A 41,791-nucleotide genomic window follows, 5' to 3' on the forward strand; every position below is an offset into this window, starting at 1 on the left:
GCGCACAGGGGTTAGGAATTAACTCTGCTGTCTTCTTTGGTTGGGGAGGACGACAGTATTTATCTATTAACGACGGTACAGCAGGTTTCCAATCCAATAACGATTTAGTTCTGCAAGTAGATCGGTTTACCTTCGCTACTGATGATAACAACGCCGGTACTCTCAATGTGGATAGCTACTTTACCTCCTGATAGGTTTTAGCTCCTCACCACAAGTCTATCTTACTTCTAACACCGGGCATTGCCCGGTTCTTTCTTAGTTACTCCACCCGTTCAGTATTACCGACTTTTACCCAACCTTCTTGTTCATTTTGTGTGCGAATCTTTTGCCATTTTTTATCGTCACTTTCTGCCAAAACAATCACTTCTTCATTAACAGCAACTCCAGCAATACGTTCTGCATCAGGGCTGGGTTCAGCCCGCACGCCCAAGCCTTCAGGCCAAGTAACACGTCCTCGGTAAGCCCCCGGTGGTAATGTTGGTGTGGGTGTGGGTGTGGGTGTCGGTGTCGGTGTCGGTGTAGCTTTAACCTCAGTGGCTGGTGGAGTTTTTTCTGGCACTGAGGAAGTATCATTGGCAAACAAGGGTTTAGCTGGGGGTATGGCTGTTCGATTGATGAAATAAAGGGCAACTACACCACCAGTAGTAATTAAAATGACGATCGCTAAGAAAACCCCCAGAATAAATTTCAGTAAATTAGACAGCATAGTTAAAATTTCATCTTAAATACTCAATATTCAATAGTAATTCATGAGGGAATGTGGACTACTAAGATCCTAACTTACCCAAAGTATCACTTAAAGCACTGTGTCTCGACGCTAAACGCGCTCTCCCAGATGCAGCCCATTGTTGTAGTTGTTGAATTTGTTCTACTGCTGTGCGAGCTAGGGGAATAATTTGACTAGCAGCTTCTAGAATATCATCGGTGGTAAAATCGCGATTTTGACTAAAGCCGATGTGCATGGCTTCAATTAAAGTTTGCTCAATCTCAGCCCCGGAAAAATCCGGTGTTTCATAAGCCAACCTGTCAATATCATAACCTTTGAGGTTATGGGGGCGCAGTCGGGATAAGTGAACATTAAAAATTGCTTTTCTTTCCTCTTGGATCGGTAGACCCACAAAGAAAATTTCATCAAATCGCCCTTTACGCAACATTTCCGGGGGTAGGGCTTGAATGTCGTTAGCTGTGGAGACAACAAACACAGGCGAGGTTTTTTCGGCTAACCAAGTAATAAAAGTACCAAATACACGGCTAGTAGTACCTGCATCACCTTTACCACCAAGTCCGGAAAAAGCTTTATCTATTTCATCAATCCATAATACACATGGGGCGAGGGCTTCTGCTACCTGGATCATTTGGCGAGTCCGAGATTCTGACTCACCCACTAAACCACCAAATAAGCGTCCCACATCTAGACGTAATAATGGTAAATGCCAATGATGGGCGATGGCTTTTGCTGTTAAAGATTTACCCGTCCCTTGAATACCCAATAACATTAAACCACGGGGGTGCGGTAATCCGTACTGACGGGCTTGTTCACTAAAAGACCCGCCCCGTCGCAGTAGCCAATCTTTAAGATTATCTAGTCCGCCAATGTCAGAAATTTGCTCTGTGGCGGGGTAAAAGTCCAAAATTTGGGTTTGGCGGATAGTTTGGCGCTTTTCTTGCAAAACCAAGTCCACATCCTCCGGTTGTAATTCTCCGTGGGATGCGATCGCCCGGGCTAAAACTCGGCGAATCCTTTCCATAGACAGCCCTTGACAAGACCGCACCAAATCATCCAATATTTTCCCAGAAAAGGAATTATTACCAGTACTTTGCAGTAAGCGTTCTACTTCAGTTTTAATTTCTCCAGCCGTGGGTAAGGGAAATTCCACCACTGTCAGAACTTCCGTTAAGTCGTCAGGAATAGCAACCCGGGGTGATAGCAACACCAGATTTTTAGGTTGGGATTTCAGCAGTCTGGCCAAATTGCGAAGTTTGCGAGCAATAGCCACATCTTCTAAAAACCGATGATAATCCCTTAAAATTAGCACAGCCGGGGCTGAAGCTGGCAATTTCTCCACCAATTCCAAAGCTTGTAACGGGTTACGCTTGGCAAATCCCTGATCATTCAGGTTTCCTTGGTAGCCATCAACAAAATCCCAAGTATACACAGAGCGATTACCTTGGTTTGCTGCTTCTTCCCTAATAGCACTTTCTACCCGTTCTTCTTCATAGGTAGGAATATAAATCAATGGATAGCGAGCCCGTAGTAATAATTTAAATTCTTGACGAAAGCTCATATACTAACTCCAATATAATTAATAAATTTTAATTTAGAATCATATATTACAGCGTTTTTGGTAATTATCTTTTTTACTACCCACTCTTTATAACATTTCTTAAACAAGATACAAATATAAATGATCGTCTTTTAGCGCGCTCATCATGCTCGCTGCTTAATACATCTTCCCTAATGATGTACTTCACTTGGGCAAAATTCGCTATATTAATTAAATTTACCCACAGCTAGAACCTGCTCAACAGTTAGCACCAGTTCTGGAAAAGTGAGAGATTTTATTTGCTGTTGTCCTATAAATACTGATTCTTCATAAAGTCCTTCTTCTAAAAGCAGCACTGTCACTTTTTTTTCTAAAGGATCAATAATCCAATATTCGGGAATTTCTAAAGCTGCATATTCAGAACGCTTAAAGCGATAATCTCTTTTAATTGAATCTGGACTAATAATTTCCACTGCTAAAAGTGGAGGAGTTTGACAAACAGCAGATTGATCTAAAATATCTGTTACTTGATCAACCGTTACCACATATAAATCTGCTAACCTAGACTTACGCCATCCCGTCCTAATACCAGCTTCTCGAAAGCACAGCCACGGTAAGTTCAACCCTTGTATTTGTTCATCTAACTGGCCTTCAATAAATTTGGCAACTAAAATATGTCTGAAGGTAGGGGGATTCATCAGTTCTAGTTTACCGTCTACCAGTTCATAGCGGTGATCTGTATCATCTTGATATGCAAGATATTCTTCAAAGCTGAATAGTTGCTCTTTTGTAGTGAGCATCATGACCCAATTGGTGGAATTAATCACTTACCATTCTAAATTAGAAAATAAAGCTGGTGCGTTGCGCTAAGTGACAACACACCCGACAAAAAAAGAAAAAGAGAACTTGCGTAATTATCCCGGTAATTCCTTTTTCAACGCTTCTAAAGAAGCCCAACGACCATCAAGGGGTTCGTCTGCACTGTCATCATTACTACTCAAAATACCCGGGCAATCAAGGCTACAAAGCTGACGCTGGGGTAATCCTAAGCACATCTGCTCATATAACCATTCACCGGGGTAAAAATAACCGTCTGGTGATAAAGTTTCTACTAAATCTTCCATCAGCACTTCCCTTTCTAAAGGTAAGTCTTGTATTTGATTAGCCGATTCATCCAACCAAATAATTTCTTTGGTATTCACCATCAAACGGTAATTATATTGCTGCAAACAACGGTTACAATTACAGGTGATAATTGTTTCTGCCACACCACATACTTCTAAGTAATTACCATGATGCTGTACCCGCAAGCGTCCGCGAACAGGTGTTAAGCTTTCAAAACCAGGTAAAAACTCTTTAACTTGAATTTCTTCCGTGCGCTCTGGGGCTTTGGTGAGTTGGGGAATAAAAATTGCGTCCATAGAATTTCGACATAATCACGAAAATTTATGTTTTACTACCAGCAATTATGCCGATAATATATTTCTATTTTAACTCTGATTATTCAACAGCTCTAGCCGGACAGACAACTAAATGACGGTGTGGCTCTTTACCTCGACTGAAGGTTTCCAAGTCGGGAAATTCTTTTAAAAAAGAGTGGATTTGCCGCCGTTCCGCCGAACTAAGCGATCTGATTTCCACTTCTGTACCAGAAGCCCGTACCTGATCAGCTGCAGCCTCGGCTATGGCGCGAATTTCTCCCTGTCGTTTGACCCGGTAGCCATTCAAATCAACCGTGTAAAAATTTTGCCCACCTTGGGGTACATCGAGATTTAGCACAGAATTAGCTAAATACTGAATAGCGTCTAAAACAGAGCCATCAGCACCAGTTAAAATGCTGATTTGTTCAGGGGTGAGATTGGTTTCATCAATGGTCAACCAGTAGCTATCGATTTCTGGCGAATCGTCATCAAATTGAGGAGGGGAAATTTCTAAATTTCCCCTAATATTTGCCGTTACTCCTGTTAAACGCAGCAGGGTTTTTAACCACTGCTGCCCTCTTTGCATGGGACTGTCAAGCATCATCAACCTGTAGTCTTTTTCTTAGAACTCTTTGGCTCAAATGGTAAGGTTTTTTGTTCTGCCGAAATTTCTTTCTCTTGGGAAGCTACAATTTCTTGTAGCGCCTCTGATAGAGGTTCACGAGAGAGAACATAAGTTTGGGCAGTTTGGAAGATATTACCAATTACCATGTACATCAATACCCCCGCTGGTAGGGGGAAAAACAAAAACATCCCAGAAAATATAACTGGTGTGACTTTGTTAACCGTATCTTGTTGGGGATTACCACCACTGGAATTTTGTCCAGAAATCATCTGGCTAACATACAGGGTGATACCGAAAAGAACAATCATAGAGACGATATCCCAGTGGATCTGACCATCAGGATCTATAGCTCCAACCCTACCTAAAGCATCAATGAATAAAAATCCTTGATTTGCCGCTAGTCCGGGAATCGAACCTTGAATTGTCACATCTCCGGGTTGCAAGGCTTCTATATTGCCTTCGGCATCTATTTTGATCCTTTCCTCCCCTTTGGTGACCTTCCATTCAGGAATCAGGCTATTTTCTGGGTGTTCTACTAAAAGCTCCTGAAATGGTTTGCCCGTTAAGGTCTGATATTGGATCTTAGTTTGCTCTCCTACGACTAATTTGTTTCCACCAGGAAGAATAGCCGTAACACGAGCGCGTTCCCCATCGGCAATATAGATATTTTGGGGAGGGGTAGCAAAGGCTTGGGGTTGAATTCGTTCAATTTGTTCTGCGGGTAAGATTTGCAAGTTAACATTGTAGTTCACTCCGGCAAAGGGTGAACCCCGCAATGTGGCAAACAGGGCGAGTAATACTGGCATTTGCAGCAGTAAGGGCAGACATCCTGCCAAGGGGTTGCCAAATTCTTTTTGGACATTGACCATTTCTTCTTGCTGCTTTTGCGGATTATCTTTGTACCGCTCTTTAATTTCTGCCATCCGCTTCTGCATCACAGGTTGTACAATTCGCATTTTCCGCATATTACGAATTGAACCAGCACTCAGGGGATAGAGCGCGAAGCGGATTATCAATGTCAAGGCAACGATTGCCAATCCATAGCTAGGCACAATACCATAGAAAAAATCTATGATCGGCAGCATCACGTTGTTTGAAAGAAACCCGATACCAAAATCCATTATTCTGAATTCAACCTGAGGTACTGTAAACTGAACTGAATCTGGATCTAATTTATCTAAATCACGATTCCCATATAACTATCCTACGCTACGGATAGCCGAACGGGAAATGGGGTATGGGGAATGAATGATACTGATAGCGAATTTTACCCGCATTTGGTGCAGTAGCGGGCAAGATGCCCGCACTACCAGATTTTTATCCCACTGTATTTAAGAAGGGCTATGTATTTTATCTTGCTATTCCCTCCCCCCCACTTCTCCTAGTCTATACTTTCTGAGCCGCAGCGTTGTATAGGGGATTTCTAGTTATAACTCTTTCGTTGATGTAGTCATAAGTCTGGCGGAAATTAGGAACAGCCCGCATTTCTAAACGACTACCATTTCTCAGGGTTACAACCATATCTCCCCATAAACCAATGCCACGGGGAACTTTAACGATTTTGACAACTTCTGAATAAATTATGTCAGTGCGATCGCCTCCTTTCCAACCTCCCATGACTGAAATTCTGCGGTCGGTAATGCGGAAGCGTAGCCATAAGGCTCTAACAATCGCCCCAACTGTTAGGGGTAACCCAACAACAGTTAGTCCAACTAAAATACCCAGGATTAGGTCCCCAATGTGGGGGCCTCCCTCATAATAAACTTCTTCACGAATGCCCATTTAATACCTCAGCTTTTACCAACAACTGCTCTAATTCTTGCAGAAATTCTCGGCCTACGCACTCAGATTCTGCTGCTGTTGGTTTGACAACTATCACTAACCGCCATCCAGGGGACACTTTGGGCAATAACCGATCCAAGGCAGCCGTAATCTGGCGTTTAATTCGGTTACGAACTACTGCTTTTTTACTGACTTTAGTGCTAATGGAAACGCCAAATTGTGTACTGGGCAGTGGTTGCTCACTGTTGGCAGTATCCAAGGAAGGCCTATGGGAAACACTAGGTCTTAAAGCTCTCAATGTGAAATGAGAACTATGACGGCGTATTCCTTCCCGGAAAACTGCTTGAAAATCTTTTCGAGATTTTAACCGATTTGCTTTGGGCAAAGCCACATTTGCTCTTTATTGGCAGGTTGCTAAACGCTGAGACGATGACGGCCTTTTTTTCTCCTCGCCCGGATCACGTTTCTTCCGGTTGGTGTTTGCATCCTGGCACGAAAGCCAGAGGTTCTTTTTCTTTTACGGCAAGTGCCGCCCAGGGTTCTTTGCATATTGTTCTCCGGTTAGGGGATTTTTATAAAAAGTTACAATCTACTATTTTATCACGTTAACCAGAGAAAATGGCTTATGTGATTTCTATTATTTTTTGTTGTACTTAGGGTTCAGCCACCAAGCAGACCCCACAGTACTTATGTTAAGAGATACTTAAAAGCCAAGTTCCCACATAACGCAGCAGTGGCACATCCCCAGGAGAAAGAACCTGACAGTTAAAATGATACATTCCTCCAAAAAACGGCGTTTGCACGTTAGACAAGACTAACTCCACCTCTTCCCTTGCCGGTACTGGTTCCTGGGGAAAAATCTCCAATAGCCGACCTTCTTTATTCCACTTCACCTCAGCCAGGGGAACTTTTTTACCTTTCACTTTCACTTCCACTTTTTTGGGGTCGAAAGTGCCATCATAATAATCTGGGTAGCTAACGGCAAACTGCGCCACCGCTAAATTCATTTTTTTGGCTGGTATTCTCAATCTGATTCGATCCCAGCTGTTAGGTTCTCCACCAAAATCAAATCTGAAGGGTAACTGATTTTCTGCTTTGATACCGCTAAATAATGTCAGCCCTGGTAAGCTTCCGGCTTCACTCGCCGATGGCAAACCAGCAAGTAAACAGCTAGTTAGGGCAAAAGCAGAAAGCAGTCGCCAAGGCAGCTGGGGCTGTGACCGTAAAAATTGTAACTTTTGCATACTGGGTTAATCAATTTTAGATTTTAGATTTTGGATGAGGAGATGGAATTAGCAAGGGTTTTTTAGGGGTAGCGAGCAGGATGCTCGCACTACAAGATTATCATGACCAATGACCAATGACTACTGACCAAAGGGAAACCCAAGTTTCTACTAATAACGAGTTTTTTCTGTTCCTTGTTCCCTCTTGAAACACCAATGACTAATAACAATCCCTAAAATAAGCTAAAGACAAACATACAAACTGGGTAATCATTTTAGGATTTGCTATATGTAAACCTATTCGTAAATATCCGCGAGTGTAACATCTGTTGGCAAAATGAGGCTGCAACTAGAAACAGCCAAAAGTTAAATCACAAGAAAATCACGGATTGATATCCAGGAGATTTCATGAAAATAGCGGTTGCTAAAGAAATTGAAGTATGTGAACGACGTGTGGCATTAAACCCGGATACCGTTGCCAGGTTAATCAAACAAGGTTTGGAAGTATGGGTAGAAACAGGAGCCGGAGAGCGTTCGTTTTTTAGCGATTCTGCCTATGAAGCAGCAGGAGCCACAATTGTTAACGACACTACCAAATTATGGCATGAAGCGGACATTCTCTTAAAAGTTAGTCCGCCCCAAGAACGAGAAAATGGGGGAGCAGAAATACAATTACTGCGACAAGGGGCTGTCTTAATCAGCTTTCTTAATCCCTTGGGAAATCCGGTTATAGCCCAAGAACTGGCAAACCGACAAGTAACAGCTTTGAGTATGGAGATGATTCCCCGCACCACCAGGGCGCAAAGTATGGATGCTTTGTCTTCTCAAGCTTCACTAGCTGGTTATAAAGCAGTGTTAATTGCCGCGGCCGCATTACCAAAGTATTTCCCCATGCTGACAACAGCAGCTGGAACCATTGCCCCCGCTAAAGTATTTATCATGGGTGCTGGTGTGGCAGGATTGCAAGCCATCGCCACAGCCAGGCGCTTGGGTGCTGTGGTAGAAGCTTTTGATATTCGTCCCGCAGTTAAAGAAGAAGTCCAGAGTCTAGGGGCTAAATTTGTCGAGGTTAAACTAGAAGAAGAAACAACTGCAGATGGTGGTTATGCCAAAGAAGTTTCCGAGGCTAGTAAACAACGTACCCAAGAAGTTGTGGCTGAACACGTCAAAAATGCCGATGTAGTAATTACCACTGCCCAAGTACCGGGCAAAAAAGCACCACTCCTAGTCACAGAGGAAATGGTGGCACAGATGAAACCAGGTTCGGTAATTGTGGATTTAGCAGCAGAACAAGGTGGTAACTGCGCCCGCACAGAGGCGGGTAAAGATATTGTCTGGAATGGAGTAACAATTATCGGACCCATCAATCTGCCTTCCTCAATGCCTATTCACGCCAGCCAGTTATATTCTAAAAACCTGGCATCTTTGCTGCAATTACTAATTAAGGACAAAGCTTTACAGTTAAACTTTGCAGACGACATTGTTAATGCCGCTTGTATCACCCACGCTGGAGAAATTCGTAATCAAAGGGTGCGGGATGCTTTAGAAGCCCTGAGTACCCAAGTTGGCAAACATTAGGAGTTGTGATTTTATGACAGAAACTTTACTTGCTGCTTTGTTTGTATTTGTGTTGGCATCTTTTATTGGCTTTGAGGTGATCAACAAAATACCACCAACTTTACACACCCCCCTAATGTCCGGATCAAATGCTATTTCTGGTATTTCTGTATTGGGGGCAATTGTGGCTGCTGGTGATAAAAATACCAGTGTGTCAGTGATTCTCGGTTTGGTGGCTGTGGTACTGGCGACCATTAATGTTGTCGGCGGTTTTCTCGTCACAGACAGAATGTTACAAATGTTCAAAAAAAAGGAAGTTAAAGCGTGAGGGATTTTCTACCAACAGGAATTCAACTAACCTACTTAGTAGCTGCATCGTTATTTATTCTCGGGTTGAAAAGACTGGGTTCCCCAGCTACAGCCCGCAACGGTAATGTTATAGCTGCTGTGGGAATGCTGCTGGCCATTATCGCAACACTGTTAGATCAGCAGGTGTTGAACTATGAGATGATTTTGTTGGGCTTGGCTATTGGTACGGGAATTGGAGCGATCGCAGCCTACAAAGTCCAAATGACAGAAATGCCCCAAATGGTAGGTTTACTCAATGGTTTGGGGGGTGCTGCTTCTGCACTCGTCGCCGTGGCTGAATTTTGGCGCTTAATAACAGCTTCTCAGCCCATCTCTCTAGATGTGAACATTTCCATTTTGTCTGATGTGTTAATCGGTGGTGTCACCTTAACAGGTAGTTTTGTCGCCTTTGCTAAATTGCAAGGTTTAATTAGTGGTGCGCCCATTAAATTACCCTTGCAGCAACCATTTAACCTTTTGCTGTTAGCTACTTATATAGTAGGCAGTGGCTATTTAATCATGACACCCCATAGCTTACCCATATTTTTCGCAGTGGTGGGAGTTTCTTTAATACTGGGTGTCATGTTCGTCCTCCCCATTGGTGGCGGGGATATGCCCGTGGTAATTTCTCTGTTGAACTCACTTTCTGGGATAGCTGCGGCGGCGGCGGGTTTTGTGGTGATGAACAATATGTTGATTATCTCCGGCGCACTGGTGGGGGCTTCTGGCTTAATTCTCACCCAGATTATGTGTAAGGGAATGAACCGTTCCCTATTGAGCGTTTTGTTTGGTGCTTTTGGTGGTACTGTGTCTGTAGCTGGGGGGGGTGCTACGGGTGCTACAGGTAATCAAACCGTCCGCAGCATTGATGCTGAAGAAGGGGCAATGATGTTAGGTTATGCCCGTAATGTGGTAGTTGTACCTGGTTATGGTATGGCTGTTGCCCAAGCACAGCACAGTGTGCGAGAACTAGCAGACCAGTTAGAACGCATGGGTGTTGATGTTAAGTATGCCATTCACCCCGTAGCGGGAAGAATGCCAGGACATATGAATGTACTGTTGGCAGAGGCTAATGTACCTTACACTCAGTTGTATGATATGGATGACATCAATCCTCAATTTGAAACTGCCGATGTGGCTTTAGTAATTGGGGCTAATGATGTGGTCAATCCCGCAGCCCGTAGTGATGCCAATAGTCCCATTTATGGAATGCCCATTTTAGAAGTAGATCGGGCAAAGCAAACTATTGTGATTAAGCGGGGTATGAGTACAGGTTTTGCCGGTGTAGATAATGAATTATTCTACAAAGAAAAAACCACCATGCTTTTTGGTAGCGCTAAGGATATGGTTTCTAAGTTAGTTGCAGAAGTCAAGCAACTTTAACATCCCAGGGCGATAAACGCTGAGGTCCCCGCAAGACGGGGATCTTTTTGTGGGTAAATGATTGATATCAATTCTCTGTGAAAATACCTTCTCATTATGCGAGGAACCCGAAGGGAAACCCAGAAACAAGTTACACCGACTTTCAGCTAAATGAACCACATTTTTATATCTCACGATCCAGGCGCAAAGGCGCGGAGGGAGACATTAGCCTGTGGTTTCAATAAGTGAAAACTGCTGTAAGTGAGGTATTTTGTTAAAATTCATAAAGAAACAGTATGAGTTGTTAGTATGGGCTGTAAATTGGGCATTTTCTAAATATAGGCACATATCGTCTTGTAACACAAGCATCCTGCTTGTTAATAATGTACTTCACTAAGCGTGAAAACCCCTATATATAGTTGATAAATCCATGAGTATTTCTAACTCTGAACACAATTCAGAATCTTTAGCAGAGCGAATTTTAAATTTAGAAGTTAAACATGATCTAGTCCGAGATATAGTCCGAAAAAATACTGCTAGGCTAAAACTTTATTTTGATCAGTTGAAACAAGAGTTTCAGGACAGACCTGAAATACAGACAATTAAATTTTTAGAAGAAGCAGTTACGTTGTTAAATTTACAGGTTGCTCAGTTAAAAGAAAATCTAAAGAATTCACAAATTTTAGTTGAAATTCACGATAATAGTGATCCCTCAAATTTAGATCCAGAACAATTTTGGCAGTATTATGAAGCAGGAGAACGAGATTTTAGTAATTGTAATTTAGCTGGAATAAATTTGAGTGGTAAACAGTTAGAAAATATTAATTTTACTGAAGCTAATTTGAAAAATGCTAATCTGGCGGGTGCTAATTTAAGCCATCTTAATTTAATTCATGCCCAATTGACTCAAGCAAATTTAACCAAAGCCGATTTAAGCTATGCAGAACTTATTGCTGCTCAACTCACCCATGCAAAACTTACACTGTCAGACCTAAGACAAGCTAACCTAACTGCGGCAGTATTAGCTGGCGCTAATTTGACAAACGCGGACTTAACAGGAGCTAACCTAAGTGCGGCAGTATTAGCTGGCGCTAGGTTGATCAACGCAGAATTGTGTGACGTAAACTGTAGCGGTGCTGATTTAAGTGGAGTAAACTTGGTTGGTGCGAGTCTTAGCGGTGACTTCAGGGGTGCAAATTTGAGACAAGCTAACCTCTGTGGAGCATCATTAGAAGATTTAAACCTTGTAGGAGTTGATCTCACTGAGTCTGATTTACGAGGTGCCAATTTGAGTGGAGCAAACCTACAAAAAGCTAACTTAACAGAGTCCAATATCAGTGGAGCTAACTTTGAAGGGGCAACCTTGATTGATGCTATCATGCCAGACGGTACAATTCATGATTAGGTTTTCAAGGTTAACGTCTATGTGGGTGGGTTTGAGGAACCCAAGGCAACATTTGACCAAATTTGTTGGATTTACTTTTTTTATAACTAAGTCCGATTTTTTTTAAATGTAGGGACATTACACAATCTATGCCCCTACAAAAAATGTACGCTCTGAGTCAATTATCGTCCTTTAGGGGAATTGCTGCGGATTTGACGCTTTTCCTCTTCTCTGCGCCGGCGATTGCCTGCGGTACTGCGCTCCGCGCGATCGCGCCAATCCGCCAGGGTCAAATAACCAACGCCACCAGTAACAGCCACCAGCAACACTAAGGCTAGTAAAGCCAAAATATTCAGGAATGGATTTTCCACGATTCCCCTACATTCCGTTACGTCCCCAAACTACCATTGCGATTGACCAAGTAAACACAACCAAGAGCGATACCCAACCCATTGTTAATATTTCCATAATCTCACTTTCTCAATACTTACAAAAGTGTACCACAAATACCGCATTTTTTTTGATGTGTAATGTGGGGTAACAGCAATCTCTTCAGATAATGCCCTGCTTATTATACACTTTTTATATACCCTTAGCAAGGGTAATTTCTAAAATAGCTAAGTTTTTTCGACTATGAATACAGACCTGAAGCTAATACACTTTTCTTACTTAATTGTAGCCATATTTTTAATCATCTCAGTCAATAACCAAATTTTATGGATTCCCTAACCTCTCGTATGCAGGCGGTGCAGTCGCCAATTATTCCTGTGGTTGGGGAACTCATCCGCAACAATCCAGGAACTATTTCTTTAGGACAGGGTGTAGTTGCACACAAACCACCACCAGAAGCCATTGAGCTTTTACCGCAGTTCCTAGCTGAATCTAGTAATAATTTTTATAAAGCAGTCGAGGGAATACCCCCATTATTGGCAGCACTGGCGGCAAAGTTGCAAAGTTTTAACGGCATAGAAATTAATCAAGATAACTGCATTGTGGTGACCGCGGGGAGCAATATGGCGTTTATCAATGCTATTCTCGCTATTACTTCCCCCGGAGACGAAATTATTATTAATACGCCTTATTATTTTAATCACGAAATGGCGATTAATTTGGCGGGTTGTCGTCCAGTTTTGGTAGCAACAGATGAAAATTATCACCTGCGTCCCCAAGCCATGGACGCAGCAATTACCCCAAAAACCAGGGCTATAGTCACTATTTCCCCCAATAATCCCACTGGTGTGGTGTACTCACAACAGGCACTACAACAAGTCAATCAAATCTGTGGTACTCATGGCATTTACCATATTAGCGATGAAGCCTATGAATATTTTACCTACAACAAGGTTAAACACGTTTCTCCAGGGGGGTTTAGTGGTAGTACCAAATACACTATTTCTCTGTATAGCTTTTCCAAGGCTTATGGTTTCGCCAGTTGGCGTATTGGTTATATGGTGATTCCTCAACACTTGTTTATCCCTGTGAAAAAAATTCAAGATACAATCTTAATTTGTCCCCCCGTGATTTCTCAATACGCAGCGTTAGGCGCACTACAAGCCAAGTCAGAGTATTTACATAACAATATAAGTGCGATCGCTCAAGTACGAGAAATAGTGATGGATTCTCTCAAAAGCCTAGAAGATTTATGTACCATAGCCCCTGCCCATGGTGCGTTTTATTTTTTCCTCAAAGTTAATACTCAAATGGATGCTTTTACACTAGTTAAAAAGTTAATTGAAGAATATCAAGTGGCAGTAATTCCCGGTACAACTTTTGGCATGGAAGATGGCTGTTATTTGCGGGTTGCTTATGGTGTGCTGGAAGCAACCACCGCTAAAGCAGGTATAGATAGATTAGTGCAAGGTTTACAGATTTGCACAAGGTATAAAGATTAGATACTGTAGGCATACTATAGCTACAGTTATACAAATTTAGGAGTTACGCCTTATCGACTAAGCCCAGTGCAAGTCCTACCCGCTATAGATATGAAATTTTTAGACTTAAGATACAACCCCAGGTAGAGAATGAGAGATGGGGATAGCCAATAGCCTAGAGATCAAGGAACCAATTAATAGAGGTTAAGTTATGGCTGTATCTGCGATTGATATTTCAAAAAGCCTTAGTGGCATAGATTTTCCAGCAAACAAACAGAATTTGGTCAACCACGCTAGAGGTAAAAATGCCAGCCAGGAAGTCATCGACATTCTGCAACAAATGCCCGAACGGGAATATGGTAACATGGCGGATGTGGAACATGCGTTCGGGGAAGTTAAATAATTCCTGAAGTGGCGGAAATTTTGACCCTGAAAAATAGCGAGCGATTGGCAAAGCCAATCGCTATTTCATTACCAGCGAATTTTGCCCAAGTTAGGTACATTATTAGCAAGCAGGACTTGTACTGAGCGCTTAGTACTGAGCGTAGTCGAAGTATAGTCGAGGGATACTCGCCCTACAAGACCATCATTTACATTTGTATCTCACGTGTTTAAGAAATGCCATAAAGTTATAATATGATGTTATGTTCAGTAATACAAACTAATGTGTATTGCAGTACTGTAATGGAAAATAATCTCGGCTTTGTGGTCAAGTTGCTTGTGCTTTCCGGTTTGCTATCTGTAATCATTAAGTACCTAGGACCCAACTTGTCTATCCCAGCAACGGATATCAATGCCATGATTATAGTGTTATTACCAACTATAATCATGGCGATCGCGTTATTTTGGCGGTTTCAGTCAGCACAGAAACAAAATTAGTATAAATTGTTAAAATCAGCTAAGGGAATAGGAATTACACAGTTGAGGGTCAGCTTGTGAACCTTGGTCAATGGATCGGCTTAATCGCCATAGTTCTGTCCTTATATATTTTATGGCAAATTCGCCAGGTACTGTTACTGATATTTGCCGCAGTTGTGTTAGCTTCTACTTTAAATAGATTAGCAAAACGTATTCAAGGCTTAGGAGTCAAACATGGCTTGGCTATTTTTCTATCTGTGGCTAGTTTATTAGTAGGAATCCTGTGTTTTTTATGGCTGATTGTGCCGCCTTTTGTACAGCAGTTTCAAGAATTAACTTATCGGGTTCCCCAAGGTTTTGCTCTTTTTAATCGTTGGCTGGCACAACTAGAAAGCCTTATTCCCGCTCAATTACTCCCCTATCTGCCAAATCTTAATAGCCTCATTGAACAAGCACAACCTTTTCTCAATCAAATATTAGGAAACTCTTTCGCTTTTGTTTCCAGTTCCTTAGAAGTTCTAGTCAAAACCTTATTAGTCATAGTATTAACGGGGATGTTCTTAGCTGAACCTGAAGCTTATCGGCGATTATTTATTCGTTTGTTTCCCTCATTTTACCGGAGCAGAATTAACGGAATTTTGGATAAATGCGAACTCTCATTAGAGGGGTGGATCACAGGGGCATTTATTGCTATGAGTGTAGTGGGAATATTGAGTGTAATTGGCTTATCTTTGTTGGGTGTGAAAGCAGCTTTAGCTTTAGGGGTTTTAGCAGGATTTCTCAACTTAATTCCTAACTTGGGACCGACATTAAGTTTAATCCCAGCTATGGCGATCGCGTTGTTAGATAATCCCTGGAAACCTCTACTAGTATTTATTCTCTACTTGGTGATTCAACAAATTGATGCCAACTTAGTTACTCCCACCGTCATGGCACATCGAGTTTCTCTGCTACCGGCTGTAACGTTAATATCCCAACTATTTTTCGTTACCTTCTTTGGATTTTTAGGATTATTTTTAGCTCTCCCTTTAACTGTAGTTGCTAAGATTTGGCTGCAAGAGGTATTGATCAAGGATGTTTTAGATGAATGGGAAAACAGTCAAGGTCAAGAAACCGAGTTAGTAATAATTTCTCAATCCTCCCTGTCAGATGTTGATGGTGAACAAGATGCCAAAATTGATCATGCTTTCCCACAAGAAGAATAATTAACCCTTCCTCTCCACTCAATTCAAGTGCTGGAAAATAATTTTTAATAAATCCACACGTGTAAAAGGTTTAGTCAAATACCCACATCCTCCCACTAATCTCGCTTTTACTTTATCAATAATTCCCTGACAAGCCGTGACAAAAATTACGGGAGTTTTTTTAAAACTCGGATTATTTTTAATAATTCGGCACAACTCGTAACCGTCAATTCCTGCCATATTCAGATCCAATAAAATTAAATCTGGCTTGTGTCGAATAATGGACATTACAGACTTGAGCGGATCATTAATGGGAACGAAAATAAAAGTTTCATCTTGTAAAAAAAAGCTAATTTGTTTGAGAATTGTGGGGCTATCATCTACAGAAACAATTTTATAGATTTTTGTCGTATTTATCGCATCATTGGTTACTTTTTCTGAAGCATAATTAATGTTATTTGATTTAGTGAGGACAGGATGAGTATCTGAAAATTCCTTATATAGTGGAATTATATTTTTACTCGTCTGTCCCCATATATCTACATTTCTCGGTAACTGATCAAAAGGTGGATCTGGTTCGTGCAATATAACTCGGCCTTTGACAATATCAGAGTGTAATGTTTTAGATAGTTGGATTTCATCTTGATTGATCATCGCCGCCAGATGACGTAGGCTCAAACCCTTGCTCCAGTTAGTTAAATTTGGCTGTATATCTCTAAAGGATGAATTATGAAATATATTAGCATTAAACAAATATGGACGCTGATAAGGTGAAGAAATATGAGGTGCTAAAGACAGCCAATTATGTAATTTAATTTGACAGCATTCCACAATTTTTTTAACATCCAGCCTGCATAAATCCGACACTTCTACCCCAGAATCGCTTAAGGCAAAACTACCAGTTTTGATTAACAAAAATGATTCAATTACTTCTTGAACTAATTCTTGAATCAACAATGTTGCTTGTTGATGATTCAAATATCCTTGATTGATTAACCAGTGAATAGCTCGATAATCATTAGGGTGATGATTACTATCAGTATTATCTTTAGACAACTGATGGTGTAAGTCAGGAGTAAAAATCAAACGTAATTGCAGACGAACTTCACTAGTCAAGCCTGGAATTTCATAGCTGAGGCGATGCAGATGGCGTTCTAGTCGGTCAAAAGGCTCCACTGAATGGGTAGCATAGGTTATTCTTCCCTGTTTTAAGTAAATCGACCAAGTAACTAAGTTACTAAAAGCTTGTAAACAAGTAGTTTCCCCACAACTAGACAAGTGTCTTAACAAACTATGGGGACGCAGTGTAGTAAAAGTGGCAAAATTACGCATATTTTCGATTTTTTTTGATAAAAATGGACAATTTAGCTAAAATTTCCTTATTAGATCATAAAAATATTGCTTTATGACTTGTATTATATACAAATGTAAATGATCGTCTTGTAACACAAGCATCCTGCTTGTTAGTGATGTACCTCACTAAGCGTGAAAACCGCTATAATATTTTTTATTAATCTTAGTTAATTATTCTCAGGCATTATGTCAGAGCAATTTTATGTAAACTACCCTAGTCAACTTACCCACAAGAACCAATTAAGAAGTCAATTGTTTCATAAAGATTGCACTAATCACCCCTAAACATTTATCTTTAGTATTATAAACTCCGGAAACCAAACTATATACTTGGAAAAAAGGAAAATAAAGCCTTGGCAGACAACATAAGAAAAAAAGTTATGTACGATACCCTAAAACTAGATGAAATAGTTGAATTTGCAGAAAATCCCGAACCACGTTGTCCCTGTGTGCTACTGCTCGACACATCTGGGTCAATGCAAGGAGATCCAATAGAAGCCTTAAATCAAGGCTTGTTGAGTTTAAAGGATGAATTAGTTAAAAATTCCTTAGCAGCCAGAAGAGTTGAAGTTGCCATCATCACTTTTGATAGTAATGTTAATGTTGTCCAAGACTTTGTAACCGCCGATCAATTTAACCCGCCGATTTTGACAGCACAAGGGTTAACCAGCATGGGATCTGGAATTCACAAAGCATTAGACATGGTGCAAGAGCGTAAATCCTTGTATCGTGCCAATGGCATCGCCTACTATCGTCCTTGGGTATTCATGATTACAGATGGAGAGCCACAGGGTGAATTAGATCATCTCATAGAGCAAGCAGCGCAACGGGTGCAAGGAGATGAAGCCAATAAAAGAGTTGCCTTCTTTACAGTCGGTGTAGAAAATGCTAACATGACCCGATTAAATCAATTAGCAGTCCGGACTCCCCTCAAACTCAAAGGACTAAACTTTATTGAGATGTTTGTTTGGTTGTCAGCTAGTATGTCAGCAGTTTCCCATTCCCAGGTAGATGAACAGGTAGCACTACCACCCATTGGCTGGGGGACTATTTAATACTCACACACCTAGCCGCCTGGAACAAACCTATGAACACAAACTTAAAACAAATATCTCATTGGCAAGTAGTCGCCGCATCTGTATGTGGTACCAGCCACATGAGAAATAAACAATTATGTCAAGATGCTCACCACTGGCAGATATTGCCAGATAATGTGTTAGTCATTGCAGCCGCTGATGGTGCAGGTTCCGCCAGCCAAGGAAAAGTGGGAGCAATGGTCGCAGTGGAAACAGCAATAGAAACCCTTGCTCACCAACCAATTACAAGAGACTCCCTAGAAGAGGATGCAATAGTGCAATCACTATTAAATGAGTCCTTGTTAGCAGCTAAAAAGGCGGTAGAGGATGAAGCTGTTGCTTGTGGTAAACAGACTCAAGATTTAGCAACCACTTTAATTACTGTGATTGCTACACCAGATATGGTAGCAGTTGTACAAATTGGTGATGGGTTAGCAGTAGCCAAGGATCATATGGGTAATTTATTGGCTCTGACCACACCTGACCATGGCGAATACATCAACGAGACGACTTTTTTAACTTCGCCTCATGCCTTAGACACAGCACAAATGAGATTATGGCGTGAAACTATAGTCAACATCGCCGTTCTCACCGACGGACTACAAATGCTGGCCTTAAACATGGTTGTTGGTGAACCTCACAAACCATTCTTTTTTCCTTTATTCGACTTTGTAGAGAAAGCCGAAAACAAAACAGTGGCAAAAGAAGAGTTGGTGAGGTTTTTAGGTTCTGAGCGAATTACCCAACGGACTGATGATGATCTAACGCTCATTTTAGCAGGCTTGATTGAGTGCTGAATTTGAGTGAGGAAATTACTTAAAATTTCCATCAGTTATCATGGTTTATAAGTATTTTAGATAACCCAATTCACCGTAATTTTATTATCATGCAGGTCTTACGTTGCTTTCCCCAACAAGAAATTATTAACCTCAGCGTGAGTTTGGGGCGTGGCGGTGAAGCTTGTATCTATGCAGTACCCACTTGTGGTGATTTAGTAGCCAAGGTTTATCACAAGCCAACTGTATCTCACGCCCACAAACTCCAGGCCATGCTGACCAACCCTCCAGAAAACCCTACAGCTGGCTTGGGGCATATTTCCATTGCTTGGCCGCAGGACTTGTTAAGATCAACAAATGGGGGTAATGAGGTTATCGGTTTTTTAATGCCCCGGATTCGGGGAATGCGCCCAATCATTGACTTTTACAATCCTAAAACCCGTCGTGAACATTGTCCATTATTTAATTACCACTATCTACTCCGCACGGCTCGCAATTTAGCTGCTGCTTTTGCTGCTTTGCACAATAGTGGATATTGCGTTGGAGATGTGAATGAGTCAAATATTCTCGTCAGTGATGCAGCACTGGTGACTTTAGTAGATACTGACTCTTTCCAAGTGTATGATCCTGGTGACAATGTGGTTTATCGTTGTTCAGTGGGTAAACCAGAATTTACTCCCCCAGAACTACAAAATAAAACTTTTGCTGAACACGATCGCACAATCACCCATGATTTATTCGGGTTGGGGGTGTTGATTTTTCAGTTGTTAATGGAAGGTACTCACCCATTTTCGGGAATTTTCCAGGGTATTTCTGATCCACCACCTTATGAAGCCCGAATCGCTGCGGGACATTTCACCTACAGCCAAAAGCGCCGAGTCCCTTATCGCCCTACCCCCATTGCACCCGCTTGGGAGATGCTTCATCCCCAGTTACAAGAATTGTTTTTACGTTGTTTTGAAGATGGTCATGATCAACCACAGCAACGCCCCAGCACCCAAACTTGGTTATCAGTTTTAACTGAAGCCGAAGATAGCTTAATTACTTGTACTGCTAATCCCCAGCATCGCTACAATAACCATTTAGATAGTTGTCCTTGGTGTGAACGTACTTTGCGCTTGGGTGGACGTGATCCCTTTCCATCGCCGAGAGCAGTAGAAAATCGCGAACATCTGCGCCCGCGAATTGTACCGAAAAGGCATTACCCCCAGCGTCCACGTTATCCACAACCAGTCAGGCCGCAGTACCAAGTTAATTATTGGCAGACAGTAGCCATTCCTACTTATTATCCTTATCAAAATCAAAGTCAAAAAAAGTTCAAGTTTTATCCTGTGATCTTGTTTTTATTAGGTTTTGGTTTGTTGGGGTATTTGGATGTAGCGATTAAATTGACTCGTCCATACATTTCTCATAATGCTTACACTCAACAAACGTTGATGGCTCCCGACAAACCACAGGAAAATACTTTAACTTTTGTAGATCACTATAAACAAGGTCATCTTGCTTACCAAAACCAGGATTATCAGCAAGCAGTAGAAAAATTTAGCCAAGCCATTAAAACAGAACCTACCAGTGCCAAAACTTATATTGACCGAGGTAACGCCCGCTATAACTTGAAAGATTATGAAGGCGCTGTGGAAGACTATAACCAAGCTTTGCAGATCAAACCTGAAGAAGTGAAAGCTTATGTCAACCGAGGCAATGCTCATTATATGCTAGCTGAATATAGCCCTGACCCTGATCGGGAATATAATTTAGCCATGGCTGATTTTAATCAAGCTCTTTTACTCAACAATCAGGAAACTGAAGCTTATATTAGAAGAGGTATTGTCCGTTCTCAAATGGCTAGATATAGCGCTAAATCTCTGCAAGATTATCAACAAGCAATTACTGATTTTACCCAGGCAATTAGACTTAATGCCTCCAAAGCTGAAGCTTATTTTCAGCGTGGTGAAGTCCGCTACAAAATGGCACAATTTACCAGTAACTTTATTCCCGAATATCAACAGGTAATCGCGGATTTTAACCAAGCACTGAAAATAAATAGCAAATTGGCACAAGTTTATCTCAAGCGGGGGATAATCCGCTATGAAATGACACAATATATTGGTAAAGACTTTGATCCCAATTATCTCCAGTCCATTGAAGACTTACGAACAGCCGCCCAACTTTCCTTAGAACAAGAGGATACAGAAAGCTACCAACAAGCACTAAGCAGTATCTGTGTGATAGTAGAAAGTGAATGTACTACTCTATTACAAAGTTCTACTATGTGGCAATATACAGGTATTAATTAGGCTTTAATTAGGCTTTGCTGAACAAAGTTATAGCATTTCTTAAACACGTGATATACAAGTGTAAATGACCGTCTTGTAGCGCGAGCATACCTCGACTAAACTTCGACTAAACTTCGACTACGCTCAGTACAAGTCCTACTCCGGCTCTAATACATCTGCTTCCCCTAAGAATGTAACTCACTTAGGCACAGTTCGCTATAAACATATAAACATACTCTTATCATTTTGGCTTAGGGATAGTTGTTAATTGAAAATAATTATAACATTCATATATATTTTATATATAAATAAAAATCATTTACAACCTCTTTATCAATTTGTCCAAAATAATAGCTATATTTAGTAGGCAAAGGACAATATTACCCAGGCAAGTTTCCCGCATACGTGCATCCTCTTCATCTCCAAAAATTTAAATAATAATTTCTCTGCAAATCTTCAAAAAGGTAATTCTATGAAAGCAGTAATTCTGGCAGGAGGACTTGGTACACGCCTCAGTGAAGAAACTAGTATCAGACCAAAGCCCATGGTAGAAATTGGTGGTAAACCAATTCTTTGGCATATCATGAAGACTTACTCTACCCACGGCATTAATGATTTTATTATTTGTTGTGGATATAAAGGTTACATCATTAAAGAGTATTTTGCTAATTACTTTTTACATATGTCAGATGTTACCTTTGATATGCGATTTAACCAAATGAATGTGCATTCTGGTTATGCAGAACCCTGGCGTGTCACCTTAGTTAATACGGGGGATAATACAATGACGGGTGGACGCTTAAAGCGCGTCAGCGAGCATCTTGGCAATAGCACATTTTGCTTTACCTATGGCGATGGTGTAAGTAACATCAATATTACAGAATTAATTAAGTTCCATCAAGAACAAAAATCCTTAGCCACACTCAGTGCAGTTCAACCAGCAGGGCGTTTTGGTGCAATTTCTTTAGGACAGGAGCAAACTAAAATCACCAGTTTTCGAGAAAAACCTGAAGGTGATGGCGCATGGGTTAATGGCGGTTTCTTTGTTTTAGAGTCGGAAGTCATTAACTTGATTGCTGATGACGCTACAGTTTGGGAAAAAGAACCGTTAGAAAAACTAGCAGAGATGAATCAGCTATCTGCTTTTAAACATAGTGGCTTTTGGCAGCCAATGGATACTTTACGCGATAAAAACTACCTAGAAGAACTTTGGAAGAGTGGTCAGGCTCCTTGGAAAGTGTGGTAATTGGTAATTCTTAATTGACGAGAGTGTGGGGAAATCTTTTCATGAAATCAAACTTTTGGGACAGGAAAAAAGTTTTTGTCACCGGACATACAGGCTTTAAAGGTAGTTGGTTATGTTTGTGGTTACAAATGTTAGGGGCTGATGTGTGTGGTTACGCTTTAAGTCCCGGAACAAGTGTTAATCTGTTTGAGTTAGCTCATGTTGCTGATGGAATGACATCTGTTTTAGGAGATATCAGAGATTTGAATTTTCTCCAACAAGTCATGCAATCCTACCAGCCAGATATTGTTATCCATATGGCTGCTCAGGCCTTGGTACGGGAATCTTATTACAACCCAGTAGATACCTATGCTGTGAATGTGATGGGAACGGTTAACTTATTAGAAGCAGTCCGAAATGTACCCAGCGTCCGAGCAGTGGTTTCTGTTACCTCTGATAAGTGCTATGAAAATCGTGAGTGGGTGTGGGGCTACCGGGAAACCGATCCTATGGGGGGATATGACCCTTACAGCAGCAGTAAGGGATGTGCTGAATTAGTGACTACAGCTTATCGTCAATCATTTTTTAATTCTGATGATTACCGGGAACATGGGGTGGCCATAGCCAGTGTGAGAGCGGGAAATGTGATTGGCGGAGGAGATTGGGCTAAAGACAGACTGGTTCCTGATATTCTCAATGCTTGGCTTTCTGGTAAGGAAGTTGTGATTAGAAATCCCCAAGCGGTGCGCCCTTGGCAGTATGTTCTTGAACCTCTCAATGGTTATTTAATGCTGGCTGAAAAATTAGTTACTCAAGGTTCACTTTATGCTGGTGGTTGGAATTTCGGACCCAATGAGTCGGGAGTAAAAACCGTGGCTTGGGTAGTTGAACAACTTCAAAAGTTCTGGGGTGAGGATGCAGGCTGGATTCAAGATGGTGGGATTCAACCCCATGAAGCTAGTTTATTAACTTTGGATTGTTCTAAAGCCCGAAATTACATTAATTGGCAACCACAATTAGATTTAGCAACAGCTTTAGCCTGGATTGTGGATTGGACTAAAGCCTGGGAACAAGGCTGTGATATGCAGCAAAAAACTATTGATCAAATTCAGCAGTTTATGCAGCTAGCACATTCTCAGCAGCGAGAAATTTCTTTATTGCCAGTTTAATCTCTATTCAACTCACCAATTAAAGTTTACCATGTCTAAATTACTCACAATTGCCATTCCCACTTATAATCGCGCCGATTCACTTGATAAACAGTTAGCATGGCTAGCTCAGTCTATTAGAGGTTGCGAATCTGAATGTGAAATTTTTGTTTCTGATAATTGTTCCAATGATCATACTCAGTCAGTGATCAAGAAATGGCAAAATCAACTCAAGAATATTAATTTCAAATCTACAAAGAACTCTGAGAATATCGGCTTAATCAGGAATATTCTTTGTTGCCTAAGCTCTGCCGAGACAAAATACGTTTGGACTATCGGAGATGATGATAATATTGACGATGGATCTATTGCCTATGTAGTAAATAAACTAAAAAGTCATGATGACTTATCATTATTATTTCTTAATTTCTCTGGTCGCAATCAACTGACGAACCAACCAGTTCATCCGCCCACAATAGTTGGTAATCGTTGGTTTGATGCTGATTGCGAAAATGGTGATAGAGATGGTAAGGCTATATTTGAACATTGCTTTGCTAAAAGTATCGGTGCAGTTAGTTTCCTAAGTGCTTCAATATATCGCACCGACTTAATAAAACGCGCTTTAGTAATTTGGCCTGACACTCATAATAATTGGTTATCTTTAGCCTATTTAGCGGGCTATTGTGCTGCCAATGGTCAAGTTATCGTCACCAAAGATACTTATATAGAATGTATCATTGGTGTGAGTTATTGGCAAAAAGAAGCTGACTCTGCCTTGTTAATGCAGTACAAACATATACCTGAAGTTATTTTCAAATTAGGAGAAAATGGATACTCTAAAGAATTTTGCCGTCGCATGATATCACAAAACTTAAAGGAAGTCAGTTGGAAAGTATTTTTGGGGGGATTACGAAGATGGCCTGTACGTTCGTTGAAAATTTTAGTTTGCTTTTTTGCTTCTGTATGTATCTCTGGGTTTGAAATTGGCTTAATTAATAAATTAAAACTTGGAGATTTTGTGAACTTTGAAAAAAATTATGTAAACTTTTAGGAATGGCAGAAATGATCCAGAAGATTAAACAAAATTTATCGGCTGTTACATCTGAATGTAATTATCAAATCTCATTGCTCAAACATTCTAGAAAATTGCCACAATTATCAGTGGGGGATGGTCGAATTGTTAATATTTTGAAGAAAGAGGGTGTTTGTATCACAACACTGACTGATTTGGGATTACCTAATACTGAAAAATTATTGCAAGCTGCTGAAGGTCTTTTACCTGAAATGGAAAAGGTAAATCATGTCCATTCAAATCATAAATTACCACAAATTTATACAGTTACGCATTTGCCTGATTTTTATACATGGGGAGGAAGTAAAAGACTGTTGAACATTATTGAAAACTACATTGGACTTCCGATTATTTTCCATGGTGTTCATTTACGTAAGGATTTTTGTAATCAAGATTATTTTGGCACATTACTATGGCACAAAGATTCGGAAGATCGGCGGATGATTAAAGTTATCATTTACTTGCGTGATGTTGAGGAAAAGCATGGACCATTTCAATATATTCCACTTTCTCTAACTTGTTTACCTAATTTAAATAACTATCATCTTAACCGTAAGCTGCGACAATCTGGTTATTTAGGTATCAATGATCAACAAGTAGCAAAAATTGTTTCTAAGTCTGCTTGGAAATCTTGTATCGGTTCAGCGGGTACAGTGATTATTGCTGATACCAGAGCTATTTTACATCATGGAACCATCCGCGCTGAAGATCGGTCGGCATTGTTTTTTGTTTACACTGCTAACCCTCCAAAAAGACCTGAACTTTGCACGCAATATTGGGATGATACCTTTACTATTCCAACATTGAATAAAGACGAACACACCTCATTAACATTTATACCGTAACTAGCAATGATATTTACTAAAACTGCACTCAAAGACGCATTCATTGTTGATGTGGAGAAAAAGCCTGACCGTCGTGGATTTTTCGCTCGTGGTTTCTGCGCCCAAGAATTTGTAGCATATGGATTAAAGCCTACAGTTGCTCAGTGTAATATATCTTTTAATTACAAAAAGGGTACTGTGCGGGGAATGCACTATCAAATCTCCCCTTTCCCAGAAACAAAGTTAGTACGTTGTACTCAAGGCGCTATCTATGACGTAATTATTGATATGCGTCCTGAGTCGCCGACTTTTTTATCACATATTGGTGTGGAGTTAACCGCAGAAAATCGCCGGGCTTTGTATGTACCGGAAATGTTCGCTCACGGTTATCAAACTCTCACAGATGAAACAGAGGTTGTTTATCAAGTCGGTGAATTTTATACCCCAGGCTGTGAACGGGGATTACGTTATAATGACCCGTTTTTTAATATTGAATGGCCTTTAGAAACAACGGAAATTTCCCAAAAAGACTTAAATTGGACTTTGCTGGAAATGATTCCTATCGGTTGTAGGGATGTGAGATAAATATTCCCTAATTTGGTCTAAGTATTTAATTAACAAAGGAATTGAGCTAATGATTATTATTGATCGCGCCTTACAAGCTCGCGCAGCAGCCGGAAAGCCAGTGAAGGTGGGAATGATTGGTGCTGGTTTCATGGGTCGGGGAATTGCTAATCAAATTATTAATTCAGTTCCGGGAATGGAGTTGGTGGCGATTTTTAGCCGTCAGATAGATGCAGCTAAAGGAGCTTATACAGAAGCGGGACTAGAAAATATCCAAGTTGTCACAAGTGTGACTGAACTAGAAGAGGCGATCGCTCAGGGTAAATATGCAGTCAGCGAAGATGCTCAATTACTCTGCCAAGCTGAAGGAATTGATGCCATTATTGAAGTTACAGGTGCGGTGGAATTTGGCGCTCATGTGGTCATGACAGCCATCGCCCACGGCAAACATATAATTATGATGAATGCTGAACTGGACGCTACCATCGGCCCGATCCTGAAAGTCTACGCCGATAAAGCGGGAGTAATTCTCAGCGCCTGTGATGGTGATCAGCCGGGGGTAGAAATGAATCTCTACCGATTTGTGAAAAGTATTGGTCTGACTCCGTTGTTGTGCGGTAATATTAAAGGACTGCAAGATCCCTATCGTAATCCCACCACCCAAGCAGGATTTGCTAAACGTTGGGGACAAAAAGCCCACATGGTCACTAGTTTTGCTGATGGAACTAAAATTTCCTTTGAGCAAGCGATCGTTGCTAACGCCACTGGTATGAAAGTCGCCCAGAGAGGAATGCTAGGCTATAACTTTACTGGTCATGTTGATGAAATGACCAAAATGTACGACGTTAATCAACTAAAGCAACTGGGTGGTATTGTTGATTATGTAGTTGGGGCAAAACCTAGCCCTGGTGTGTTTGTATTTGCAACTCACGAAGATCCCAAACAACGTCACTATCTGGATTTGTACAAATTAGGTGAAGGTCCTTTATATAGCTTTTACACACCTTATCACCTTTGTCATTTTGAAGTTCCATTGTCTGTGGCCCGTGCTGTTTTGTTTCAAGATACCGTCTTATCCCCACTAGCTGGCCCGGTAGTTGACGTGATCACCACCGCCAAAATCAATCTTACAGCAGGTGACACCCTAGATGGCATTGGCTACTATATGACCTACGGTCAGTGTGAAAACTCCGACATTGTTCAACAGCAGAAATTACTACCAATCGGTTTAGCCGAAGGATGTCGTCTCAAACGAGATATTCTTCAAGATCAAGTCCTCACTTATGATGATGTAGTCCTACCTGAAGGTAGACTGTGCGACCAACTACGGGCTGAACAAAACGCTTATTTTGCATCAGAAAAAGTTTTAGCCACGGTTGGTTAATACCAAGAACTAATAACTAATAAACAGCCGCCACCAAGAATGTAGAGACGTTCCAGGGAATGTCTCTACAAGGGTACTGAAATGGTATCAATCAGCGTGCATCTTTTTACTTGTCTGGGTTTGTAGATAGAGACAAAAAACATGAGGATAGGCTTTTATCATTCTGCACACTAAAGTTGTGAAGAACAAATTGCTGAAAAGTTTTGCCACAACCTGAAAAAGAAATTTAGATAAAACTATGAAAATTGCTCTAGTTCATGATTACTTAACCCAGCGCGGTGGAGCAGAGCGCGTCTTTGAATTGCTTTGTAAACGTTACCCCCAGGCGGATGTTTTTACCTCTTTGTACAATCCGCATAAAACCATTGATATGGGTGAGCGTATAGTCAAAACCACGTTTTTACAAAAAATTCCTGGAGCAGTCAAGTATTTTCGACTGATGGCTCCTTTATATTTTCCGGCCTTTCGAGCGTTGGATCTGCAAGATTACGATTTAATTATTAGTAGTAGTACTAGTTTTGCTAAAGCAGTACGCAAACGCCCGGATGCAAAACATATTTGTTTTTGTCATAATGTTACTCGTTTTTTGTGGGATACAGAAACTTATTTAAGGGAGTATAGGGACTATCAATATTTTGCGCCGTTAATTGAACGAATTTTTCAGTTGATGAGAAATGTAGACTTGAAATATGCCCAGGAACCTGATCTTTACATCGCTAATTCTAGTGTAGTCGCTCGTCGCATTGAAAAAATTTACAACAAACAAGCAATTGTGATTAACTATCCAATTGATACAAATAATTTTTTATTTTCAGATATAAAAGATGAATATTATCTAGCCTCGGCGCGAATGATTAGCTATAAGCGGCTAGATATAATCATCGAGGCTTTTAATTGGCTAGGTTGGCAATTAATCATCACTGGTGATGGACCAGAACAAGAACGTTTACAAGCTAAAGCTTTAAATAATATTAAGTTCTTAGGACACGTTAGTGATACTCAACGCAAAGAGTTGTTTTCTAAAGCCAAGTCGGTGATAGTTGCTGCTTTAGAAGACTATGGATTAGTTCCGGTGGAAGCTAATGCTAGCGGTACACCCGTGATTGCTTACGGAGCAGGGGGGGTACTAGATACACAAATCCATGGTAAAACAGGATTATTCTTTAAAAGACAAACACCGGAGTCCATACAATTGGCATTAATTCAGTCCGGAGGAATCAGGTGGAATTATGAAAATATTCGTAATCACGCAGTTAACAATTTTTCAGAACCTGTGTTTTTTAGCAAAGTTGCTCGCCTGATTGAACAAACTTGTGGTATTAGTTAAAAATTATTGAGGTTTATTATAAATCAGAAAACCAATGACCAATTAAAATTACTTCATACTTATAGCTACCTCATGGTATCTATGAGCATAACTGCACTCACACCCATAGCCTCAAGATAAATATACCCCTGTGGGGAAGTAAGCTAAACTTAGCATCTCTTAGATAAGGATAATAAAAATGAATCAACCTAGTCTTAGTGGTATAAATCACCTTAATAACTCTCAGACAGAACCCAGTTATGGACAGTTGTTTAAGATATTTATTCGCAGATTCCCCTGGTTCTTAGCCCTGTTGATTACTTCAATCGCCATAGCAGCTTTAGTAACTCATAAGACTAAGCCCACTTACAAAAGCACGATGCAGCTACTTGTAGAACCTAATTATCAAGGTAAAAAAGAACGAGCTGAGACAGAGACAGATAGTCAATTTGTGGAGCCTAATATTCAGATAGATACAGCAACCCAACTAAATTTGATGCAAAGTTCCGGTCTGCTACAACAAGCAGTTGATAAATTGCGATCTGATTATCCCGATATCACTGTCAGAGAAATTCAAAAGTCTTTAGTGCTGGAGCAACTCAGAACCAAAGAGGATGATCTAGCCACAAAGATTTTCCAGGCGGACTATACTGCTCATGATCCAGAAAAAACACAGAATGTTTTGGCGGCAATTCGCGAAGTTTATGTAGAATATAACAAACAGCAGCAGAATTCCCGTTTACAAAAAGGTTTACAAGTTGTTAGGGAACAGTTAAGCAGGGCCAGCGAAGAAGTGAATGCTTCGGAGGCTAACCTGCAAAGATTTCGCAGAAACCAAAATTTAATTGATCCTGAGTCCCAAGCTAAAGCCCTAGAAGATTCTTTAAATAGTCTTGAACAAGAGCGTCGCGCTACACGTTCTCAGTATGAAGAAGCTGTAGCCCGCCAAAAGTTTTTGCAAGAACAACTCCAGCGTTCTCCAAAAAATGCTTTGGTTGCTTCTCGCCTTAGTCAGTCTACTCGCTACCAAAGCTTACTCAACGAAATTCAAAAAACTGAACTAGCACTAGCTCAGGAACGTTTACGCTTTACAGATGCAACTCCCAACGTGCAGCAGTTGCAAGAACAACTAGAAAGCCAAAAGCAATTATTACAACAAGAGGTGGGTAGAACTTTAGGTATACAGTCTAATAGTGTACTTTCTTCCCAACAACCTCTTTTGGAACAAGGTCAATTCGGTGAAATTGATTTGAATCTGGCTACTCAGTTAGTGGAAACACAAACAGCTATAGTTGCTTTAAGCGCCAGGGATCAAACTTTGGCACAGAAAGAAAATCAATTGCGCCAGGAAATCAAACGCTTTCCGCCTTTGTTGGCTTATTATAACCGCATTATGCCACAGCTACAATTTAGCCGTGAAAGATTAGAGGAGCTATTGCGAGCGGAACAGAAACTACGCCAAGAATTAGCTAAGGGTGGTTTTAACTGGGAAGTTGTGGAAGAACCGCAATTAGGTAAGTACTTGGGTCCCAATCTGCGGCAGAATCTCTTGTTGGGCGCAGTGGTTGGGCTAATGCTGGGGGGTATTGCTGCTTTCATTCGAGAAGCGTCTGATGATGCTGTTCATACCACCGCTGAATTAGAAAAGCAGGTTTCTTTACCCTTGTTGGGAACTACTCCCAAGTTACCAACTACCAAAAACAGACAATCAATGATCAAGTTGCCTTTTGGTAAACCGGAAGTTCTTGCTCCCTGGACAATTCAGGTGTTACAATCACCACCGCGTTGGGAATCATTGGATTTAATTTTCAAAAATATTGAACTTTTAAATTCTGTCTCTGAGTTAAAGTCTCTGATGATTACCTCGGCTTTACCAGATCAGGGTAAGTCAGCTTTGGCCTTGGGTTTGGCTATGAGCGCGGCTCGTTTACACAAACGAGTATTATTAATTGATGCTAACTTACGATCGCCCAGTCTGCATGAACAACTCAATCTGCCCAATGAGCAAGGGCTATCTACTCTCCTGTCCAGTGATGTGACTCTCCCCCGACACATTGACGTTCAAACTTTAGGTTCTGCCTACATTGATATTTTAACAGCTGGTCCTACACCGGTTGACCCGGCAAATCTTTTGAGTTCACCACGAATGATGCAATTAATCAGAGCATTTGAAGATAATTATGACTTGGTACTCATAGATGCTGCTCCCGTTCTCGGTTTAGTGGATGCTATGCTCACCGCTTCATCTTGTCGTAGTGTGGTCTTAACTGCCAGTATGAGTAAGATAACTCGCAGCCAATTAGCTCAAGCTACGGCTATGTTAAGTAGGTTAAACCTCATTGGTGTTGTAGCTAATGGTGTCTCCGGCTCTGGTAGTACCTATGTACGTTATCCCCAACCCTCTGAGTCCTCTACATTGTCACTGCAACAAGCTTTAGAAAAATAACTCATATTTTGGGTAAAGGATATGAGGGAATAAATTAATTTTCCAATTGAAAGGTTTTATATTATGTGCGATCGCGCCTTTTGGTATAAGTTCGCACATATTTTTTTAAGTTAATAGAAAATAAGGTTTTGTGCATTTCATAAACATAATCAATCTAATTTAAATTAGATTTCAAGCTGCTGTAAAGCGCCATGACTGATGTTTTTCATGTGTAAGTTTTGTAAGTGTTACTACTAATTATAATTAACTATATTTATAGCAGCTTTATAATTAACTAAATAAATGACTGAATATTTAAAGACTAAATAAAGAATCTATTTCAGCCTATGGGTTTTCCCTAAACTCTTATATTCTAGGGATTAACGCCCCTGCTCAACAGCTAAAAGACAAAGGTAAACTGGTTTGGTGAGATTACATAAACAAGGCAGTGGTAGTTAAAAGTAGATATGTATTTATCGAGCATTTAATCAACTGGGAAATTTCCTCTGCACTTCTCCATCATGAGTTATAACCCCAAATTAACTGCTACTGATTTTGTCAATCTACACACCAGAAAAATTAACCAGAATGTGAACTAAAGTACAAATTTAAAAAGCATATTTTGGGAGCCAAGCCCAATTATGTTTCAAGTCTTTGGCATTGATGGCGTTTAATCTTAACTTTGGCAAATCACTGGCAAATCACTGTATAGTATAATTCCAAAGACATATGACAACTTCATTAATTCCATCCCTAGAAAAATCCTCTCCTGATATCCAGCAACACCAAAATAATCGCTTTTCATACTATACACTCCAATGGCGGCGCGGTCAGTTATTGGTTAGATACTCTCGAGCAAATCACCAGCTTTATTTACCTGCTTTACATAACCAGGAATTATTGGTGAATTGCTTAAAGCATTCTGTAGTAAATTTAGTGAGTGTAGATCCCCGCATTGGTGAAGATTGTGTAAAAATTTGGCTTCAAGCTTGTGAACAAGCGGGTAAGCCTATATTTCTCCGCTCACCTTCTCAAAAGTCTAAACCAAGCCGTGGGCAAAAAATAGTTGACTGGATTGCTGCTTTATTTTTGCTATTACTCATCAGTCCAGTTATGCTGGTGTTATTTATCCTGTTACAGCTTGATTCTCCAGGAGCAGTTTTTACTAGTGATTGGTACGTAGGAGAAGGTGGTAAACTGTTTCAAGCATTTAAGTTTTGCACCAATCCAAGGTATAGTTGGATGGGTAAATATCATTTAGACCATCTACCCCAGTTGTGGAATGTGCTGCGGGGTGAAATGAGTTTGATTAGGTCTCGTAGTTGTACTTTAGAAAATGCTATGGGATTAACTTTAGCTGGACGACAGCAGATAAATCAATTATCCAAAATCACCAATTCATGGGAAGAGTCAGCCTTATAGGGAACAGGGAACAGGGAACAGGGTTTCACCTTTATTTAGGTAGCCCTGATTCAGTGACGGAGCATCTATATGAATATTATCTCAGTGATCACATCTCGGTTAGAAAATATCCATGTATATTCAAGCTGTTCACATACTAGGCGATCGCTTTAAAAATACTAAATTTTGGCGCAGTAATTATTTAATTTTGCGAGAATTTAAGAACTTCCGTAAAGTGGCGTTTTTAGCCTTAGTATTTTCATTTATTGCGGCCACATTTGAAGGTTTTAGTATTGGTTTTCTTTTATCATTTTTGCAAAATTTAACTACTCCTGATGCGGAACCAATGCAAACTGGAATTACCTGGTTTGACACTTTGGTTTTAGCTTCTCACTCATCGCCTATTAATAGATTATATCGCATCTCCTTATTGATTTTACTAACTACATGGGTACGTGCTTGTTTTAATTACTTAGCCCAAGTATATACAGAAGTATCTCAATTGTTGCTGGCTGATCGCTTGCGGAAGCAGATTTTTGATCAGTTACAAGGTTTACCTTTAAGTTACTTTGCCAAAACTCGCTCTGGTGAAATTGTTAATACCATCACCACTGAAATTGAAAGAATGAGACAGTGGTTTAGTGGAGCGGCATTTTTGATCACTAGGGGAATGACAGTTTTTGTTTATTTTATCTCTATGTGTTTATTATCATGGCAACTGACCATTATTTCTTTTTTATTATTCACCTTAGTGGGGGTAGGACTATCAACACTCAATGCTCGGGCTAGAGAAACGAGTTTTAGTACTGCCGTTGCTAATGGTAATTTTACCTCAATAGCCATGGAATTTATTAACGCAATTCGCACAGTACAGGCATTTTGCACCCAAGATTTTGAACGCAAACGTTTTTATCATGCTAGCGATCAAGTAGTTAGTAGTTCTACTAAAGTTGTATTAACTTTTTCCTTGGTTAGACCACTAGCTGAAGCCGTAGCTAGTACAATTTTGGTTACTATGATTCTTTTTGCTTTTACTGTTTTTGTGGCTAATGGCAGTCTACAGGTTGCTTCTTTGCTAACATTTTTCTTTGTGCTGTTTCGCATTGTACCTATTGTTCAAGATATTAATGGTACTAGAGCGCATCTTAGCACACTCCAAGGTGCGGCAGATAATATTAAGGATCTGATCAGGGCTGACAATAAAAGTTATTTGCGAAATGGCTATCTCAAATTTACTGGGCTACAGTATTCTATTGATATAGTTTCCGTTGATTTTGGCTACAATCCTAATACTTTAGTGCTAAATAATATTACTCTCACCATAGAAAAGGGTAAAACTACAGCCTTAGTGGGAGGGACTGGTGCTGGTAAAAGTACATTGATTGATTTAATTCCCCGGTTTTATGACCCAACCGCAGGAAATGTATTGATTGATGGGGTAGATATTCGCAAATTTGACTTAAAATCTTTACGCAACAAAATAGCTGTTGTCAGTCAGGATACGTTTATTTTTAATACTACTGTGGGGAAGAATATCGCCTATGGTACAAAAGGCGCAAGTGAAGCACAAATTCGCAAAGTTGCTCAATTAGCAAATGCACTAGAATTTATTGATCAAATGCCAGAAGGCTTAAATACAGAACTAGGAGACAGGGGTGTGCGGTTATCTGGAGGACAGCGCCAACGAATTGCTATCGCCCGCGCTTTATTGCGTGATCCAGAAATTCTGATTTTGGATGAAGCCACTAGCGCTCTAGATTCTGTGACTGAACGCTTAATTCAGGAATCTATCGAAAAGCTATCTGTAGGTAGAACAGTAATTGCCATTGCTCACCGTCTTTCTACCATCGCCCAAGCCGATAAAGTAGTGGTATTAGAACAAGGACGCATTGTTGAGCAAGGTAATTATCAAGAATTACTAGAACTAAAAGGTAAGCTATGGGAATATCATAAAACTCAATATGAAATGGGAAAACCAGGATAAACACCAAGCAAATTTAACCGGATTTTGTGATGACAGATTGCACATTAAATTAAAGCTAATATGGGGAACTTTGCCCAATTAATGTACATCCTTAGCCAGCAGGACTTGTACTGAGCGCAGTGGAGGTATGCTCACACTACAAGACGATCATTTACATTTGTATTTCACGTGTTTAAGAAATGCTATAAGCTGAACATCCTAACAGCGATCGCATGACCCAATCACAACTAAATTATGTTGCCTATGTTGCCAAATACCACCATTACACCACCCCTAGTTAGTGTTATTATCCCCACCTATAACCGACCGCAATATCTCCAGCAGTCCATCGCTAGTGCTGTTCACCAGACTTATAAAAACATTGAAATTATTGTTTGTGACAATTGTAGTCCCACAAATCCCCTGCCCATTGTAGAATCTTTTGCAGATCAACGCATTCGCTTTTGGCGACAACCGCAAAATCTAGGCATGATTGCTAATCAGATGCACGGTTTCAAAATAGCCAATGGTAAATATGTAGCCAGTCTGCATGATGATGATATGTGGCATCACGATTTTTTAGCCAAGCTAATACCACCTTTAGAAGCCAATTCTGAGATCATCTTGGCTTTTTGTGACCAATATATCATAGATGCACAGAGTAAAATTCAATCTGCTAAAACAGAAGTTAATACTTCCAGTTACAAGCGAGATAAACTAGCGCCAGGAGTCCACCAACCATTCCATAAAATTGGGTTAATAGATAAAAGTATACCCACTGCTACCGCTTGTGTAATTCGCAATAATTTAATTGATTGGGATAGTATTCCTTCAGAAATTGGCGGTATGTGGGATTTATATTTAACTTATCTTTGCGCTGTATCCGGTCATGGTGCTTACTATCATCCAGAAAAACTAACACTATATCGAGAACATGAGCAGACTGACACCCAGTTGAGTGGTCGGAGAAATGCAGAAGCAAAAATCCGCAAAGCCAAAAGCGAAATTTTCTGTTACCAAATCCTTATGGAAGATCCTCGCATCCAGGAATTTAAAACCCACTTTCAACAAAAGTGGTTAGAATCTCATACAACTTTAGCCATTGGTTTACTGCGAAATCAACAAACAGCATCAGCACGTCCTTATCTTTGGCAAGCACTGCAACAGCAAAAATTTAACCTGCGAACCATAGCGGCTCTAACTCTCAGCTTTACCCCGCAAATCTTAGCTAATAAATTATTAAGAATACCTAAGTCCCAGTAAAATCAATGAAAATTGGCATTGTTACCCACACAGTCAAAAAAGGCGATGGTCAAGGTAGAGTTAATTATGAAGTTGCCCAAGCAGCAATTCAACGCGGTTATCACTTGACATTACTAGCTAGTCAAGTAGATGTAGAATTACAGCAAAATCCCCTGGTGGACTGGGTTCCCATTGCGGTTACAGGATGGCCTACAGAGCTTATTCGTAATATCATCTTTGCCATTAAAAGTACAAATTGGTTGAGGAAAAATCGCCACAAACTGGATATAGTGAAGGTGAACGGGGCAATTACCCACGCCGCCGGAGATGTGAATGCAGTACATTTTGTCCATAATTCTTGGCTGAAATTCACCTCTAGAACCACTCAAATACAGTCAGGTAAATTTATATATAACTTTTACCAGTGGCTATACACAACTGTAAACGCTTATTGGGAAAAACAAGCTTTTCGCCAAGCTCAAGTAGTAGTAGCAGTTTCTCATCAAGTGGCCAGGGATTTATTAGAAATAGGTGTACCTTTAGCATCCATCAAAGTTATTTTAAACGGCGTAGATTTACAAGAGTTTTCCCCAGCAGTGAGGGATGGTTGCAAACAAGTTAATAAACGCCAAAAATGGCAACTACCCCCAGGCGTACCTTTAGCACTGTTTGCAGGGGATATTAGAGTAAGTCGCAAAAACTTAGATACCGTTTTAAAGGCTTTAGTCTCCGTTCCTGAATTACATCTAGCAGTAGCCGGAAAAACCGAAGGTAGTCCTTATGTTCACTTAGCAGCATCACTGGGACTGTCCGAGCGAGTGCATTTTTTAGGGCAAAGGTCTGATGTGCCAGAACTGATGCAGGCTGCGGATTTCTTGGTTTTCCCCTCACGTTATGAACCCTTCGGCTTAGTGGTTATTGAAGCAATGGCTTCTGGTTTACCTGTGATTACTGCAACTTCCACCGGTGCTGCTGACTTGGTAACCCCAGAGTCGGGGATAGTTTTGTCTAACTCTGATGATGTTGAGGCTTTGACCAAGGCCTTACAGTTACTAACTAGCCATCCCCCCTTGCGCCAACAAATGGGAAAAGCAGCCCGTTTAGTAGCAGAACAACATAGCTGGTCCCACATGGCAAAAACTTATCTAGATTTATTTGAAGAGTTAATTAATCATGAGGAATACAGTTCTCATCCCCACTTATCGCCGTCCTCTGGATCTATTACGCTGTCTGTTAGCACTGCAAGGACAAACTAAACCAGTTGATCAAGTTATTATCGTAGTTAGAGATTCTGATGTAGAAACTTGGCAATTTTTGGCGGAATTTCATCCCCAAGGCTTACCACTGCAAATAGTGGAAGTGACACAACCAGGAGTAGTAGCCGCACTTAATGCCGGCTTGGTAGCTGTGACTGGAGATATTTTTTCTATTACTGATGATGATGCTGCACCCCATCCTGATTGGTTAGAAAAAATCAACGCTCATTTTATCAGTGATGGTTGCATTGGTGGTGTTGGTGGTCGTGATTGGGTGTATCATGGTCAAAAAATCGAAGACGGAAAACAGCTGATAGTTGGTAAATTGCAGTGGTTTGGGCGGGTGATTGGTAACCATCATCTGGGAGTAGGAGAACCCCGGGAAGTTGATGTACTCAAAGGCGTAAACATGAGTTTTCGTACTCAAGCCGTCGGACAGTTACAATTTGATCAACGAATGCGGGGGACGGGAGCGCAGGTACACTTTGAAATGGCATTTACTCTTTCTTTAAAACGGGCTGGTTGGAAGATAATTTATGACCCGCACATAGGGGTAGATCACTATCCAGCCCAACGTTTTGATGAAGACCAACGCAATAGTTTTAATTCAACCGCTTTGATTAACTTAGTTCATAATGAAACTTTAGTCATATTGGAACATTTACCGCGATCGCGCCATATGGTATTTTGGCTTTGGGCTGTCTTTGTGGGCACAAGAGACTGTTTAGGCTTAATCCAATGGTTGCGACTGTTACCCAGTCAAGGTGAACTGGCTGGAAAAAAATTACTAAGTTCTTGGCTAGGACGTTGGCAAGCACATCAACAATTTTTAATAACCAATAATTACAGATAAAATTGGGAGACTAATTGTGATTTCCAAACAAATCCATTTTAATAGTTTTTTAGAATCACACTTTTTTCCCTCGGCGCGATCGCTACAGGGTTGGTTGATTATCTGCGGTTTTTTACTACTTAACCTAGTTTGTTATTTTGCTGGTGCTGCTCACTTGTTGCGCTTAGTTTATCCCGTCACAGCATTGGCGGTAGCCATATTTTTATACTTATGGCATCCCATTCTTTACATCGGCTTTACTTGGTGGATATGGTTCCTCACCCCCTTAGCCACTCGCTTAGTTGACTATCGAATTGGCTGGGACCCCACCCGTCAGATGTTGGTCGCACCTTATTTAGTAGTATTTATAACTATAGGCTCATTATTACGCCACCTTCCCAGGGCTGGAAAACAGGGAGGAATGCCGTTTATTCTAGCATTTATTGGCGTGTTATATGGTTTTTTAGTAGGTCTAATTCATAACGAACCCGTGGCAGTAGCACGAGGTTTTTTAGACTGGCTCAGTCCCATTATCTTTGCTTTTCACTTGTATATCAACTGGCGAGATTATCCCAGTTACCGCCAAAATCTTCAACGTATCTTCCTTTGGGGAGTATTGATTTTAGGTATTTATGGTATATATCAATTTGTGGTAGCCCCTGAGTGGGATAGATACTGGCTGATAGAATCCAAAATGTTCACTAGTTCCGGAGACCCAGAACCTTTTGGAATGCGGGTCTGGAGTGCTTTACACTCACCCGGTCCCTTTTCCTCAGTGATGCAAACAGGGCTGTTGTTATTATTTACCAGTTCTGGGGCTTTAATTTTTCCCGCCTCCGCAGTGGGTTACTTGTCTTTTTTGTTAGCACAAGTACGCACTAGTTGGTTGGGTTGGTTGTTAGGAATAGTGATGATTTTTGGCTCAGTTAAAACGCGGATTCAAATGCGCCTAATTACCATTATTCTCATCATGGTCATGTGTGTTATTCCTCTGACAAATATTGAGCCTATATCTGAAGTGGTCACAGGGCGTTTAGAGAGTTTTTCTAATTTAGAAAAAGATACTAGTTTTCGAGATAGATCCGGGAGTTATGACAAAAATTTAAGTTTAGCCCTGTCTAATGTCTTAGGTAATGGGTTAGGAAATATCTGGACTGTGGATGAAGAAACCGGTCAAATAGAAGTTTTGGTATTGGATAGTGGTATTTTAGATACATTTTTTACCCTAGGCTGGTTAGGTGCTATACCTTATCTGGGGGGATTAATCTTAATATTAGTCAGCGTATTTCAATACAAAGAAGCTTATTTTGATAGTTTTGTTAGCGCAGCCCGGGCCATTGGCTTGGTTTCTTGTGTGCAGTTAGTTGGTAATAGTACTATGCTGAGTATAGCAGGTATGATCCTGTGGGGATTTTTAGCCATGGCCATGGCGGCGCACAAATACTATGAGCGTCAATGTAGAATGTAGAATGAGTGAATTGCGCCAAGCAGCTGTTCATGCTGCGATTGCCGCGGGGAATGAATTCCCCGCCTGAAAGCTGAAGTCGGTTTGAAACCGACTGAATTTGGTTTACATATCTGTCGTGATTTTTGAATACCGGCTAGAAGCCGGTGCTACCCTGTAACACAAGCATCCTGCTTGTTAATGATGTACCTCACTAAGCAGCGAAAACCGCCATATGAAATACAGATGATTGGATTTAGCAGCACAACAGCTTACAATATGGGTTAGATTAAGGAGAACACTAAACATATGGTAGCTGCGCCAACGAATTTAAATATTACTGCCCTAGAAGCAGAATATAGTCACAAAACACCTAGAGAAATTCTCAAACTTGCCTTGGAAAGTTTCAACAATATCTCCATTTCCTTTAGTGGTGCTGAAGATGTGGTTTTAATTGATATGGCATCTAAAATAACTAAAAACTTCCGTGTATTTACACTGGATACCGGACGCTTGCACCCGGAAACATATCAGTTATTGGATCAAGTGCGACAACATTATGGTATTAAGTTAGAAGTGCAATTTCCCGACAGTGCAGAAGTACAAGCTTTAGTAGAAGAAAAAGGCTTGTTTAGTTTCTATCAAGATGGTCATAAAGAATGTTGTGGTGTTCGTAAAGTTAGACCATTACGCCGCAAACTTAATACCCTTGATGCTTGGATTACTGGACAGCGTAAAGACCAAAGCCCCAGTACCCGTAACCATATCCCCGTCATCGAGGTTGATACTGCTTTTTCTACCCCAGACCATCAATTAATTAAGTTTAACCCCCTAGCTAATTGGTCTTCTGCCCAAGTATGGGAATACATCCGCGCTTTAGATGTGCCTTACAATAAATTACACCAGCAGGGTTTTATCAGCATTGGTTGTGAACCTTGCACCAGACCTGTGTTACCCAACCAGCATGAACGAGAGGGGCGTTGGTGGTGGGAAGAGTCCACTATTAAAGAGTGCGGTTTACACGTTGGTAATCTACAAAAGTAATCTACAAAAGTAATCTACAAAAATAACTCTTTTTTGCCAAGCTTTAATTAATTATCCTCCCTTTTCTCAGCGCAAGGGGGGTTCTCAACTCCTGTGATGGGTTCACCTTGTTTTTCCTTTTCCGCTAGTTGTAAATTTAAGGTCAGCAGTTTTTCTAAAATGTCGTCGTTGGGTTGAAAGTTATATGTCTGCATAACTAATTTATCTAACTGTTGATGCAGTTTATATAATTGGCTAGTGGGTTCGTTAAAGAATTTATTATATAATGTAGTGATTCCCCACTGTTTAGATTCCATTTGTTGGCTGCGATATTCATGGAGTTTTTCAGCTTGGGCGCGAATTTCTGCAACTAATTTCAAGTCCGGGCTTTGGGGAAAAGGGAATGTTTCAAAGCAGGTTGTATTAGTGTAGCGAGTTCTATCTTCTAAAGTTGAACTTTGAGCTTTAACCCACAGGCGATGGATTTTAGATGTGAGTATGCCTAGAATATAAAAATCATCTGATGCAATGACCATATTAGCTTCACAAGGTAAAATAGAAACATCCACAGGTGTAAAAACTACCCATTTAGTAATTTTGGGTATGGCGAAATAAAGTTTCAGATTTTTCAAGGCTTTTCTCATAGCAGGTCTTTTTTCACCAAATGTCCACCAGTTTAATCTTCTTCCATTTCTACGATTAATATCTCTTTCCGGCTTGACTTTTTGCTCTACACGCTGAAAAGGTAATCTATATTGACTAGCTTCTTCTATAGACATATCATTAAAATCAATCACCCAGTCTAGCTCTTGATAAGGATTGATCAAAGTTTTACCATCAACCATTGGTTTGAGAACTTCCTTATTTTTAGGATCTCTAGCAATCCATTCTTGTGCTTCTGCATCAGAAACTATAAAACCTTTGCCACCAAGCGCACAAGACTCAAAAGATAAGTTTTTATTTGCTTTTAGCCTTACAGCATTTACAACTGATGTTTCCGTCTTTAATGATGAAGTAATAAACGCGACTTCAACATTATCTAAAAAAATATGTTTTGGTTTTTCTTTTGCCCAGTTAACAATACTAACATGAACAGCAGCATCTCCCGACCATTCCTGAGTAGAAATTGCATTGTGAATAATTCCGCCATTACTAATAATATAATCTAAACTTGCTTTTCTACAGGACTTACGCAACTGGCACAGGCGATCGCTAGAATATAGTATTATTGTACTACAATAAATAACATAACTGGCACAATCAGTCTCGGTGCGGCGGAAGCGTCGCGCCGAGACTAAACTCCAGTAAAAAGCCAATTTTGC

General features: G+C 40.5%; 41 protein-coding genes. 27 read left to right on the plus strand and 14 right to left on the minus strand.

Annotation, left to right across the window (positions count from 1 at the left end):
• A partial coding sequence (locus tag NWP17_RS14340) for a bluetail domain-containing putative surface protein (protein ID WP_280655572.1) occupies positions 1-191 on the plus strand: 191 nt, incomplete at its 5' end.
• 68 nt (positions 192-259) lie between these two features.
• On the opposite strand, the gene NWP17_RS14345 is transcribed toward NWP17_RS14340, so the two are convergent.
• The 10 genes from NWP17_RS14345 to NWP17_RS14390 all read right to left on the minus strand — a co-directional run bounded on the left by NWP17_RS14345 (position 260) and on the right by NWP17_RS14390 (position 7,336).
• A complete protein-coding gene (locus tag NWP17_RS14345; RefSeq protein WP_280655573.1) occupies positions 260-706 on the minus strand; it encodes an SH3 domain-containing protein in 447 nt (148 codons plus the stop codon).
• A 61-nt stretch (positions 707-767) separates the two neighbouring features.
• Positions 768-2,285 (minus strand): AAA family ATPase, encoded by a 1,518-nt coding sequence (locus NWP17_RS14350; RefSeq protein WP_280655574.1) that lies wholly within the window; start codon positions 2,283-2,285, stop codon positions 768-770.
• A gap of 206 nt (positions 2,286-2,491) precedes the next feature.
• A complete protein-coding gene (locus tag NWP17_RS14355; protein WP_280655608.1) occupies positions 2,492-3,064 on the minus strand; it encodes a Uma2 family endonuclease in 573 nt (190 codons plus the stop codon).
• A gap of 114 nt (positions 3,065-3,178) precedes the next feature.
• A complete protein-coding gene (locus NWP17_RS14360) occupies positions 3,179-3,685 on the minus strand; it encodes a YceD family protein (protein WP_280655575.1) in 507 nt (168 codons plus the stop codon).
• 79 nt (positions 3,686-3,764) lie between these two features.
• Complete coding sequence (locus NWP17_RS14365) at positions 3,765-4,289, minus strand: Jag family protein (protein WP_280655576.1); 525 nt, start codon at positions 4,287-4,289, stop codon at positions 3,765-3,767.
• The gene (gene yidC / locus NWP17_RS14370; RefSeq protein ID WP_280655577.1) at positions 4,289-5,431 is read right to left on the minus strand and encodes a membrane protein insertase YidC; all 1,143 of its coding nucleotides are present in this window, start codon (positions 5,429-5,431) and stop codon (positions 4,289-4,291) included. The genes NWP17_RS14365 and yidC overlap by 1 nt, the downstream gene beginning before the upstream one ends.
• 265 nt (positions 5,432-5,696) lie before the next feature.
• Positions 5,697-6,092 carry a PH domain-containing protein gene (locus NWP17_RS14375; RefSeq protein ID WP_280655578.1) on the minus strand — a complete coding sequence of 132 codons (396 nt, stop codon included), beginning with the start codon at positions 6,090-6,092 and terminating at the stop codon, positions 5,697-5,699.
• Positions 6,079-6,483 carry a ribonuclease P protein component gene (gene rnpA, locus NWP17_RS14380; protein ID WP_280655579.1) on the minus strand — a complete coding sequence of 135 codons (405 nt, stop codon included), beginning with the start codon at positions 6,481-6,483 and terminating at the stop codon, positions 6,079-6,081. The genes NWP17_RS14375 and rnpA overlap by 14 nt, the downstream gene beginning before the upstream one ends.
• Positions 6,484-6,506: 23 nt before the next feature.
• Positions 6,507-6,641 carry a 50S ribosomal protein L34 gene (gene rpmH / locus NWP17_RS14385; protein WP_168729369.1) on the minus strand — a complete coding sequence of 45 codons (135 nt, stop codon included), beginning with the start codon at positions 6,639-6,641 and terminating at the stop codon, positions 6,507-6,509.
• Between the two features lie 143 nt (positions 6,642-6,784).
• Positions 6,785-7,336: a DUF2808 domain-containing protein gene (locus NWP17_RS14390; protein WP_280655580.1), complete on the minus strand. Its 552-nt coding sequence runs from the start codon at positions 7,334-7,336 to the stop codon at positions 6,785-6,787.
• Between the two features lie 387 nt (positions 7,337-7,723).
• Here NWP17_RS14390 and NWP17_RS14395 point away from each other — a divergent pair, with 387 nt between their 5' ends.
• The 4 genes from NWP17_RS14395 to NWP17_RS14410 all read left to right on the plus strand — a co-directional run bounded on the left by NWP17_RS14395 (position 7,724) and on the right by NWP17_RS14410 (position 11,987).
• Positions 7,724-8,893: a Re/Si-specific NAD(P)(+) transhydrogenase subunit alpha gene (locus NWP17_RS14395; RefSeq protein WP_280655581.1), complete on the plus strand. Its 1,170-nt coding sequence runs from the start codon at positions 7,724-7,726 to the stop codon at positions 8,891-8,893.
• A 13-nt stretch (positions 8,894-8,906) separates the two neighbouring features.
• Positions 8,907-9,200, plus strand: a complete 294-nt coding sequence (locus NWP17_RS14400; protein WP_280655582.1) for an NAD(P) transhydrogenase subunit alpha part 2 — start codon at positions 8,907-8,909, stop codon at positions 9,198-9,200.
• Positions 9,197-10,603, plus strand: a complete 1,407-nt coding sequence (locus NWP17_RS14405) for an NAD(P)(+) transhydrogenase (Re/Si-specific) subunit beta (RefSeq protein ID WP_280655583.1) — start codon at positions 9,197-9,199, stop codon at positions 10,601-10,603. Before NWP17_RS14400 ends, NWP17_RS14405 begins: the two co-directional genes overlap by 4 nt.
• 409 nt (positions 10,604-11,012) lie before the next feature.
• Positions 11,013-11,987 carry a pentapeptide repeat-containing protein gene (locus NWP17_RS14410; protein ID WP_280655584.1) on the plus strand — a complete coding sequence of 325 codons (975 nt, stop codon included), beginning with the start codon at positions 11,013-11,015 and terminating at the stop codon, positions 11,985-11,987.
• Between the two features lie 161 nt (positions 11,988-12,148).
• On the opposite strand, the gene NWP17_RS14415 is transcribed toward NWP17_RS14410, so the two are convergent.
• Positions 12,149-12,337, minus strand: a complete 189-nt coding sequence (locus NWP17_RS14415) for a hypothetical protein (RefSeq protein ID WP_280655585.1) — start codon at positions 12,335-12,337, stop codon at positions 12,149-12,151.
• Positions 12,338-12,344: 7 nt separating this feature from the next.
• Positions 12,345-12,434 carry a cytochrome b6-f complex subunit PetN gene (gene petN / locus NWP17_RS14420; RefSeq protein WP_280655586.1) on the minus strand — a complete coding sequence of 30 codons (90 nt, stop codon included), beginning with the start codon at positions 12,432-12,434 and terminating at the stop codon, positions 12,345-12,347.
• Between the two features lie 248 nt (positions 12,435-12,682).
• Here petN and NWP17_RS14425 point away from each other — a divergent pair, with 248 nt between their 5' ends.
• The 4 genes from NWP17_RS14425 to NWP17_RS14440 all read left to right on the plus strand — a co-directional run bounded on the left by NWP17_RS14425 (position 12,683) and on the right by NWP17_RS14440 (position 15,900).
• Positions 12,683-13,858: a pyridoxal phosphate-dependent aminotransferase gene (locus NWP17_RS14425; RefSeq protein ID WP_280655587.1), complete on the plus strand. Its 1,176-nt coding sequence runs from the start codon at positions 12,683-12,685 to the stop codon at positions 13,856-13,858.
• 190 nt (positions 13,859-14,048) lie between these two features.
• Entirely contained in the window at positions 14,049-14,240 is a 192-nt protein-coding gene (locus tag NWP17_RS14430) for a DUF2795 domain-containing protein (protein WP_280655588.1), read from the plus strand.
• Positions 14,241-14,521: 281 nt separating this feature from the next.
• Positions 14,522-14,716, plus strand: coding sequence for a hypothetical protein (locus NWP17_RS14435; RefSeq protein ID WP_280655589.1), 195 nt, complete (start codon positions 14,522-14,524; stop codon positions 14,714-14,716).
• Positions 14,717-14,772: 56 nt separating this feature from the next.
• Positions 14,773-15,900: an AI-2E family transporter gene (locus tag NWP17_RS14440; RefSeq protein ID WP_280655590.1), complete on the plus strand. Its 1,128-nt coding sequence runs from the start codon at positions 14,773-14,775 to the stop codon at positions 15,898-15,900.
• 18 nt (positions 15,901-15,918) lie between these two features.
• Here the strand turns inward: NWP17_RS14440 and NWP17_RS14445 are convergent, their stop codons facing one another.
• A complete protein-coding gene (locus NWP17_RS14445; protein ID WP_280655591.1) occupies positions 15,919-17,211 on the minus strand; it encodes a response regulator in 1,293 nt (430 codons plus the stop codon).
• A gap of 401 nt (positions 17,212-17,612) precedes the next feature.
• Between NWP17_RS14445 and NWP17_RS14450 the strand changes: the two genes are divergently transcribed.
• From NWP17_RS14450 to NWP17_RS14535, 18 genes are all read left to right on the plus strand, one after another.
• Positions 17,613-18,287, plus strand: coding sequence for a vWA domain-containing protein (locus NWP17_RS14450; protein ID WP_280655609.1), 675 nt, complete (start codon positions 17,613-17,615; stop codon positions 18,285-18,287).
• Positions 18,288-18,319: 32 nt separating this feature from the next.
• On the plus strand, positions 18,320-19,105 hold the full coding sequence (locus tag NWP17_RS14455) for a PP2C family serine/threonine-protein phosphatase (protein WP_280655592.1): 786 nt from the start codon (positions 18,320-18,322) through the stop codon (positions 19,103-19,105).
• A gap of 89 nt (positions 19,106-19,194) precedes the next feature.
• A complete protein-coding gene (locus NWP17_RS14460; RefSeq protein WP_280655593.1) occupies positions 19,195-21,381 on the plus strand; it encodes a tetratricopeptide repeat protein in 2,187 nt (728 codons plus the stop codon).
• Positions 21,382-21,832: 451 nt separating this feature from the next.
• A complete protein-coding gene (gene rfbF, locus NWP17_RS14465) occupies positions 21,833-22,606 on the plus strand; it encodes a glucose-1-phosphate cytidylyltransferase (RefSeq protein WP_280655594.1) in 774 nt (257 codons plus the stop codon).
• Positions 22,607-22,647: 41 nt separating this feature from the next.
• Complete coding sequence (rfbG, locus tag NWP17_RS14470) at positions 22,648-23,754, plus strand: CDP-glucose 4,6-dehydratase (protein ID WP_280655595.1); 1,107 nt, start codon at positions 22,648-22,650, stop codon at positions 23,752-23,754.
• Positions 23,755-23,785: 31 nt separating this feature from the next.
• Complete coding sequence (locus tag NWP17_RS14475; protein ID WP_280655596.1) at positions 23,786-24,784, plus strand: glycosyltransferase family 2 protein; 999 nt, start codon at positions 23,786-23,788, stop codon at positions 24,782-24,784.
• Positions 24,785-24,786: 2 nt separating this feature from the next.
• Entirely contained in the window at positions 24,787-25,650 is an 864-nt protein-coding gene (locus tag NWP17_RS14480; RefSeq protein ID WP_342394013.1) for a phytanoyl-CoA dioxygenase family protein, read from the plus strand.
• Positions 25,651-25,656: 6 nt separating this feature from the next.
• Complete coding sequence (gene rfbC, locus NWP17_RS14485) at positions 25,657-26,214, plus strand: dTDP-4-dehydrorhamnose 3,5-epimerase (RefSeq protein ID WP_280655597.1); 558 nt, start codon at positions 25,657-25,659, stop codon at positions 26,212-26,214.
• A 49-nt stretch (positions 26,215-26,263) separates the two neighbouring features.
• Positions 26,264-27,577, plus strand: coding sequence for an NAD(P)H-dependent oxidoreductase (locus NWP17_RS14490; RefSeq protein WP_280655598.1), 1,314 nt, complete (start codon positions 26,264-26,266; stop codon positions 27,575-27,577).
• A 238-nt stretch (positions 27,578-27,815) separates the two neighbouring features.
• A complete protein-coding gene (locus tag NWP17_RS14495; RefSeq protein WP_280655599.1) occupies positions 27,816-28,904 on the plus strand; it encodes a glycosyltransferase in 1,089 nt (362 codons plus the stop codon).
• Between the two features lie 178 nt (positions 28,905-29,082).
• A complete protein-coding gene (locus NWP17_RS14500; RefSeq protein ID WP_280655600.1) occupies positions 29,083-31,329 on the plus strand; it encodes a GumC family protein in 2,247 nt (748 codons plus the stop codon).
• A gap of 708 nt (positions 31,330-32,037) precedes the next feature.
• Positions 32,038-32,730, plus strand: a complete 693-nt coding sequence (gene hepC, locus NWP17_RS14505) for a heterocyst development glycosyltransferase HepC (protein WP_280655601.1) — start codon at positions 32,038-32,040, stop codon at positions 32,728-32,730.
• Between the two features lie 112 nt (positions 32,731-32,842).
• Positions 32,843-34,693: a heterocyst formation ABC transporter subunit HepA gene (gene hepA / locus NWP17_RS14510; protein WP_280655602.1), complete on the plus strand. Its 1,851-nt coding sequence runs from the start codon at positions 32,843-32,845 to the stop codon at positions 34,691-34,693.
• A 234-nt stretch (positions 34,694-34,927) separates the two neighbouring features.
• On the plus strand, positions 34,928-35,935 hold the full coding sequence (locus NWP17_RS14515; RefSeq protein WP_280655603.1) for a glycosyltransferase family 2 protein: 1,008 nt from the start codon (positions 34,928-34,930) through the stop codon (positions 35,933-35,935).
• Positions 35,936-35,940: 5 nt separating this feature from the next.
• Entirely contained in the window at positions 35,941-37,170 is a 1,230-nt protein-coding gene (locus tag NWP17_RS14520; RefSeq protein WP_280655604.1) for a glycosyltransferase family 4 protein, read from the plus strand.
• On the plus strand, positions 37,088-38,023 hold the full coding sequence (locus tag NWP17_RS14525) for a glycosyltransferase family 2 protein (protein ID WP_280655605.1): 936 nt from the start codon (positions 37,088-37,090) through the stop codon (positions 38,021-38,023). The genes NWP17_RS14520 and NWP17_RS14525 overlap by 83 nt, the downstream gene beginning before the upstream one ends.
• Before the next feature lie 16 nt (positions 38,024-38,039).
• Positions 38,040-39,470, plus strand: a complete 1,431-nt coding sequence (locus NWP17_RS14530) for an O-antigen ligase domain-containing protein (protein ID WP_280655606.1) — start codon at positions 38,040-38,042, stop codon at positions 39,468-39,470.
• Positions 39,471-39,755: 285 nt separating this feature from the next.
• A complete protein-coding gene (locus NWP17_RS14535; protein ID WP_280655607.1) occupies positions 39,756-40,490 on the plus strand; it encodes a phosphoadenylyl-sulfate reductase in 735 nt (244 codons plus the stop codon).
• Positions 40,491-40,537: 47 nt separating this feature from the next.
• Here NWP17_RS14535 and NWP17_RS14540 read toward each other — a convergent pair.
• On the minus strand, positions 40,538-41,791 hold a 1,254-nt coding region (locus tag NWP17_RS14540), incomplete at its 5' end, for a type IIL restriction-modification enzyme MmeI (RefSeq protein WP_342394014.1).

This window comes from Chrysosporum bergii ANA360D, assembly GCF_029891735.1.
GTDB classification, from domain to species: Bacteria; Cyanobacteriota; Cyanobacteriia; order Cyanobacteriales; family Nostocaceae; genus Umezakia; species Umezakia bergii.

Bases quoted from the DNA above. Each gene is read 5' to 3' on its own strand.
- NWP17_RS14345 (WP_280655573.1), bottom strand. From the start codon at position 706: ATGCTGTCTAATTTACTGAAATTTATTCTGGGGGTTTTCTTAGCGATC.
- NWP17_RS14350 (WP_280655574.1), bottom strand. From the start codon at position 2,285: ATGAGCTTTCGTCAAGAATTTAAATTATTACTACGGGCTCGCTATCCA.
- NWP17_RS14355 (WP_280655608.1), bottom strand. From the start codon at position 3,064: ATGCTCACTACAAAAGAGCAACTATTCAGCTTTGAAGAATATCTTGCA.
- NWP17_RS14360 (WP_280655575.1), bottom strand. From the start codon at position 3,685: ATGGACGCAATTTTTATTCCCCAACTCACCAAAGCCCCAGAGCGCACG.
- NWP17_RS14365 (WP_280655576.1), bottom strand. From the start codon at position 4,289: ATGATGCTTGACAGTCCCATGCAAAGAGGGCAGCAGTGGTTAAAAACC.
- yidC (WP_280655577.1), bottom strand. From the start codon at position 5,431: ATGGATTTTGGTATCGGGTTTCTTTCAAACAACGTGATGCTGCCGATC.
- NWP17_RS14375 (WP_280655578.1), bottom strand. From the start codon at position 6,092: ATGGGCATTCGTGAAGAAGTTTATTATGAGGGAGGCCCCCACATTGGG.
- rpmH (WP_168729369.1), bottom strand. From the start codon at position 6,641: ATGCAAAGAACCCTGGGCGGCACTTGCCGTAAAAGAAAAAGAACCTCT.
- NWP17_RS14390 (WP_280655580.1), bottom strand. From the start codon at position 7,336: ATGCAAAAGTTACAATTTTTACGGTCACAGCCCCAGCTGCCTTGGCGA.
- NWP17_RS14395 (WP_280655581.1), top strand. From the start codon at position 7,724: ATGAAAATAGCGGTTGCTAAAGAAATTGAAGTATGTGAACGACGTGTG.
- NWP17_RS14400 (WP_280655582.1), top strand. From the start codon at position 8,907: ATGACAGAAACTTTACTTGCTGCTTTGTTTGTATTTGTGTTGGCATCT.
- NWP17_RS14410 (WP_280655584.1), top strand. From the start codon at position 11,013: ATGAGTATTTCTAACTCTGAACACAATTCAGAATCTTTAGCAGAGCGA.
- petN (WP_280655586.1), bottom strand. From the start codon at position 12,434: ATGGAAATATTAACAATGGGTTGGGTATCGCTCTTGGTTGTGTTTACT.
- NWP17_RS14425 (WP_280655587.1), top strand. From the start codon at position 12,683: ATGGATTCCCTAACCTCTCGTATGCAGGCGGTGCAGTCGCCAATTATT.
- NWP17_RS14430 (WP_280655588.1), top strand. From the start codon at position 14,049: ATGGCTGTATCTGCGATTGATATTTCAAAAAGCCTTAGTGGCATAGAT.
- NWP17_RS14435 (WP_280655589.1), top strand. From the start codon at position 14,522: ATGGAAAATAATCTCGGCTTTGTGGTCAAGTTGCTTGTGCTTTCCGGT.
- NWP17_RS14445 (WP_280655591.1), bottom strand. From the start codon at position 17,211: ATGCGTAATTTTGCCACTTTTACTACACTGCGTCCCCATAGTTTGTTA.
- NWP17_RS14450 (WP_280655609.1), top strand. From the start codon at position 17,613: ATGTACGATACCCTAAAACTAGATGAAATAGTTGAATTTGCAGAAAAT.
- NWP17_RS14455 (WP_280655592.1), top strand. From the start codon at position 18,320: ATGAACACAAACTTAAAACAAATATCTCATTGGCAAGTAGTCGCCGCA.
- NWP17_RS14460 (WP_280655593.1), top strand. From the start codon at position 19,195: ATGCAGGTCTTACGTTGCTTTCCCCAACAAGAAATTATTAACCTCAGC.
- rfbF (WP_280655594.1), top strand. From the start codon at position 21,833: ATGAAAGCAGTAATTCTGGCAGGAGGACTTGGTACACGCCTCAGTGAA.
- rfbG (WP_280655595.1), top strand. From the start codon at position 22,648: ATGAAATCAAACTTTTGGGACAGGAAAAAAGTTTTTGTCACCGGACAT.
- NWP17_RS14475 (WP_280655596.1), top strand. From the start codon at position 23,786: ATGTCTAAATTACTCACAATTGCCATTCCCACTTATAATCGCGCCGAT.
- NWP17_RS14480 (WP_342394013.1), top strand. From the start codon at position 24,787: ATGGCAGAAATGATCCAGAAGATTAAACAAAATTTATCGGCTGTTACA.
- rfbC (WP_280655597.1), top strand. From the start codon at position 25,657: ATGATATTTACTAAAACTGCACTCAAAGACGCATTCATTGTTGATGTG.
- NWP17_RS14490 (WP_280655598.1), top strand. From the start codon at position 26,264: ATGATTATTATTGATCGCGCCTTACAAGCTCGCGCAGCAGCCGGAAAG.
- NWP17_RS14495 (WP_280655599.1), top strand. From the start codon at position 27,816: ATGAAAATTGCTCTAGTTCATGATTACTTAACCCAGCGCGGTGGAGCA.
- NWP17_RS14500 (WP_280655600.1), top strand. From the start codon at position 29,083: ATGAATCAACCTAGTCTTAGTGGTATAAATCACCTTAATAACTCTCAG.
- hepC (WP_280655601.1), top strand. From the start codon at position 32,038: ATGACAACTTCATTAATTCCATCCCTAGAAAAATCCTCTCCTGATATC.
- hepA (WP_280655602.1), top strand. From the start codon at position 32,843: ATGTATATTCAAGCTGTTCACATACTAGGCGATCGCTTTAAAAATACT.
- NWP17_RS14515 (WP_280655603.1), top strand. From the start codon at position 34,928: ATGTTGCCTATGTTGCCAAATACCACCATTACACCACCCCTAGTTAGT.
- NWP17_RS14520 (WP_280655604.1), top strand. From the start codon at position 35,941: ATGAAAATTGGCATTGTTACCCACACAGTCAAAAAAGGCGATGGTCAA.
- NWP17_RS14525 (WP_280655605.1), top strand. From the start codon at position 37,088: ATGAGGAATACAGTTCTCATCCCCACTTATCGCCGTCCTCTGGATCTA.
- NWP17_RS14535 (WP_280655607.1), top strand. From the start codon at position 39,756: ATGGTAGCTGCGCCAACGAATTTAAATATTACTGCCCTAGAAGCAGAA.